The 55,686-nt window shown below is 75.3% G+C and carries 50 protein-coding genes, 7 tRNA genes, 1 pseudogene and 1 riboswitch (1 of these 59 running past the window's edge); of the genes and pseudogenes, 26 read left to right on the plus strand and 32 right to left on the minus strand.

The genetic code is table 11. The features are described 5' to 3' along the window. Nucleotides 1-640, plus strand: partial view of an MMPL family transporter gene (locus OG618_RS20710; protein ID WP_329489023.1) — the 3' portion only. It extends 1,571 nt beyond the left edge of the window; 640 of the gene's 2,211 nt are visible here — the last part of the coding sequence; its start codon lies off the left edge, out of view; it ends in the stop codon at nt 638-640. A gap of 178 nt (nt 641-818) precedes the next feature. Here OG618_RS20710 and OG618_RS20715 read toward each other — a convergent pair. The 4 genes from OG618_RS20715 to OG618_RS20730 form a co-directional block, all read right to left on the minus strand. Then, nucleotides 819-892, minus strand: a tRNA-Phe gene (locus tag OG618_RS20715). A gap of 27 nt (nt 893-919) precedes the next feature. Next, nucleotides 920-993: transfer RNA gene (locus OG618_RS20720), tRNA-Asp, on the minus strand. A 56-nt stretch (nt 994-1,049) separates the two neighbouring features. Then, nucleotides 1,050-1,122: transfer RNA gene (locus OG618_RS20725), tRNA-Glu, on the minus strand. A 113-nt stretch (nt 1,123-1,235) separates the two neighbouring features. Next, complete coding sequence (locus OG618_RS20730) at nt 1,236-1,577, minus strand: metallopeptidase family protein (RefSeq protein ID WP_329489024.1); 342 nt, start codon at nt 1,575-1,577, stop codon at nt 1,236-1,238. Nucleotides 1,578-1,647: 70 nt separating this feature from the next. On the opposite strand from OG618_RS20730, the gene OG618_RS20735 reads away from it, so the two are divergent. The 5 genes from OG618_RS20735 to OG618_RS20755 all read left to right on the plus strand — a co-directional run bounded on the left by OG618_RS20735 (nt 1,648) and on the right by OG618_RS20755 (nt 7,215). Continuing rightward, nucleotides 1,648-2,124, plus strand: coding sequence for a fluoride efflux transporter FluC (locus OG618_RS20735; protein WP_329489025.1), 477 nt, complete (start codon nt 1,648-1,650; stop codon nt 2,122-2,124). 58 nt (nt 2,125-2,182) lie between these two features. Beyond that, nucleotides 2,183-2,557: a fluoride efflux transporter CrcB gene (crcB, locus tag OG618_RS20740; protein WP_329489026.1), complete on the plus strand. Its 375-nt coding sequence runs from the start codon at nt 2,183-2,185 to the stop codon at nt 2,555-2,557. A gap of 267 nt (nt 2,558-2,824) precedes the next feature. Next, the gene (locus OG618_RS20745) at nt 2,825-3,652 is read left to right on the plus strand and encodes a hypothetical protein (RefSeq protein WP_329489027.1); all 828 of its coding nucleotides are present in this window, start codon (nt 2,825-2,827) and stop codon (nt 3,650-3,652) included. A 195-nt stretch (nt 3,653-3,847) separates the two neighbouring features. Next, nucleotides 3,848-6,193: a DEAD/DEAH box helicase gene (locus tag OG618_RS20750; protein ID WP_329489028.1), complete on the plus strand. Its 2,346-nt coding sequence runs from the start codon at nt 3,848-3,850 to the stop codon at nt 6,191-6,193. A gap of 155 nt (nt 6,194-6,348) precedes the next feature. After that, nucleotides 6,349-7,215, plus strand: a complete 867-nt coding sequence (locus OG618_RS20755) for a TIGR02452 family protein (RefSeq protein WP_329489029.1) — start codon at nt 6,349-6,351, stop codon at nt 7,213-7,215. Between the two features lie 34 nt (nt 7,216-7,249). On the opposite strand, the gene OG618_RS20760 is transcribed toward OG618_RS20755, so the two are convergent. Together OG618_RS20760 and OG618_RS20765 are read right to left on the minus strand one after the other, a co-directional pair. Beyond that, entirely contained in the window at nt 7,250-7,585 is a 336-nt protein-coding gene (locus OG618_RS20760; RefSeq protein ID WP_329489030.1) for a hypothetical protein, read from the minus strand. 143 nt (nt 7,586-7,728) lie between these two features. Further along, complete coding sequence (locus OG618_RS20765) at nt 7,729-8,850, minus strand: hypothetical protein (RefSeq protein WP_329489031.1); 1,122 nt, start codon at nt 8,848-8,850, stop codon at nt 7,729-7,731. A 139-nt stretch (nt 8,851-8,989) separates the two neighbouring features. Between OG618_RS20765 and OG618_RS20770 the strand changes: the two genes are divergently transcribed. Beyond that, on the plus strand, nt 8,990-9,436 hold the full coding sequence (locus tag OG618_RS20770; protein ID WP_329489032.1) for an RICIN domain-containing protein: 447 nt from the start codon (nt 8,990-8,992) through the stop codon (nt 9,434-9,436). 42 nt (nt 9,437-9,478) lie between these two features. On the opposite strand, the gene OG618_RS20775 is transcribed toward OG618_RS20770, so the two are convergent. Together OG618_RS20775 and OG618_RS20780 are read right to left on the minus strand one after the other, a co-directional pair. Next, nucleotides 9,479-10,207: a tyrosine-protein phosphatase gene (locus OG618_RS20775; RefSeq protein ID WP_329489033.1), complete on the minus strand. Its 729-nt coding sequence runs from the start codon at nt 10,205-10,207 to the stop codon at nt 9,479-9,481. Between the two features lie 56 nt (nt 10,208-10,263). Beyond that, nucleotides 10,264-11,043, minus strand: coding sequence for an SDR family oxidoreductase (locus OG618_RS20780; RefSeq protein ID WP_329489034.1), 780 nt, complete (start codon nt 11,041-11,043; stop codon nt 10,264-10,266). A gap of 127 nt (nt 11,044-11,170) precedes the next feature. Between OG618_RS20780 and OG618_RS20785 the strand changes: the two genes are divergently transcribed. From OG618_RS20785 to OG618_RS20825, 9 genes are all read left to right on the plus strand, one after another. Further along, entirely contained in the window at nt 11,171-11,905 is a 735-nt protein-coding gene (locus OG618_RS20785) for a nucleotidyltransferase domain-containing protein (RefSeq protein WP_329489035.1), read from the plus strand. 87 nt (nt 11,906-11,992) lie between these two features. Continuing rightward, nucleotides 11,993-12,065: transfer RNA gene (locus OG618_RS20790), tRNA-Lys, on the plus strand. A gap of 436 nt (nt 12,066-12,501) precedes the next feature. Continuing rightward, on the plus strand, nt 12,502-14,268 hold the full coding sequence (locus OG618_RS20795; RefSeq protein WP_329489036.1) for an LCP family protein: 1,767 nt from the start codon (nt 12,502-12,504) through the stop codon (nt 14,266-14,268). A 237-nt stretch (nt 14,269-14,505) separates the two neighbouring features. Then, on the plus strand, nt 14,506-15,291 hold the full coding sequence (locus tag OG618_RS20800) for a VOC family protein (RefSeq protein WP_329489037.1): 786 nt from the start codon (nt 14,506-14,508) through the stop codon (nt 15,289-15,291). Between the two features lie 181 nt (nt 15,292-15,472). Further along, nucleotides 15,473-16,222, plus strand: a complete 750-nt coding sequence (locus OG618_RS20805; RefSeq protein ID WP_329489038.1) for an HAD family hydrolase — start codon at nt 15,473-15,475, stop codon at nt 16,220-16,222. Further along, nucleotides 16,219-18,627 (plus strand): glycoside hydrolase family 65 protein, encoded by a 2,409-nt coding sequence (locus OG618_RS20810; protein ID WP_329489039.1) that lies wholly within the window; start codon nt 16,219-16,221, stop codon nt 18,625-18,627. The genes OG618_RS20805 and OG618_RS20810 overlap by 4 nt, the downstream gene beginning before the upstream one ends. Before the next feature lie 131 nt (nt 18,628-18,758). Further along, entirely contained in the window at nt 18,759-20,471 is a 1,713-nt protein-coding gene (locus tag OG618_RS20815) for a pyruvate dehydrogenase (protein WP_396491268.1), read from the plus strand. A 92-nt stretch (nt 20,472-20,563) separates the two neighbouring features. Next, nucleotides 20,564-21,199, plus strand: a complete 636-nt coding sequence (locus OG618_RS20820; protein WP_329489041.1) for a helix-turn-helix domain-containing protein — start codon at nt 20,564-20,566, stop codon at nt 21,197-21,199. Nucleotides 21,200-21,231: 32 nt separating this feature from the next. Next, nucleotides 21,232-21,447 (plus strand): DUF6126 family protein, encoded by a 216-nt coding sequence (locus OG618_RS20825; protein WP_329489042.1) that lies wholly within the window; start codon nt 21,232-21,234, stop codon nt 21,445-21,447. Nucleotides 21,448-21,487: 40 nt separating this feature from the next. Here OG618_RS20825 and pdxR read toward each other — a convergent pair whose 3' ends face one another. Further along, nucleotides 21,488-22,936: a MocR-like pyridoxine biosynthesis transcription factor PdxR gene (gene pdxR / locus OG618_RS20830; RefSeq protein WP_329489043.1), complete on the minus strand. Its 1,449-nt coding sequence runs from the start codon at nt 22,934-22,936 to the stop codon at nt 21,488-21,490. A 148-nt stretch (nt 22,937-23,084) separates the two neighbouring features. After that, nucleotides 23,085-23,535 (minus strand): annotated as a pseudogene (locus OG618_RS20835) (carboxymuconolactone decarboxylase family protein). 111 nt (nt 23,536-23,646) lie between these two features. On the opposite strand from OG618_RS20835, the gene OG618_RS20840 reads away from it, so the two are divergent. Continuing rightward, the gene (locus OG618_RS20840; RefSeq protein WP_329489044.1) at nt 23,647-24,552 is read left to right on the plus strand and encodes a sigma-70 family RNA polymerase sigma factor; all 906 of its coding nucleotides are present in this window, start codon (nt 23,647-23,649) and stop codon (nt 24,550-24,552) included. Between the two features lie 275 nt (nt 24,553-24,827). Beyond that, a complete protein-coding gene (locus tag OG618_RS20845) occupies nt 24,828-25,358 on the plus strand; it encodes a hypothetical protein (protein WP_329489045.1) in 531 nt (176 codons plus the stop codon). A gap of 49 nt (nt 25,359-25,407) precedes the next feature. Here the strand turns inward: OG618_RS20845 and OG618_RS20850 are convergent, their stop codons facing one another. Continuing rightward, nucleotides 25,408-26,229: an NRDE family protein gene (locus tag OG618_RS20850; protein ID WP_329489046.1), complete on the minus strand. Its 822-nt coding sequence runs from the start codon at nt 26,227-26,229 to the stop codon at nt 25,408-25,410. Nucleotides 26,230-26,460: 231 nt separating this feature from the next. On the opposite strand from OG618_RS20850, the gene OG618_RS20855 reads away from it, so the two are divergent. Both OG618_RS20855 and OG618_RS20860 read left to right on the plus strand, forming a co-directional pair. Continuing rightward, the gene (locus OG618_RS20855; protein WP_329489047.1) at nt 26,461-26,934 is read left to right on the plus strand and encodes a carboxymuconolactone decarboxylase family protein; all 474 of its coding nucleotides are present in this window, start codon (nt 26,461-26,463) and stop codon (nt 26,932-26,934) included. Between the two features lie 10 nt (nt 26,935-26,944). Beyond that, entirely contained in the window at nt 26,945-27,757 is an 813-nt protein-coding gene (locus OG618_RS20860) for an isocitrate lyase/PEP mutase family protein (RefSeq protein ID WP_329489048.1), read from the plus strand. Between the two features lie 206 nt (nt 27,758-27,963). Here the strand turns inward: OG618_RS20860 and OG618_RS20865 are convergent, their stop codons facing one another. The 11 genes from OG618_RS20865 to OG618_RS20915 all read right to left on the minus strand — a co-directional run bounded on the left by OG618_RS20865 (nt 27,964) and on the right by OG618_RS20915 (nt 38,015). Then, nucleotides 27,964-28,221 (minus strand): hypothetical protein, encoded by a 258-nt coding sequence (locus tag OG618_RS20865; RefSeq protein ID WP_329489049.1) that lies wholly within the window; start codon nt 28,219-28,221, stop codon nt 27,964-27,966. A 44-nt stretch (nt 28,222-28,265) separates the two neighbouring features. Then, nucleotides 28,266-29,372, minus strand: coding sequence for a cytochrome P450 family protein (locus tag OG618_RS20870; RefSeq protein ID WP_329489050.1), 1,107 nt, complete (start codon nt 29,370-29,372; stop codon nt 28,266-28,268). Then, complete coding sequence (locus tag OG618_RS20875; protein WP_329489051.1) at nt 29,336-30,832, minus strand: cytochrome P450; 1,497 nt, start codon at nt 30,830-30,832, stop codon at nt 29,336-29,338. The genes OG618_RS20870 and OG618_RS20875 overlap by 37 nt, the downstream gene beginning before the upstream one ends. Continuing rightward, nucleotides 30,829-31,461 (minus strand): GTP-binding protein, encoded by a 633-nt coding sequence (locus tag OG618_RS20880; RefSeq protein ID WP_329489052.1) that lies wholly within the window; start codon nt 31,459-31,461, stop codon nt 30,829-30,831. The genes OG618_RS20875 and OG618_RS20880 overlap by 4 nt, the downstream gene beginning before the upstream one ends. Continuing rightward, nucleotides 31,439-31,786, minus strand: a complete 348-nt coding sequence (locus OG618_RS20885) for a DUF742 domain-containing protein (RefSeq protein ID WP_329489053.1) — start codon at nt 31,784-31,786, stop codon at nt 31,439-31,441. The genes OG618_RS20880 and OG618_RS20885 overlap by 23 nt, the downstream gene beginning before the upstream one ends. Beyond that, nucleotides 31,783-32,196, minus strand: a complete 414-nt coding sequence (locus OG618_RS20890; protein WP_329489055.1) for a roadblock/LC7 domain-containing protein — start codon at nt 32,194-32,196, stop codon at nt 31,783-31,785. Before OG618_RS20890 ends, OG618_RS20885 begins: the two co-directional genes overlap by 4 nt. Continuing rightward, the gene (locus OG618_RS20895) at nt 32,180-33,460 is read right to left on the minus strand and encodes a sensor histidine kinase (RefSeq protein WP_329492194.1); all 1,281 of its coding nucleotides are present in this window, start codon (nt 33,458-33,460) and stop codon (nt 32,180-32,182) included. The genes OG618_RS20890 and OG618_RS20895 overlap by 17 nt, the downstream gene beginning before the upstream one ends. Before the next feature lie 161 nt (nt 33,461-33,621). Beyond that, nucleotides 33,622-35,901, minus strand: a complete 2,280-nt coding sequence (locus OG618_RS20900) for a SpoIIE family protein phosphatase (protein WP_329489056.1) — start codon at nt 35,899-35,901, stop codon at nt 33,622-33,624. 243 nt (nt 35,902-36,144) lie between these two features. Continuing rightward, complete coding sequence (locus OG618_RS20905; RefSeq protein WP_329489057.1) at nt 36,145-36,714, minus strand: TetR/AcrR family transcriptional regulator; 570 nt, start codon at nt 36,712-36,714, stop codon at nt 36,145-36,147. A gap of 63 nt (nt 36,715-36,777) precedes the next feature. Further along, a complete protein-coding gene (locus OG618_RS20910) occupies nt 36,778-37,650 on the minus strand; it encodes an alpha/beta fold hydrolase (RefSeq protein ID WP_329489058.1) in 873 nt (290 codons plus the stop codon). A gap of 74 nt (nt 37,651-37,724) precedes the next feature. Further along, on the minus strand, nt 37,725-38,015 hold the full coding sequence (locus tag OG618_RS20915; RefSeq protein WP_329489059.1) for a YiaA/YiaB family inner membrane protein: 291 nt from the start codon (nt 38,013-38,015) through the stop codon (nt 37,725-37,727). A gap of 244 nt (nt 38,016-38,259) precedes the next feature. Beyond that, a riboswitch (cyclic di-AMP (ydaO/yuaA leader) is annotated at nt 38,260-38,418 on the plus strand. Nucleotides 38,419-38,430: 12 nt separating this feature from the next. Between OG618_RS20915 and OG618_RS20920 the strand changes: the two genes are divergently transcribed. Continuing rightward, nucleotides 38,431-39,291 carry a M23 family metallopeptidase gene (locus OG618_RS20920; protein ID WP_329489060.1) on the plus strand — a complete coding sequence of 287 codons (861 nt, stop codon included), beginning with the start codon at nt 38,431-38,433 and terminating at the stop codon, nt 39,289-39,291. 71 nt (nt 39,292-39,362) lie between these two features. Here the strand turns inward: OG618_RS20920 and OG618_RS20925 are convergent, their stop codons facing one another. Continuing rightward, complete coding sequence (locus tag OG618_RS20925; protein WP_329489062.1) at nt 39,363-40,367, minus strand: hypothetical protein; 1,005 nt, start codon at nt 40,365-40,367, stop codon at nt 39,363-39,365. A 42-nt stretch (nt 40,368-40,409) separates the two neighbouring features. Here OG618_RS20925 and OG618_RS20930 point away from each other — a divergent pair, with 42 nt between their 5' ends. From OG618_RS20930 to OG618_RS20940, 3 genes are all read left to right on the plus strand, one after another. Continuing rightward, entirely contained in the window at nt 40,410-40,982 is a 573-nt protein-coding gene (locus OG618_RS20930; RefSeq protein ID WP_329489063.1) for a GNAT family N-acetyltransferase, read from the plus strand. Between the two features lie 101 nt (nt 40,983-41,083). Continuing rightward, nucleotides 41,084-41,797 carry a sensor domain-containing protein gene (locus OG618_RS20935; protein WP_329489065.1) on the plus strand — a complete coding sequence of 238 codons (714 nt, stop codon included), beginning with the start codon at nt 41,084-41,086 and terminating at the stop codon, nt 41,795-41,797. Nucleotides 41,798-41,895: 98 nt separating this feature from the next. Next, a complete protein-coding gene (locus OG618_RS20940) occupies nt 41,896-42,618 on the plus strand; it encodes a class I SAM-dependent methyltransferase (RefSeq protein ID WP_329489066.1) in 723 nt (240 codons plus the stop codon). On the opposite strand, the gene OG618_RS20945 is transcribed toward OG618_RS20940, so the two are convergent. From OG618_RS20945 to OG618_RS20985, 9 genes are all read right to left on the minus strand, one after another. After that, a complete protein-coding gene (locus OG618_RS20945) occupies nt 42,615-43,694 on the minus strand; it encodes a hypothetical protein (RefSeq protein ID WP_329489067.1) in 1,080 nt (359 codons plus the stop codon). The two genes, OG618_RS20940 and OG618_RS20945, sit on opposite strands and share 4 nt — an antisense overlap. Before the next feature lie 600 nt (nt 43,695-44,294). Next, nucleotides 44,295-44,368, minus strand: a tRNA-Met gene (locus OG618_RS20950). Nucleotides 44,369-44,569: 201 nt separating this feature from the next. Next, nucleotides 44,570-44,643: transfer RNA gene (locus OG618_RS20955), tRNA-Met, on the minus strand. Nucleotides 44,644-44,693: 50 nt separating this feature from the next. Next, nucleotides 44,694-45,971, minus strand: coding sequence for a PrsW family intramembrane metalloprotease (locus tag OG618_RS20960; RefSeq protein WP_329489068.1), 1,278 nt, complete (start codon nt 45,969-45,971; stop codon nt 44,694-44,696). A 128-nt stretch (nt 45,972-46,099) separates the two neighbouring features. Further along, entirely contained in the window at nt 46,100-46,930 is an 831-nt protein-coding gene (gene trmB, locus OG618_RS20965) for a tRNA (guanosine(46)-N7)-methyltransferase TrmB (RefSeq protein ID WP_329489069.1), read from the minus strand. Nucleotides 46,931-47,067: 137 nt separating this feature from the next. Next, the gene (gene lhgO, locus OG618_RS20970) at nt 47,068-48,303 is read right to left on the minus strand and encodes an L-2-hydroxyglutarate oxidase (protein ID WP_329489070.1); all 1,236 of its coding nucleotides are present in this window, start codon (nt 48,301-48,303) and stop codon (nt 47,068-47,070) included. Between the two features lie 71 nt (nt 48,304-48,374). Next, complete coding sequence (locus OG618_RS20975; RefSeq protein WP_329489071.1) at nt 48,375-49,964, minus strand: TROVE domain-containing protein; 1,590 nt, start codon at nt 49,962-49,964, stop codon at nt 48,375-48,377. A 416-nt stretch (nt 49,965-50,380) separates the two neighbouring features. Continuing rightward, a tRNA-Ser gene (locus tag OG618_RS20980) sits at nt 50,381-50,442 on the minus strand. A 67-nt stretch (nt 50,443-50,509) separates the two neighbouring features. Next, nucleotides 50,510-51,937, minus strand: a complete 1,428-nt coding sequence (locus OG618_RS20985) for an MFS transporter (protein WP_329489072.1) — start codon at nt 51,935-51,937, stop codon at nt 50,510-50,512. A 743-nt stretch (nt 51,938-52,680) separates the two neighbouring features. Here OG618_RS20985 and OG618_RS20990 point away from each other — a divergent pair. Both OG618_RS20990 and OG618_RS20995 read left to right on the plus strand, forming a co-directional pair. After that, nucleotides 52,681-54,852 (plus strand): asparagine synthase-related protein, encoded by a 2,172-nt coding sequence (locus OG618_RS20990; protein ID WP_329489073.1) that lies wholly within the window; start codon nt 52,681-52,683, stop codon nt 54,850-54,852. 133 nt (nt 54,853-54,985) lie between these two features. After that, on the plus strand, nt 54,986-55,507 hold the full coding sequence (locus OG618_RS20995; RefSeq protein ID WP_329489074.1) for a universal stress protein: 522 nt from the start codon (nt 54,986-54,988) through the stop codon (nt 55,505-55,507). Nucleotides 55,508-55,686 lie beyond the last annotated feature (179 nt).

Genomic DNA, 55,686 nt, shown 5'->3' on the forward strand with positions numbered 1-55,686 from the left:
CGTCGGCGGCACACCGGCGATCTTCGCCGACGTCTCGGCCGCCGTCGACCACGACCTCAGGATCGTCTTCCCGGTCGCGGCCGCGCTGATCGCGCTGATCCTGCTGCTGCTCCTGCGCAGCCTGCTCGCCCCGGTGGTCCTGATGCTCTCGGTCGGCCTCGGTTTCGCCGCCACCCTCGGCGCGGCGACGCTGCTCTTCCAGCACACCCTCGGCGAGCCGGGCATCAGCTTCACCCTCCCCCTGGTGCTGTTCCTGTTCGTGGTGGCACTGGGCACCGACTACAACATCCTGATCACCGACCGGATCCGCGAGGAGATGCAGCGCCCGGGCCCGGCCCGGGGTGCCGTGGCCCGAGCGGTCCGGCACACCACACCCGCCATCGCGATGGCCGGACTGGTGCTCGCCGGCTCCTTCGCCACCCTCGCCACCACCCCGGGCAGCGAACAGGTCGCCTTCGCGATGGCGCTCGGCATCATGCTCTCGGCGCTCGTGCTGTCCCTGGTCCTGGTCCCCGCCCTGGCCGCCCTCCTGGGCCGCTCCCTCTGGTGGCCGGTCCGGCCCCGCCCCGCGGCGGTCGCCCACCCCCGGCACGCGGCGGCCGGCGCCGCGCGGGAACCCGAGCGGATCTCGGCCTACTGAGGCCCCTCCCGGCCGGAGCCGGAGGACCGGCGCGCACACCGCACGCACGCCGCCGACGGGGCGGGTACTCGGATCGAGTACCCGCCCCGTCGGCGTGCCCCGCGCCCGGTGGACGCGGCAGGCACGCAAAAGGCCCCGGAGAGCGAACTCTCCGGGGCCTTTCTGCTGTTCGCAGCTGTGGCCAGGGCCGGGGTCGAACCGGCGACCTTCCGCTTTTCAGGCGGACGCTCGTACCAACTGAGCTACCTGGCCGTACTGCACCGTCTCTTGCGAGACGAGCGATCCCGACGGGACTTGAACCCGCGACCTCCACCTTGACAGGGTGGCGAGCTAACCAACTGCTCCACGGGACCTGGTGTGGATTGCTCCACATAGGTCTTGCGCACTGCACTTTACTACGGTACTGCTGTGCCCCCAACGGGATTCGAACCCGTGCTACCGCCTTGAAAGGGCGGCGTCCTGGGCCACTAGACGATGAGGGCTTGCGGCCTGTCCGGCTGTTTCCAGCGTTCGGGGACGTCGAGAAGCATATGGGATGTCGGGCGGATCGCCAAAACGACTTCGGCCCGGCCGGGTGGCGGGTCCGGCGGGCCGGTCAGGACCAGCCGAGCTCGTCGAGCTCGTGGTCGTCGAAGCCGAAGTGGTGGGCGACCTCGTGGATGACCGTGGTGCGGACCTCCTCGACCGCCTGCTCGTGGGTCTCGCAGTGCCGCAGGGTCGGGCCCCGGTAGATGATGATCCGGTCGGGGAGCACACCGGCGTACCACTCGCCGCGCTCGGTGAGCGGGGTGCCCTCGTAGAGGCCGAGGAGCTCCGGGTCGGCGGGGTCGGGCTCCTCCTCGACGAACACCGCGACGTTGTCCATCATGGCCGCGAGTTTCGGGGGGATCCGGTCGAGGGCGTCGCTGACGAGCGTCTCGAAGTCTTCCCGGGTCATCTCCACCGGATCATTGTCGGGTCTGGGGTGACGGTGTGCCAGGCGGTGGGGGCCGGTGTTTCATGGGCCCATGACGACATCGGAGGGCGGGGCGGGCGCGGCGGCCGACGCGGTGCCCCCGCGCCGGGAGCCGGTGCTGCGCGGGCAGGGGCCCGCGGTGGCGGCGGTCGCGCTGGGCGGCGCGATCGGGGCGTCGGCGCGGTACGGGGCCGGCCTGCTCTGGCCGACCGGGCCGACCGGCTTCCCGTGGACCACGCTGGTCGTGAACGGGACCGGCTGCGCGGTGATCGGGGTCTTCCTGGTGGTGGTCACCGAGGGGCGGCCCGCGCACCCGTTGCTCCGGCCGTTCTTCGGCACGGGGGTGCTGGGCGGGTTCACCACCTTCTCCACGTACGCGCTGGACATCCGGCAGCTGCTGGCGCACGGGCGGCCCGGGGCCGGGGCGGCCTACCTGGGGCTGACGCTGCTGGTGGCGCTGGCCGCGGTCCGGGGGGCGGCGGGGATGACGCGCCGTCTGCTCCCGGGCGCGGTCCGGAGGCCGGGGTGAGGCGGTCGGCGGGGTCGGCCGGGGCGCCCGCCGTTCAGGCGGCGGAGGGGGCGGGGCGGTGAACTGGTTGCTGGTGGTGGCCGGGGCGGTGGTCGGCGCGCCGCTGCGGTACCTGACCGACCGGGCGGTGCGGGCCCGGCACGACTCGGCGTTCCCGTGGGGCACCTTCACCGTGAACGTGGCCGGCTGCCTGGTGCTCGGGCTGGTGACCGGGGCGGTGGCGGCCGGCGCGGCCTCCTCGCACGTCCAACTCCTGCTCGGGACGGGCTTCTGCGGGGCGCTGACGACCTATTCGACCTTCTCCTGGGAGACCCTGCGGCTGGCCGAGGGCGGGGCCGGACGGTACGCGCTGGCCAACGTGGCGGGCAGCGTGGCGGCGGGGCTCGCCGCGGTGTACGCGGGGGCGGAGGCGGCCTCGGCGCTCTGGGGCTGAGCGGGCCGGGCGGGCCGGGCGGGTCCGGGCGGGTCCGGCGCGGTGGTCGGGGCTTCCGCCGGCGCTCGTACCGGTGTTCGGCGTCGTGGCGAGCGCCGTGGTGAGCGCCGGGGTTCGCGCCGGTGGTGTTGCGCCGGGTGGATGGCGCCGGGCGCTTCCTGTCGGGCGGCCCGTGTCCCGGTGCCCGGGGCGCGCGTTGGGCACCGAAAGTGCCGCGCGCGACGGCGGCGGCCCGGGCCCGGGTGGGGCAGTGGAAGAGGGAGCTCGGTGGCGGCGATGCGTTCGGTGCGCGAGGTGGGTGCTCAGGAGGAACGTTCGGCCGGTCGGGCGCCGGTGGTTCGTCCGGCGGTCGACCGGCCGGTCGTGGTGCGGGCGGTGGTGGTCCGGCAGGCGCCGGAGCGCAAGCCCAGGGCGGTGGCGGTGCGCGACGGTGTGGTGCGCGCGGCGGCGGTGCTGGCGGTGGCCGGGTTGGGCCTGACCGGGTGCATGTCGGTCGGACCGGGCGCGGACGAGAAGCACGGCACCGTCCCGGTCGGGCAGGCCGGGACGGTGGGAAAGCCCGCGGGCGGCGCGTCGGCCACGCCGGCCGGCGTCCGCCAGGGTGGCGCGTCCGGGCGGCCGGAGCGTTCCGGGAGCGCGCAGCCCGGGGGCACGCCGGGAGCGGGCCAGAACGCGGCGGCGGGCGGGGCGTCCTCGGGCGCGAACGGTGCGGCCGCCGGTGCGGAGGAGGCCCCGGGAGCCGTCCCCGGGCAGGACGCGCCGGGCGCGAACGGTGATGCCGGGGGCGTGAACGCCAGTAGCGCACCCCAACCGGGTACCGGTACCTCGGCCGGCGGGGCGGCGGCCGGTACGGGTGGCACAGGCGGTGCGGGGGCGGCCGGAGGCACCGGCAGCGGCGGTTCCACCGGCGGCACCGGGGACGGGCGCTCCGGCGGCGGCGCCGCGACCCCGCCGGCGGCGAGCCCGACCGTCCGGCCGTCGGCCTCCCCCGATCCGAGCCCGGTCACCCCCGCCCCGCCCGCCACGCCGGCGCCCGAGCCCACGCCCGGCAACTCCGGATCTTCGGCCCCGAGCGCCGCTTCGGGCGGCCACTAGCGCGCTGGCCAGTGCATTTGCCTTTGATCCCGAGGTTCCCCTATGGTGGTAGATCGTTCGTTTGATTCATTTGACTGGCGCCCTAATTCCCATCTGGCGCCCTTGGCGCGTACCGGCGATCCGTGGCTGACCGCATAGAGGCGGTTGTGAAACAGAACCCGGACTTTGGCGCGTGCCACTTCCGGAAGGTTTTGCATGTCTCTCGTTGACGACGCCCGCTTCGCCATGCCCGCGAGCGAGTCCGCCGCCGATGTCACCCTCGTCGATGCCCCCGAGGTCGAGCTGTTCGACGCCGACCAGGACATCGACCCCGCCGCCGACCAGGACGCCGCCGACGAGGCCGCGACCGAGGAGAGCGCCGAGGCCGCCGAGCCCACCATCACCTTCGGCGACCTGGGCCTGCACGACGACGTCGTGCGCGCCCTCGCCAAGCGCGGCGTCACCACCCCGTTCCCGATCCAGGCCGCGACCATCCCGGACGCGCTGGCCGGCAAGGACGTGCTGGGCCGGGGCCGTACCGGCTCCGGCAAGACCCTCAGCTTCGGCCTGCCGCTGCTGACCCGCCTCGCCGGCGGCGAGCGCACCAAGCCCAAGCACCCGCGCGGCCTGATCCTCGTCCCGACCCGCGAGCTGGCCATGCAGGTCGCCGACGCGCTGGAGCCGTTCGGCTCGGTGCTCGGCCTCAAGCTCAAGGTCGTCTGCGGCGGCACCTCGATGTCGAACCAGATCTACGCGCTGGAGCGCGGCGTCGACGTCCTCGTCGCCACCCCCGGCCGCCTGCGCGACCTGCTGAACCGCGGCAGCGCCAAGCTGGGCGAGGTCAAGACCGTCGTGCTCGACGAGGCCGACCAGATGGCCGACATGGGCTTCCTGCCCGAGGTCACCGAGATCCTCGACCAGGTGCCGGCCGGCGGCCAGCGCCTGCTGTTCTCCGCCACCCTGGAGAACGAGATCGACAGCCTGGTCAAGCGCTACCTGAAGAACCCGGTCACCCACGAGGTCGACCCGTCGGCCGGCGCGGTCACCACCATGACCCACCACATCCTCGTGGTGAAGCCCAAGGACAAGGCGCCGATCACCAACGCGATCGCCGCCCGCAAGGGCCGCACGATCATCTTCGTCCGCACCCAGATGGGCGCCGACCGCGTCGCCGAGCAGCTCATCGAGGCCGGCGTGAAGGCCGACGCGCTGCACGGCGGCATGACCCAGGGCGCCCGTACCCGCGTCCTCGGCGACTTCAAGGACGGCTACGTCAACGTCGTCGTCGCGACCGACGTCGCCGCCCGCGGCATCCACGTCGACGGCATCGACCTGGTCCTGAACGTGGACCCGGCCGGTGACCACAAGGACTACCTGCACCGCTCCGGCCGCACCGCCCGCGCCGGCCGCTCCGGCGCCGTCGTCACCCTGGTGCTGCCGCACCAGCGCCGTGGCGTGTTCCGCCTGATGGAGGACGCGGGCGTCGACGCCTCGCGCCACATCCTCGACCACGCCTTCGACGCCGAGGTCGCCAAGATCACCGGCGCCCGTTCGCTGATCGAGGTCCAGGCCGAGAGCGCCGCAGGCATCGCCGGTGCCGCCGAGCGCGAGCTCGCCGACATGACCCGCCAGCTGGAGCGCGCGCAGCGCCGCGCCACCGAGCTGCGCGAGGAGGCCGACCGCCTGGCCGCCCGCGCCGCGCGCGAGCGGGCCGACCTGGGCATCGAGGACGAGGCGCCCGCCGCCGAGGCCGAGGCCGCCGAGACCGCCGAGGCCGCCGAGGTTCCCGCGGAGACGGCCGCCCCGGCCGCCGCCGTGACCGAGGAGCGGGCCCCGTCCTACCGCGAGGCGCGCACCGAGCGCCCGGCGTACAACCGTGACCGTGACGACCGCGGTGGCCGTTCCTTCGGTGACCGTGACAACCGCGGCGGTGGCTTCAACCGTGACCGTGACGACCGCGGCGGCCGCTCCGGTGGCTTCAACCGTGACGACCGTGGCGGCCGTTCCTTCGGTGACCGTGACAACCGTGGCGGTGGCTCCGGTGGCTTCAACCGTGACGACCGCGGTGGCCGTTCCTTCGGTGACCGTGACAACCGCGGCGGTGGCTTCAACCGTGACCGTGACGACCGCGGCGGCCGCTCCGGTGGCTTCAACCGTGACGACCGTGGCGGCCGTTCCTTCGGTGACCGTGACAACCGCGGCGGTGGCTCCGGTGGCTTCAACCGTGACGACCGCGGTGGCCGTTCCTTCGGTGACCGTGACAACCGTGGCGGTGGCTCCGGTGGCTTCAACCGTGACCGCGACGACCGCGGCGGCCGCTCCTTCGGCGACCGTCCGGCCCGCACCTTCGGTGACCGTCCGGCCTTCGGCCGCGACGAGCGTGGCGCCGCCGGCAGCAGCAGCCGTCCGTTCTCCCGCCGTGACGACCACCGCTCCGGTGGCCGCCCGCAGGCCTCCGGCGGCTTCAACCGTGACCGCGGCGACGACCGCGGTGGCCGCTCCGGCGGCTTCAACTCCGGTGGCTTCAACCGCGACGACCGCAAGCCGCGCTGGAAGAACTGACCCCGCGTAGCGCATCCGCGCCGACGCCCGACGGGCCCGCTCCACTTCGGTGGGGCGGGCCCGTCCGCGTTCCCCCGCCCGCCGGTCGCCGCGTTGTTCTGTCGGTGAGAATAACCGGTGGCGCGCGGGCGGCCCCGTCCCTTACGGTCACGGACATGAGCAGCAGACTGCATGGCGTGGCGGTGGTGAACGAGGAGATCGCCGAGCGGGGGAGCTACCGGGCAGCCGGGGGCGAACTCGTCCAGGTGACGGAGCGACTGGCGGCGGCCAGGGCGGGGACGGTGTCGTACCGGCCGCAGACGCTGGACGAGCTGCTGCGGGCGGCGGCGCCCGGGCCCGGTCCGGCCCCGGCGGCGTCGGGGGCGTCGGGGGCGTCGGGGGCGGCGGCCGTCGAGGTGACGGCCGAGGGCAGCATCGCGGCCGCCCGGCGCCTGGTGGCGGCCGGTGCGGGCCGGGTCGGGGTGCTCAACTTCGCCTCGGCGCGCAACCCGGGGGGCGGCTATCTGCGCGGCGCCCGGGCCCAGGAGGAGGACCTCTGCCGCAGCGCCCTGCTGTACACCTGCCTGCGCGAGGCCCCGGACTACTACGCGGCGCACCGCGCCAGTGACGACCTGCGGTACAGCCACCGGGTGATCGTCTCGCCCGACGTGCCGGTGATCCGGGGCGGGGACGGCGAGCTGCTGGCAGAGCCCTACCCGGTGACGTTCCTGACCTCGCCGGCGCCCAACGCCGGCCAGTTGGCACGGCGTTCGGCGGAGGTGGACGTCCGGGGGGTGCTCGCCGAGCGGGCGGTCCGGGTGCTCGCGGCGGCGGCCCGGCACGAGGTGCGCGCGCTGGTGCTGGGGGCCTGGGGCTGCGGGGTGTTCGGCAACGACCCGGCACAGGTGGCGGAGGCCTTCGAGGGGGCGCTGGCGCAGTACGGCGCGGCCTTCGAGCGGGTCGTGTTCGCGGTCTGGGACCGCACGCCCGTCTCGCCGAACCGGGCCGCTTTCGAGGCCAGGTTCGGCGCGGTGGCCGGCTGACGGGCGGCCGCCACCGGGGTCCGGGCGGGTCGGCTCAGCTCCGGCGGGAGCCCAGCACGCTCGCGGCGGTCGAGGCGGCGGCGACCACGCCGGTGACGGCGAGGACGGACGGCCAGGCGCCGATCCTCTTCGCCAGCGGATGCGAGCCGCCGAAGGCCGCCACGTAGAGGCCGGTCAGGGCGGCGGCGGTGGCCGCGCCCGAGCTGCGGTGCCACTGCGCGGCGGCGCCCGCCCCGGCCACGGCCAGGACGGCACCGCCCAGTTCGCGCTGGCCGGTCCACCGGGCGACGCCGTAGCCGCCGACCAGGCCGCTCGCCGCGGTCAGCGCGGCGGGCGCGGCGGTCGAGAGCACGTTCGGGATCCTCGCCATCGTCGACTCCACTCCTCGGCATCCTCGGATCGTCCGACCCTAACCCGCCGGACTCCCGGCCCTGGCTCCAGCCCGGCCCGGCTCCAGCCCGGCCCGGCTCCGGGCCGACGGGCGCCCCCTACCGGGTGGGGCCGCCCTAACGGCTACCGGAATGCCTCCTCGAACGGCAGGGCCCGCGCCGCCCGGGAGAGCCGGTCCGCGGCCTCGGCCGGTGCCAGCACCCGCTCCAGCCGGAGGTCCCCCGGCACCTGCTGGATGTACCGGCCCGCCGACCAACTGCGCTCGTACGCCTGCGGCTCCAGCACCAGGGTGCGGAAGCCGTCCACCACCGGGATGTCGCTCGGCGTGCCCTCGTTCCAGATCCACGTCCCGTCGGGCGCGACCAGGTTGAACGAGCCGTACGCGGTGACCCGGCGGCGCCCGTCCAGCTCCTCGGTCCGGCTGAGCGCGACGGCCTCCGGGTCCGGCGGGGAGCCGGGCAGGTGTCCGCCGCCGATCAGCACGTCGGCGAGCAGCGTGTGCAACTGGAAGTTGTCGGTCAGACCGTCCATCCGCAGCAGGTAGCCGGTACCGCTCGGGCGGTCCAGCACCAGCAGCGGCTCGTCGTCGAGCGTCTTCGCCAGGTGGTTCAGGCCCTTGAGGTCGTGCTGCCCCTCGCCGTAGCGGTCGATCAGTTCGAGCAGGACGTCCGTCACGCCGTCGGCCCGGGCCGCGGTGCGGACGGCCGCGTGGGTGCAGACCGCGAACGAGGCCATCTGCCACAGGTGGAGCGTCCACCAGCCGATCACCGCCCGGTGGGCGTGCCACTCGGCCAGCCGGTCCGGGTCCTCGATCCGGGCGTGCGCCAGGGCCGGGTCGTCCTCGTCCGGGTCGGGCAGGTCGCCGCCGCCGGTCTCGGCCCAGCGCTCGACCAGCAGCAGCGCGCCGCTCAGCGCTCCGCGCAGGCCCGCCAGCACCTGTCCGGCGCAGGCCACCGGGTCGGCGCCGCGCTCGACGCAGGCGCCCACCATCATCGCCAGCCGCGCCCGGGGGAACGGCGGCAGCTCCGGGAGCAGCGCCGCCAGCCGGGGGCCGACCGCCGCCGACTCGGCCTCGCCGGCCGGGCCCAGCAGCCCGCCGAGCCGTTGGAACGCGGCCGCCACCCGCTCGTCGTCGCCGGCCGCGACGGCCGCCTCCAGTTCGGCCGTCGCCCGGTCGAGGGCGGGTTGCTGACGGTCCGACGGATCCGGGGAGCCGTCGTGCGGGGGAATGCGGTCGGACACCATTCGCCGCAGCATAGGCGCCCGCCCGGCGGTGGCCCGCTACCGGGGGGCGACGATCCACCCACCGGCCCGGTCGGCCGTCGGGACTGCCCGGCCGAGCCGTCGGGGACGGGGGCGGCCGCCCCGGTGGGAGACTGCCGGCGTGACTGACCACGTGATCACGGACGGCCTCTACCGGGTGCGCAACGTCGGCAGCGGGCTGCTGCTGGAGGTCGCCGACGGGAGCCGCCGCAGCGGTGCCAAGGTCGTCCTCGGAGCGGAGAGCGGCTCCGAGGCCCAGCTCTGGCGGTTCGGCGCCGTCCACCCGGGTGGCGCCCTGTACCACGTCGAGAACGCCGCCAGCGGGAAGCGCCTGGACGTCACCGGTGCCTCCCCGGAGGACGGCGTCCTGATCCAGCAGTGGTCGCCCAACGCCTTCGGGGCGCAGGAATGGCTCCTCGAACACCACCTCGACGCTCCGGGCACCTACACCCTGACCAGCTTCATCAGCGGCAAGCCGCTCACCGCCACCACCCCCGGCAGTCCGGTCGAACAGCGCGAGGACGACGACTCGCCCGCGCAGTGGTGGCGCCTGGAGCGCCAGGGGTAGGGGGTGCCCCGCGGGCCGCGGCGGGGCGGCCCGCGGGCCCGGTCAGGCCGAGAGGTTGGTCCGGAGGGCGGTCAGCTCCTCGTCGGTGGTGCCGTGGGCGCGCAGGTAGTCGGTGACGGAGCCGTGCCGGGCCCGGATCCAGCTGAGGGACGAGGCCAGGAGCGGGGCGGAGATCGGGCGGGAGACGCGTTCGGTGCCGGTCTCGTCGAGGTAGGGGGTCGGGCCGTCGAGCAGGCCGAGGCCGGCGTTGGAGAGCAGGAAGTCGGCCATCAGCTCGGCCTCGGAGGCGCCCAGCAGGGACTGCACGACCGCGATGGTCAGACCGGTGCGGTCCTTGCCGACGGCGCAGTGCACGACGGCCGGTACGCCGCCGGGGGTACCGAGCCGGCGGATCGCGGCGACCAGCGAGGGGCCGGCGGTCTCGGCCATGAAGGGGTAGAGCTCGGCCTGGTCCTCGGGCCACGGACGGTCGATGTCCTCGCGGTTGGCCGGGAGGGTGGGGAGGCTGAGCGCCTCGTGGTCGAGCCCGAACCGCAGGTCGGGCCAGGTCGCCAGCTCGAAGGGGCTGCGCAGGTCGATCACGGTGCGCAGGCCGAGGTCCTTGAGCCGCTGGGCGCCCTCCGGCGTGAGGTTGTGGAAGGAGCCGGAGCGGTAGAGCACGCCCGTGCGCAGGGCGCCGACGCCCCCGGCGTCGCGGAAGTTGCGCACACCGGGGATGTCGAGGAACGCGGACGGCAGGTCGGGTTCACGGTCCGGCAGGTCGTCGGTCATGGCCTCCACCGTACGGGCGGGAGAGGCGGCCGGGGAAGGAAACGGACGGCGTCGTCTCAGCGGCCGCCGGAGACGTCCAGGAAGGTGCCCGTGCTGTACGAGGCGGCGGGGGAGAGCAGGTAGAGGATCGCCTCGGCGACCTCCTCCGGCCGTCCGCCCCGCCGCATCGGCAGCCCGGGCGCGACCCGGTCCACCCGGCCGGGCTCACCGCCCAGGGCGTGGATGTCGGTGTGGATCAGGCCGGGGCGCACGGCGTTGACCCGGATGCCCTCGGCGGCGACCTCCAGGGCGAGTCCGCGGGTCATCGAGTCGACGGCGCCCTTGGCGGCCGCGTAGTCCACGTACTCGTTCGGCGAGCCGAGCCGGGAGGCGGCGGAGGAGACGTTGACGATGGCGCCGCCGCACCCGCCGTACCGGGTGGACATCCGGCGGACGGCCTGCTTCGCGCAGAGGAACGGGCCGGTGATGTTGGAGGCCCAGATCCGGTTCAGCCGGTCCTCGTCGATCTCCTCCAGCCGGCACTGCTTCTCCAGCGTGCCGGCGTTGTTCACCAGGGCGGTGAGCGGGCCCAGTTCGGCGTCCACGGTGGCGAACAGCCGCTCCACCTCGGCGGTCCGGGTGACGTCGGCCCGGACGGCGAGGGCGGTACCGCCCCCGGCCCGGACGGCGTCCACCACGGCGGTGGCGGCGGCCTCGTCGGCGCGGTAGTTGACGCAGACCCGGTAGCCGCGCCGTCCGGCCAGCAGGGCGGTGGCCGCGCCGATGCCGCGCCCGGCACCGGTGACCAGGAGGACCTCGGGGCGGTCGGCGGCGGCGGGAGGAAGGGAGGAGTCCATGGTCCGCACGCTACCCCGGTGGCCGGCGGGAGCGGCCGACACCGGTTCGGGGCACCGGAATTCGTTCGCCCCGAGCGGCCCGGGCGGGGCACACTCCTCGGACCGCCGCGACCCCCGAGGAGACCTCATGCCCCCCGCACCCGGCACCGTCCTGCTCGCGGGCGTGGTCGGCTCGACCGCGTACGGCTTCGCGCACGCCGGCTCGGACGTCGACCGGCTCGGCCTGTTCGCCGCGCCGACCGAGGACTTCCACGGCCTGCACCGCCCGGCGGAGTCCCAGGTCACCACCGAGCCCGACACCACCCTGCACGAGGCCGCCAAGTGGTGCCGCCTGGCGCTCACCTGCAACCCGACCGCCTCCGAACTGGTCTGGCTGCCGGCGGACCTGTACGAAGTGCGCAGCCCGCTGGGCGAGGAGCTGATCGCGATCCGCGGCTCCTTCCTGAGCGCCACGGCCGTCCGGAACTCCTATCTCGGCTACGCCGACCAGCAGTTCCGCAAGCTGCTCGGCCGCGACACGGCGGACCCGGCCGGTCTCCGCCGGGCCGCCAAGCACGCCCGCCACCTGGTCCGGCTCACCGAGCAGGGCGTCCGGCTCCACGAGACGGGCGAGAACGTCGTCCGGCTGCCCGACCCGGAGCGGGTGCGCGCGCTCGGCGACCGCATCGCGGAACACCCTGCCGCCGCCGAGCCGCTGCTGGCCGCCGCCGCCGAACGCTTCGCCCGCCCCGGCGCCCTCCCCCCGGCGCCGGACCCGCGCCCGGCCGAGGCCTGGCTCCGCCGCGTCCGCGCCGCCCACTACACCCCGCCCGCCCAGGACGCCCCGCTCGTCCGCACCCCACCCGTCCCGGCCGCCCGCTGAGCCCGGCGCGTCCGCACAATCCACTGGCGGAGGCGTGGGCGCCAACGGGTAGGATCGCCCTGGCCCGCCCCGCACGGGGCGGCCGACGGGCCGCTAGCTCAATTGGCAGAGCTGCGGACTTTTAATCCGTAGGTTCAGGGTTCGAGCCCCTGGCGGCCCACCCGTGAAGGCCCCGGTCAGACACCGTCTGACCGGGGCCTTTCGGGTTTCCGGCAGCGGGCCGCCGGGCGGGCGGGGCGGCTCGCCGCCCGGTGCGCGGGTGAGTGTGCGTCAGGGGTTCGCGGTCCAGCCCGGACGGGTGGTGGGGGTCGGGCGTTCGGCCGAAGTGCCGTGGGGGCCGGGGGAGATGGGGGTGGGGTCCTGGTCGGGGGACGGGGGTGGGCGAGGCGGCTGGAATAATACGACCGGCTTGTATGCTCCGACAGGGGCTTGTGGTGCCTGCGGGGGCTCCGGGGGACGGGGTGGGAAGGGTCGCGGGGGCGTTCGTCGGTCATTACGACCTTCGTATGTGCAACCTGGGGGCGGCCCGGACCGTCCTTCTTGTATGCGGAGTGCCCGGTCGTGGGGCGTCGCGTCGGCCGGTGAAAGGTACACGGATGTCAGGTCAGTGGGGCGAGGGCCCGGCTCGTGGTGACGACGCGCCCGGCGCGCTCACGGCCGAGGGCGGCGACGGCGGGGTGCCGCAGCCGCGGGCCGGGGGCCGGGCGCAGGCGCGGCGCGCGGCGCAGGGCAAGGGGGGTCGGGTGGCCGGCGCGGCCGGCGCCGATGGGGCCGCGGCCGGCGGTGGCCGGGCGGCGGCCCGCAACAGCCGCAAGCCCAAGAAGAACGTGAAGAAGATCGTCGCCTGGTCGGCGGCCGGTGTGCTGGTGCTGATGGCCGGCGCGGGCGGCGCGATCTACCTCAAGCTCAACGCCAACATCAAGACCTTCGACGCGGACGCGATAGCCGGCGACCGGCCGCCGGAGGCGCAGGCCGACGCGGACGGCAACAAGCCGGTCAACGTCCTGCTGATCGGCTCGGACAGCCGCGGCAAGAACAACGCCGACCTGGGCGGCGGCGAGGACGGCGGCGCCCGCTCGGACACCACGATCCTGCTGCACGTCTACGCGGACCACAAGCACGCCGTCGGGATCTCCATCCCCCGCAACGCCATGGTGGCGATCCCGTCCTGCAAGCTCCCGGACGGCAAGTGGACCAAGGCCGCCACCAGCGACCTGTTCAACGCGGCGTTCTCGAAGGGCGAGAGCGACGACGGCAACCCCGCCTGCACCCAGAACACGGTGGAGAAGCTCACCGGCATCCGGGTGGACCACACCATCGTGGTGGACTTCCAGGGCTTCTCCGCGATGACGAAGGCCGTCAACGGGGTCGACGTCTGCCTGCCGAAGCCGATCTACGAGAACGACATCAACCCCAAGCTCCCCAAGAAGGGCGCCGTCGTCCTGCCGCAGGGCAAGCAGAAGGTCGAGGGCCAGCAGGCGCTGAACTTCGTCCGGCTGCGGTACGGCATCGGGGACGGCTCCGACATCGGCCGGATGAAGCGGCAACAGGCCTTCCTCGGCTCGCTCGCCTCCAGCATCAAGAGCCAGGGCCTCAACCCCACCACGCTGCTCCCGCTCGCGGACGCCGCCACCAAGTCGATGACCGTGGACCCGGGCCTCGGCTCCGCCGACAAGCTGCTCTCCTTCGGCCTCTCGCTGAAGAACATCGACATGCACGAGCTCAAGTTCGTGACGCTGCCCTGGCGCTACCGCACCCAGGACAAGAACATCGACATCATCCAGCCGGACGCCAACAAGCTCTGGGACACCCTCAAGGCCGACCGGACCATCGACGGTCAGAACGCCACCGGCCAGCAGACCGACGCGCCGGCCGCACCGACCGACGCCGGCTCGCCGAGCGCTCCGGCGGCGCCGACCACGCCGCCCGCCGCGGCCTCCGACCCGGGCAACGCCGCGGTCAAGGTGTCCGTCTACAACGGCACCACCACCACCGGGCTGGACGGCAAGGCGAGCGAGGCGCTCAAGGCGGCCAAGTTCACCGCCACCAAGGCCGGCCCGGCGGCCAGCACCAAGTACGCGACCACGATGATCGAGTACGGCTCCGGGCAGAAGGCCAACGCCGAGAAGGTCGCCGAGCTGTTCCCGGGGGCCACCGTCGAGGCGGCCAAGTCGGCCGGCATCACCGTGATCGTCGGCAAGGACTTCGCGGCGGCGAACGGCGGTGGCGCGGCCGCCCCCGGTACCGCCGCGGCCCCCGGCACCGCGGCCGCCCCCTCGGTGCCGGCCCCGCTGCCCACCAGCGTGACCAACGACGCCCGCTCGGCGGACGAGGACATCTGCGCCGACGTCTCCTACGGCTGACCCGACCGGCGGGAGAGCGCCCGCGGCGGCCCCCGTCCGCCGCCCGCGTCCGGGTGGCCCGCCGGGTCGCCGTCCGGTGGCGGGATCGCGGTGGCCCGGTGAAGGTGGGCGGTGTACCGCCCGCCGGTCGCGCCGCCGCCCGGGCCTCCGCCCGCGTCGCGGCCCGGGGCCCGGGCTCCGGGCACCCCGGCCGGTCGTGGCGGAGGACGAGGAACCCGTACTCCCGGAGGCCCAGAAATGCCCGAAGTGACCGCTCCGTACGCGCCCGGCACCCCGTGCTGGATCGACCTGATGGCGAGCGACCAGCAGGCCGCCCTCGACTTCTACCGCGACCTGTTCGGCTGGCAGGGGGAGGTCGGCCCGCCCGAGTTCGGCGGCTACGCCGTATGCGCGCTGAACGGGAAGCCGGTGGCCGGGATCATGGCGCAGATGGCGCCCGAGGGCCAGCCCCTCCCGCCCGTCGGCTGGACCACCTACCTGGCCTCGGACGACGCCGACGCCGCCGCCCGGTCCGTCGCCGAGAGCGGCGGCACGATCCTGTACCCGGTGATGGACGTCGGCACCGTCGGCCGGATGCTGGTCGCGGCGGACCCGACCGGCGGGGTGTTCGGCGTCTGGCAGAAGGTCGACTTCATCGGCGCGGGCGTCGTGAACGAGCCCGGCGCGCTGGTCTGGAACGAGCTCAACACCACCGACACCGACGCGGCCGGGGCGTTCTACCAGCGGGCGCTGGGCCTGAGCCCGGCCGCCCTGGAGAGCGTGGAGGGGTACTACTCGCTGAGTGTCGGCGACCGCTCGGTGGGCGGCATGCAGCGGCTCCCGGACTACCTGCCGCCCGGCACGCCCCCGCACTGGCTGACCTACTTCTCGGTGGACGACACCGACTCCACCGTGGACGCCCTGGTCCGGGGCGGCGGTTCGGTGCTCCAGCCGCCGTTCGACATGGCGGCCGGGCGGATGGCCGTCGTCCAGGACCCGCAGGGCGCCGTCTTCGCAGTGATCGCCTCGCCCACCGCGCCGTAGCCACCGCGCCCTAGCCAGTCACGTCGTAGCCCGTCACGGCGTAGCTCGTCACGGCGTAACCCACCGCGCCGTAATCACGCCGTCGCGCCCCGTAGTCGCGGCGCCCCCGGAAGCCTCCCGTTCCCGCGACGCGCCGCCGGGAATGGGAGGCTTCCCCGGTTTCGCGGGTAAGACTGCACCCATGCTGGGGCTTCCGGACGACATCCGCGCTTTCCTCTTCGACCTCGACGGGGTGCTCACTCAGACCGCCAAGGTGCACGCGGCGGCCTGGAAGGACACCTTCGACGCCTTCCTGCGCGCCGAAGCGGCCCGCACCGGTGGGCAGTTCGTCCCCTTCGACGCCGTGACCGACTACGACACCCACGTCGACGGCCGCCCGAGACTCGACGGCACCCGGGCCTTCCTGCACAGCCGGGGCATCGACCTCCCCGAGGGCACCGACGCCGACCCGCCCGGGGCCCGCACCGTGCACGGCGTCAGCCTGGCCAAGAACGAGACCGTGCTGCGGATGATCCGCGAGCAGGGCGTCCAGCCGTACGACGGTTCGGTCGCCTACGTGCGGCGGCTGCGCGGGCTCGGGCTGCCCGCCGCGGTGGTCTCCTCCAGCGCCAACTGCCGGGACGTGCTGCGCGCCGCCGGCATCGAGGAGCTGTTCGAGGTGGTCGTGGACGGCGTGGTGGCGAAGCGGGACGGCCTGCCGGGCAAGCCCGCGCCGGACACCTACCTGGCCGCCGCCCGGGCCCTGGGCGTCGAGCCCGCGCACGCCGCGGTCTTCGAGGACGCGCTCGCCGGGGTCGCCTCCGGCCGGGCCGGCGGCTTCGGCACGGTGGTGGGCGTGGACCGCACCGGCCAGGCCGACGAACTGCGCCGCCACGGCGCCACCGTGGTCGTCGCCGACCTCGCCGAGCTGCTCGAAGGAGGTGCGGCATGACCGGGCTGGACAACTTCGCCGTCGATCCCTGGCAGATCACCGAACAGGGCCTCGACCTGGGTGCGATGGCCCGCGCCGAGTCCGTCTTCGCGCTCTCCAACGGCCACATCGGCCTGCGCGCCAACCTGGACGAGGGCGAGCCGCACGGCCTGCCCGGCACCTATCTGAACGGCGTCTTCGAGCTGCGGCCGCTGCCGTACGGCGAGGGCGGCTACGGCTACCCGGAGTCCAGCCAGAGCGTCATCAACGTGACCAACGGCAAGATCATCCGGCTGCTGGTGGACGACGAGCCCTTCGACCTGCGCTACGGCGAACTGCTCAGCCACCGGCGCTGGTTGGACTTCCGGACCGGGCTGCTGCGGCGCGAGGCGGAGTGGACCTCCCCGGCCGGTCGGACCATCAAGGTGCACTCGACCCGGCTGGTCTCCCTCACCCAGCGGGCGATCGCCGCCGTGGAGTACACCGTGGAGGCGGTGGACGGTCCGGTCCGGATCGTCCTGCAGTCGGAGCTGGTCGCCAACGAGCAGCTGCCCGGCGGCGCCGAGAGCGACCCGCGGGCCTCCGCCGTGCTGGAGGCGCCGCTGCTCGCCGAGGCGCACCACGCGGGCGGCACCAAGGCCGTCCTGGTGCACCGGACCCGCTACAGCGGCATCCGGGTCGCGGCCGGGATGGACCACATCATCGACGGCCCGGACCGGCTGGACACCGTCGCCGAGGCCGAGGCGGACAACTGCCGGATCAGTGTCACCACCCTGCTCGAACCGGGCGAGAAGCTGCGGCTGGTGAAGTTCATGTCCTACGGCTGGTCCGCGACCCGCTCGCTGCCCGCCGTGCGGGACCAGGTGGAGGCCGCGCTGACCGCGGCCCGGTACACCGGCTGGGACGGCCTGGTGACCGAGCAGGCCGGGTTCCTGGAGGAGTTCTGGGAGACCAGCGACATCGAGGTCGAGGGCGACGTCGAGCTCCAGCAGGCCGTCCGGTTCGCCGTCTTCCACGTCCTCCAGGCCGGTGCCCGCAGCGAGGAACGGGCCATCCCCGCCAAGGGGCTGACCGGCCCGGGCTACGACGGGCACAGCTTCTGGGACACCGAGACCTTCGTCCTGCCGGTGCTCACCTACTGCCTGCCGAGCGCCGTCAACCAGGCGCTGCGCTGGCGGCACACCACGCTGCCGCTGGCCCGCGAGCGCGCGGTCCAACTCGGCCTCGCCGGAGCGGTGTTCCCCTGGCGGACGATCCGCGGCGAGGAGTGCTCCGGCTACTGGCCGGCCGGCACGGCGGCGTTCCACATCGGCGCGGACATCGCGGCCGCCGTCTCCCGCTACGTGCGCGCCACCGGGGACGTCGAGTTCGAGCGCGAGTACGGGCTGGAGCTGCTGGTCGAGACCGCCCGGATGTGGCGCTCGCTCGGCCACCACGACGCGGCCGGCAACTTCCGCATCGAGGGCGTCACCGGCCCGGACGAGTACAGCGCCGTCGCCGACAACAACGTGTTCACCAACCTGATGGCGCAGAGCAACCTGCGCGCCGCCGCCGAGGCCGCCGCCCGGCACCCGCACGAGGCGGCCGCGCTCGGGGTGGACACCGAGGAGACCGCCGCCTGGCGGGACGCCGCCGCCGCGATGTTCGTCCCCTACGACGAGAACCTCGGCGTCCACCCGCAGGCCGACGGCTTCACCGACCACCAGGTCTGGGACTTCGAGCACACCCCGGCGCAGAACTACCCGTTGCTGCTGCACTATCCGTACTTCGACCTGTACCGCAAGCAGGTGGTCAAGCAGGCCGACCTGGTGCTCGCCATGCAGGTGCGCGGGGATGCGTTCACCGACGAGCAGAAGGCCCGCAACTTCGCCTACTACGAGCGGCTGACCGTCCGCGACTCCTCACTGTCCGCCTGCACCCAGGCGGTGATCGCGGCCGAGGTCGGACAGTTGGACCTCGCGTTCGACTACACCGCCGAAGCCGCCCTGATGGACCTGCACGACCTCGGAGGCAACACCGGCGACGGTCTGCACATGGCCTCGCTGGCCGGGGCCTGCATCGCCCTGGTGGCCGGGTTCGGCGGGTTGCGGGACCACGGCGAGGCACTCTCCTTCCGGCCCCGGCTGCCACCCGGGCTGATGCGGCTGAGCTTCTCGCTGATGGTGCGCGGCCAGCTGCTCGGGGTGCGGATCACCCACGCGGGCACGACGTACACGCTGCGCCGCGGCGAGGTGATCCACCTGCGCCACGACGGCGAGGGGGTGCAGGTGAAGGTCGGGTCGCCGGTCACCCTGCCGACCACCGTGCCGCCCGCCCAGGAGCGGTGCAGCCAGCCGCCGGGCCGCGAGCCGGCCCGGCGCCAGCCGCAGGCCGGGGTGATCGGCGGCACCCTGGGCCCCGGGCCGGAGCACCTCGCGGCCGAGTGACGCCCGGCCCCGCCCGTCACCCCTTCGGCCCGGCCGGGGTGCGGCGCGGGGCGCTCCGCCGGAGGGTGCAGGTGTCCCGTGGCAACCGGCGGCCGGTGAAGGAGCGCCCCGTGGTGAGTGTGGCCGAGCAGATGGTCGAGGTGCTCCGGCAGGCCGGGGTGGAGCGGGTCTACGGCGTGGTGGGGGACAGCCTCAACCCGGTGGTGGACGCCATCCGCCGGGCCGAGGGGATCAGCTGGGTGCACGTCCGCAACGAGGAGGCCGGCGCCTTCGCGGCGGCCGCCGAGGCCGAGCTGAGCGGGCGGCTGGCCGTCTGCGCGGGCTCCTGCGGGCCCGGCAACACCCACCTGATCCAGGGCCTGTACGACGCCCAGCGCAGCGGCCTGCCGGTGCTGGCGCTGGCCTCGCACATCCCGTCCGGGCAGATCGGCACCGGCTTCTTCCAGGAGACCCACCCCGAGCGGGTGTTCACCGACTGCAGCAGCTGGTGCGAGACGGTGTCCACGCCCGCGCAGCTGCCCCGGCTGCTGCGGATCGCGATCCAGCACGCGCTGGGCGCGCACGGCGTCTCCGTCCTGGCCTTCCCCGGCGACATCGCCGCGCTGCCGGCCGCCGGGCCGACCGGCAGCAGCCACTTCCTCACCGAGCAGGCGGTCGCGGCGCCGCCCTGGGACCAGGTCCGGGCGCTCGCCCGCGCCCTCAACGGGGCCCGGAAGGTCACCCTGTTCTGCGGCGCGGGCGTCCGCGGGGCGCACGCCGAGGTGATGGCGGTCGCGCAGGCCCTGAACGCGCCGGTCGGGCACTCCCTGCGCGGCAAGGAATGGATCCAGTTCGACAATCCGTTCGACGTCGGCATGAGCGGCCTGCTCGGCTACGGCGCCTGCCACGAAGCGCTGCACTCCGCCGACCTGGTCGTGCTGCTCGGCACCGACTTCCCCTACGACTCCTTCCTCCCGCAGGCCCGCACCGTCCAGGTGGACCACGACGCCACCCGGCTCGGCCGCCGCACCCCGCTGGAGCTGGCCGTCCACGGCGACGTCTCGGCCACCCTGCGCGCGGTCCTGCCGCTGCTGGAGCCCAGGGACGACCGCGCCTTCCTGGACGAGCTGCTGGACAAGCACTGCCGCTCGCTGGAGGACGTCGTCGGCGCCTACACCCGGGACATCGAGAAGCACCTGCCGATCCACCCCGAGTACGTCGCCTCGGTGCTGGACGAAGTCGCCGCCGACGACGCGGTGTTCACCGTGGACACCGGGATGAACAACGTCTGGGCCGCCCGCTACCTCCAGCCCAACGGCCGCCGCCGGGTGATCGGCTCCTTCCTGCACGGCTCGATGGCCAACGCGCTGCCGCACGCGATCGGCGCCCAGCTGGCCTGCCCCGGCCGGCAGGTCGTCTCGATGTCCGGGGACGGCGGGCTCTCGATGCTGCTCGGCGAACTGCTCACGGTGGTGCGCCACCGGCTGCCGGTGAAGACGGTGGTCTTCAACAACGGCGCGCTCGGCATGATCAAGCTGGAGATGCTGGTCTCCGGCTACCCCGAGGCGGAGATCGACAACGGGGACGTGGACTACGCGGGGATCGCCCGGGCGATGGGCATCCCGGCCAAGCGCGTGACCGACCCGGCGCGGGTGCGGGAGGTGCTCACGGAGGCGCTGGAGCGGCCCGGTCCGGCGCTGGTGGACGTGGTCACCGACCCCAACGCGCTCTCCATCCCGCCGCGCATCACGGCCGCCCAGCTGAAGGGCTTCGCGCTGGCCGCCGGGCGGACGGTGCTCTCCGGCGGGGTCGGCCGCATGATCGACCTGGCCCGGAGCAACCTGCGGAACATCCCCCGCCCGTAGGGCCGCTCCAGCCCCGTCGAGGGGGACCCGCGGGGGTTTGCCTCTGAGGCAAGTTTCTTGCCCGCACGGCAGGCGGGGTGTCCACTGGTCACATGACCACCAGCCCAGCCGGCCCCTCCACCCCCGGCGACCGGACCGACGACCTGGAGGTCGCCGGCCTCGCCGCGAGGCTGCGCGAGCACCGGCTCGGCAGCCGCCTCACCCTGGAGGTCGCCGCCTCCCGGGTCGGACTCTCCCCAGCTTATCTGTCCCGGCTGGAGACCGGCCGGCGCCAGCCCTCACTGCCCGTCCTGCTCGGACTCGCCCGCGCCTACGGCACCTCCGTCTCCGGCCTCCTCGGCGAGTCCCCGGCCGAGGCGGACCCGGTGGTGCGCGGCGGCGCGATCGACCCCGGTCGCGCGGGCGGCTGGGGCTACCGCCGGGCCGGCGCGCCCGGGCGGGCGATGCAGGCGCTGCGGGTGCACGTCCCCCCGGGCGTGCAGGACGCGGTGGTCCGGGTCCACCCCGGTGAGGAGTGGCTGTACGTCCTGCAGGGCCGGCTGCGGCTGACCCTCGGCGACCGCACCCACCTGCTCGACGAGGGCGACTCCGCGCACTTCGACTCGCTCACCCCGCACTGCATCGCCGCCGACTCGGCGGACGGGGTGGAGCTGCTCTTCGTGCACACCCTGCTGCAGAGCCCCGGCGGCGAACTCTGCCTCGGCGGCGGCCCCGCAGCCCCGCACTGACCCACCGTCGGACCTCCTGGAGGAGATCTCCCATGGCTGATCCCACCACCGTCACCACCGTTACCGCCGTTACCGCCGCCGCCGCCGCGACTCCCGTCGCGGCCGCCGCCGACGCCCCGAAGACCGTCGACGCCGGCAAGTGGGCCAACCGCCGGGTCGGCATCCGGGTGCTGATCTACATGGTCGCCACGCACGCCTTCGCCGGCTTCATCATGCTGCTCTTCGAGCTGGGCAACCGGAACAAGTAGCCGGTGGGATAAGGCTGTTCAACAGCCCCGGCCGACCCGGTCAGGCCGTCCGCAGCAGCTCGCAGAGCGCGTCCAGGGCGGCCGGGAAGAGCCGGTCGTGCGGCGTGGCGTAGCCGACCACCAGGGCCGGCGAGGCGTCCGGGGCGAGCGCCGGGTCGGCCAGGTGCCAGGAGAGGCCGGTGACGGCCAGGTCGAGCGTCCCGGCGCGGGCCAGCAGTTCGGCCTCCGTCGGCGCCCCGGGCGGCAGTTGCAGCACGGCGTGGAGCCCGGCGGCGATGCCCGTCACCCGGACGTGCGGGGCGCGTTCGGCCAGTGCCGCCACGAGCGCGTCGCGGCGCCGCCGGTAGTGCAGCCGGCAGCGGCGCACGTGCCGGTCGTAGGTGCCGGAGGTGATCAGCTCGGCGAGGGTCAGCTGGTCCAGCACGGGGGACATGGTGTCCGCCAGCTGCTTCCGCCGGGCCACCGGCTCGACCAGGGCGTCCGGCAGGGCGAGCCAGGCCAGCCGCAGGCCGGGCGCCAGGCTCTTGGCCGCGGTGCCCGCGTACACCACCCGTTCCGGGTCGAGCGCCTGCATCGCCCCGAGCGGCTGCCGGTCGTAGCGGAACTCGCCGTCGTAGTCGTCCTCGATCACGTACCCGTCCTGCTCGCGGGCCCAGCCGACGGCCGCCGACCGGCGTTCGGCGGCCAGCGCGGCGCCGGTCGGGTACTGGTGGGCGGGGGTGAGCAGGACGGCCGCGTCCCGCCGGGCGCCGAGCAGGTCCGTCCGGGCCCCCGCGCAGTCCACCGGCAGCGGCGCCGGGGTCAGCCCCGCGGCCCGGACCATCTCGCGCTGCGGGGGCAGACCGTACCCCTCGACCGCCAGGGTGCGGGTCCCGCGCGTCCGGGCCGGACCGCGCTCGCGCAGGGCGGCGCAGAGCAGGCCGATGCCCTGGGTGAAGCCGGAGCAGATCAGCAGGTGGTCCGGGTCGGTCCGGACGCCGCGCACCCGGGCGAGGTAGTCGGTGAGCGCCTGCCGCAGCTCGATCCGCCCGAGCGGGCTGCCGTAGCCGAAGGCCTCGTGCGGCGCGGTGGCGAGCGCCCGCCGCGCGGCGGTCAGCCAGGCGGTGCGCGGGAAGAGCGAGACGTCCGGCCGCCCGGGCGTCAGGTCGTGGCGGGCGGTCCGGCGCTCGGGCGGCGCCTCGGCCGGGCGACGGCCGGACCGCGGGGCGGTCCGCCCGGCCACCGTGGTGCCCGAGCCCTGCCGCGAGGCGAGCCACCCCTCGGCGGTCAGCTGCCCGTACGCCTCGACCACGGTGTTGCGGGCGATCCCGAGGTCCTCGCCGAGCGCCCGGGAGGAGGGCAGGCGCGTCCCCGGGGCCAGCCGGCCGTCCTGCACGGCCTCCCGCAGCGCGTCCTCCAGGGCCGCCCGCAGGCCGACCCCGGCGGCCCGCCGGCCACTGAGGTCGAGGTGCAGATCGCCGCCGAACGCGGTCCAGGAGGTGGTGCTCATGGGGAGGGCCGATCCGTGCGGGGCGCTGTGCCGTCCGGGTTGTGTCCGTAGGGGATTATCGCGTGGCCGCGGGCGGCTGGGCGGCGGCCCCGCCCCCCGCGCCGCCGGTCGGTGCCGGTCGGTGCCGGTGCGCGGGCCCGCACCGCGGTCAGCCCCAGGTCGCGCCGGCGGGCTCCCTGGATGGTGGCGTTCAGCCGGTTGAAGAGGTTGGTCAGGCCGATCATCAGAATGATCGCGGAGAGCTGCTCCTCGTTGAAGTGGTCGGCGGCCTCGTCCCAGACCGCGTCCGGCACGGCCGGGCCGGAACGGTCGGCCAGCCGGGTGGCCGCCTCGGTCAGGGCGAGGGCCGCGCGCTCCTCCCCGGTGAAGAAGGGGGCCTCGCGCCAGGCGGCGACGGCGTGCAGGCGCTCGTCGGTCTCACCGGCCTTCTTCGCGTTGGTCACCCCGGCGAAGACGCACGCGGAGCAGCCGTTGATCTGGCTGGCCCGCAGGTGCACCAGCTCCATGATCTGGGGCGGGACGCCGCCCTGGTACATGGCCTTGTAGATGTTCTGGATGCCCTTCATCGCGTCGGGCAGGACCATCGCGGGGTTCTTCATCCGAGCGGTCACGGCGTTTCCTCCGTCGCGTCAGGAGCCCGAGTGCCTTGCGCGCCGGGCCGGTTATCGTCCTTCACTGCACCGACGGATCGCGGAACGGGGATGTGACAGGTGAGCGGGAACGAATGTCTGGCCGGGCAGTTCGAGGAGCACCGGCTCCAACTGAGGGCGGTCGCCTACCGGATGCTGGGCTCGCTCAGCGAGGCCGAGGACGCCGTCCAGGAGACGTGGTTGAAGCTGGACCGCTCGGACGTCAGCGCCGTGCAGAACCTCGGCGCCTGGCTGACCACCGTGGTCGGCCGGGTCTGCCTGGACCTGCTGCGCTCGCGCACCGCGCGGCGCGAGGACCCGCTGGACGGGCCGGACGGGCAGGAGGGCGCGGTCCGGCTGCCCGATCCGGTGGTCGGCGCCTTCGGCGTCGTGGACCCGGAGCAGGAGCTCCTGATGGCCGACTCGGTCGGGATCGCGCTGATGATCGTGCTGGACACGCTCGCCCCGGCGGAGCGGCTCGCCTTCGTCCTGCACGACCTGTTCGCCGTCCCGTTCGACGAGATCGCGCCGATCCTCGGCCGCACCTCCGCCTCCACCCGCCAACTGGCCAGCCGGGCCCGCCGCCGCGTCCAGGGCGCCGCGCCCGCCCAGGACGGCGACCTGAACCGCCGCCGCGAGGTGGTGGACGCCTTCCTCAGCGCCGCGCGCGGCGGCGACTTCGACGCCCTCCTCGCGCTGCTCGACCCCGGGATCGTGGCCCGCTCGGACGGCGGCGCCCTGCGGCCGAGCACGCTGCGCCGCGGTGCGGCCGAGGTCGCCTCGCAGGCGATCACCTTCGCCCGCTTCGCCGAGAACGCCCGCCCGGTGCTCGTCAACGGCGCGCCCGGGGTGCTGTCCTTCGCGGACGGCAAGCCGCTGTCGCTCATGGCGTTCACCATCCGGGACGGCCGGGTCACCGCGCTCGACATCCTCACCGATCCGGAGCGGCTGGCCCGGATCGACCTGGGGCCGATCCTCGGCGGCTGAGCGGCTGAGCGGCCGGTCGGGGCGGCGGGCGCACCCACGCGCCCGCCGCCCCGACCGGAACGTCCACCGGCCACCGAAGGGGTGCGTTCCCGTTCGTCCCGGGGAGCGGCTCACTGGGGCGGCCGGTGGGACCGAATCGATGGAGTAGTCGGGAGAGGAAGCGAGAAGGGCCGGAAGTAAGTGGCAGTAAAGGCTGGACAAGGTGACTGGCGGTCTGTCAGGATCAGGGCTGTCGCCAGGGAACAGGGCCGGCGGCCACACCAGGGGAGGACCACATGTCGCAGGGCGACCAGCCGCAGTTCGTCTCGGTACCGGTGCCGAGTCAGTACGTCACACAGGTGTACGCCTACCTGGCCGGGCTGACCGGCGCCACGGCGGGTGCCCCGACGGCCGCCGGGGCGGGCGGCGCTCCTCCGGCGCCCCCGGCCGCGCCGGAGGAGGGGGCGGCCGGGGAGCCCGGCAAGCTCCCGGTCGTCGAGTGGACCGTCGAGGACTTCCGCCGGCTGATGATCGAGCCGCTGGGATCGGTGCAGGTGGTGGCCCGGGTGCTGGACGTGCTGGCAACCCAGCCCGACGCACGGGTGAGCTACACCGAACTGGCCACCCGGCTGGGCCTGGAGAAGAAGAGCCTGCAAGGCAACCTCGCCGCCTTCACCCGCGCGGTGCACCGGCACTACCACCGTCGCAACTGGCCGATGACCTGGGTGGAGGCGCTCACGAGCGAGCCGGGCCTCAAGTCGGAGTTCTTCTACACCGTCAACGCGACCCTCGCGAGGCGCTGGCTGGAGGCCCGGGCGCAGGGCTGAACGACTCGCCCCGGCCGGGACGGGGGAGTCTGCCAGTTACTCCACTCGTCTATCCGATCCGGCGCCAGCCGCCGGGCGTGCCCGGCTCCGTCACCGGGGTCGGGCCGAAGTCGTACCGCGGCCCGTCGGGCCCGAAGGCGAGCAGCGAGATCGAGGACGAGCCCCAGATCCGCCCGTCGCCGAACTCCCGTCGCTGGACCAGCGCGGCCGGATCGTCGAGCGCCAGGCCGTCGCCGGAGACGATCGGCAGCCAGGCGCCCCAGGCCTGCTCGGTCGTGGTGGGGCCGGGCCGCGGCGCGGGCCGGACGGCGGCCCGGAAGCGGGCCCGGAAGTGCGCGGCGCGGGCGGCCATCAGCGAGCGGACCAGTTCGGACGCGGTGCGGTCCGCCGCCAGCCCCTCCGGTCCGTCGTTGAGCACCACGCTCAGCCCGACCGGCAGGTCGCGTTCCGCCAGGATGCTGCCGCCCCAGCTCAGTACCCGTGCGCCGGCCCGGCCGGCGAGGACGAGGTGGAACGGGTCGTACCGCTCCAGGTCGACGCCGGCGAGGCCGCCGTCCCGCAGGGCGATCAGCGGCAGCTCCCCGCGCGAGAGCCGGGCCCGGGCGGGTGCCATGGCCCCGAAGCCGTTCAGCAGACAGGCCGCGGCCGGCCCCGCGGTGCCCGGCTCCGTGGCCCCGGGCACCGCGGCCCCCGGTTCGATGGCGAGCCACGTCCCGCCCGCCGCAAGGTCGAGCCCGCCGACGGCCGCCGGGTGCGCGGGCCAGTGGTGGTCCGGCGGGGACCACCGCCGCCCGGCGTACTCGTCCCGCACCGACAGCAGCAGCACGGGCACCGATGCCGACGGTTCGATGCTGACGAACGCGGTACACACGATCCTGGCCCCCTGACCTCGCCCACCCCGGGCGGCCCGGCTGCACCACCCTCCCCGCGATCCTCGCACGATCGTTCGGACCCGGGCAGGTCCGGGCCCTCGCCCTCCGGCGCCCGCCGTGCCACACTCGGGCGAGCCGCCCGAGGGCCTGCCCCGACCGTGAAGTGGCCCACGATCTCTCGGCCCGAATGTGCCAGGGAGCCAGTCCAGTCGGACCCTAGGCTGGCCGGTATGACGACGAACGACAACGCCACCGTGTCCGCCCCCGAGCAGCGGATCTCCCTCCCCGACCTCGCCCCCGAGTTCTACCGGGCCATGATCGCCCTGGACCGCGCCGCCCAGCAGGGCGTCGACCCCGTCCTCGCCGAGCTGGTCAAGGTGCACGCGTCGATGCTCAACGGCTGCTCCTTCTGCATCGACATGCACGCCACGGACGCCCTGAAGAACGGCGAGCAGAACCACCGGCTGCTCTCCCTGCCGGCCTGGCGGGAGACGTCCTGGTTCACCGCCGAGGAGCGGGCCGCCCTCGCGCTGACCGAGTCGGTCACCCTGCTGACCCAGGGGCACGTGCCGGACGCCGTCTACCAGGAGGCCGCCGAGCACTTCGAGCAGGCCGAGCTGGCCCAGCTGATCGCGCTGATCATCGCCATCAACTCCTGGAACCGGATCGGCGTCACCTCCCGCCTCAGCCCCGCCGCGAAGTAGGGTGCCCGGCATGACGACCACTCAGCACGAGCTGGCCCGAGCCCTCCACGCCCTGCACCGCCCCGGCGAGCCCCTGGTGCTCGCCAACGTGTGGGACGCGGTGGGCGCCCGGCTGGTCGCCGCCGCCGGTGCCCGGGCCGTCGCGACGGCCAGCGCGAGCGTCTCCTGGACGCTCGGCAGCGCGGACGGCGACGCGGCCGACCGCGCCGAGGTGCTGGCCCAGACCGCGCTGATCGTGCGCTCGGTCGCGCTGCCGGTGACGGCGGACCTGGAGAGCGGCTTCGGCGCGACGGCCGCCGAGGTCGGCGAGACCGTCACCGCGCTGCTCGGCACCGGCGCGGTCGGGGTGAACCTGGAGGACGGGGGGCGCCCCGCCGCCGAGGCGGCCGAACGGATCGCGGCCGCCCGGGCCGCCGCCGACACGGCCGGCGTCCCGCTCTTCGTCAACGGCCGCACCGATGTGTTCCTGAAGCAGCTCGGCGACCCGGCCGGCCGGCTGGACGAGGCCGTCGACCGCCTGCGGGCGTACGTCGCGGCCGGCGCGGACGGCGTGTTCGTGCCCGGGGTCGCGGACCCGGAGACGATCGCCGCCCTGGTGGCCGCAGTCCCGGTGCCGCTGAACGTCCTGGCCGGGCCGGGCTCACCGTCCGTACCGGAGCTGGCGAAGCTCGGCGTGGCCCGGGTCAGCCTCGGGCCGGGCCTGGCCAGGGCGGCGTACGCGGCGGTGCGCCGCGCCGCCGAGGAGGTGTACTCCGAGGGGACGTACACCGCGCTCGACGGCGGGCTCACCTACCAGGAGCTGAACGCCCTCGCGCAGGGCTGACCCGGAGCCGGCGTCCGGACCCGACCGCGAAGTCGGCGACGGACGCCGACCGCTGTGCGCCCCGAGCGGCGCGCAGCGGTGGCGGCCGCTTCGGAAGGAGAGCTGGGAGAGCCGGGAGAGCCGGGAGAGCCGGGAGAGCCGGGAGACCACGGGGCCCGGGAGCCACAGGGGAGCTCCCGGACCGCCGGGTCCCCGCGCCGGACCGCTCAGCCGATCTGCCCGCTGAGGCCCGGGTGGGTCAACTGGTTGGTGCCGATCGCCTCCACCTCCTGCGCGGCGTGACCGACCAGCGGGAGCTTGCCGGCCTCCTTCAGGGCGAGGTCGCCCGGGGAGAGGTTGAGGCCGCTGGAGAGCCCGTCCAGGGCGTCCGGCGACGTGGCGGTGGAGGTCGTGGCCGACGCGGCCGGGGCGGCCAGGGCGAGGCCTGCCATGGTGAGGGCGGCCAGGGTGGCGAGTTTCTTCATGGAACCCCCAACGACCCGGCCGCCCTCAGGTCACCGCGGCGGCGTCAGACCGTCACCCGCAGCGTCCGCACGCTGTTGCTGATGAACGACCCGATCGGCTCCGGCGCGGGCCCCTCGGCCAGGGCGATCCCCGGGAAGCGGTCGAACAGGTACCGCAGCGCGGTCTCCGCCTCCATCCGGGCGAGTCCGGAGCCGAGGCAGAAGTGCGGGCCGTGGCCGAGCGACAGATGCCGGTTCGGCTGCCGGGTGATGTCGAAGCGGTCGGCGTCCGGGTAGTGCGCGGCGTCCCGGCCGGCGGACGCGTATGAGGCGAGCAGCGCCTCGCCACGCCGGATCACCACGTCGCCCACCGGGATGTCCTCGGTCGCGTACCGCAGCGGGAACTGCCCGACCGGCGAGTCGTACCGCAGCGTCTCCTCGACCACCGCGGACCACGGCTGCTCCCCGTCGAGCACCAGCCGCAGCTGCTCGGGGTGCGAGAGCAGGGCGCGGACGGCGTTGGTGATCAGGTTGAGGGTGGTCTCGTGCCCGGCCACCAGCATCAGCAGCAGCGTGCCAACGAGCTCCTGCTCGCTGAGCCGGTCCCCGGACTCGCGGGCGGCGATCAGGTCGGTGGTCAGGTCGTCGCCGGGTTCGGCGCGCTTGGCCTCGACCACGGAGGCGAGCAGCGCCTGGAGCCCCCGCTGGGCGGCGATCGCGGCGGCCGGGGTGGCGGAGCTGGAGACCAGGGTGTCGGAGAGCTCGTGCAGTTCGTCCTGCTGCTTGGGCGGCAGGCCCAGCAGTTCGCCGATGACCTGCATCGGCAGCGGGTAGGCGAAGTGCTCGCGCAGGTCGAACGGGCCCTCCAGCCCGGCGAGGTCGTCGAGCAGCGCCCGTGTGCGGGACTCGATGGCGGGCCGCAGTTCGGCGACCCGGCGCGGCGTGAAGGCCTGGGTGACCAGGCCGCGCAGCCGCCGGTGGTCCTCGCCGTCCACGGTGATCATGCCCGGCACGGTGACGAAGTTCAGCAGCGGCCATCCCTCGGGCAGCCGGCCCTCGGTGAAGGCGGTCCAGAGCTGCGGGTTCTTGCCCACCCGGGGGTCGGCGAGCAGCTCCTGGAGGGTGTCGTGCCGGGCTATCGCCCAGACCACCACCCCGCCAGGGAGTTCCACCAGGACCGCCGGGCCGGCCTCCCGGAGCCGGGCGTTCTCTCCGTGCTGGTCCCGTCCGAAGGGGTCGAGCCGGATGGGCTCGGGTCGGTGGCCGGGTCGGTCGAGCTCAGGGGCGGCGGTGTCCATGACGGCCTCTCGGGGGCTGGCGGGCGGGGCGGGGTGAAGGCGCTGTAGAGCACCGGCAGGCTGACCAGGGCGCGTGACCAGGGCGACGGGCGCCAGGCCAACTCGCTGGGTGGTACGGCCAGTTGGAGATCGGGAAGGCGATGCAGCAGGGTCTCGACGGCGGTCTCGACGATGATCCGGGCCGGGTGCTGGGCCGGGCAGACGTGCTTGCCGGCTCCCCAGGCCAGGTGCGCCCGGTTGCCGCCGAGCGAGCCGTGCGCGGCGGCCGAGGCGCCCTGGGCGGCCGGGTCGGCGTTGGCCGCGGCCAGGCCGAGCACGAGCATGTCGCCGGCGCTGATGTACTGGCCGCCGAGGACGGTGTCGCCGGTCGCCCACCGGCCGGGGAAGTTCTGCGTCGGCGGGTCGCGCCAGAGCACCTCCTCCAGCGCGTCGGAGACGGTGAGCCGGCCGCCGGTCAGGGTGGCCCGGAACCGGCGGTCGGTGAGCAGCAGCCGCAGGGTGTTGCCGGTCCAGTTGATGGTGGTCTCGTTGCCCGCGACCATCATCACCACCAGGTGGTGCACCGCCTCCTCGTCGCTGAGCGCGGCCGGGTGGGCCAGCAGCCAGGAGGTGAGGTCGGCCCCGGGCGTGGCGCGGCGGCGCCGGACGAGGTCGACCAGGATCGCCTGGAACTCCGCGCTGGCGCGCACGGAGTCCTTGCTGCTGTCGACGAAGTGGCTGATCAGCCCGACCAGGTGCGGTCCGGCCTCGGCGGGCAGTCCGATCAGCTGGGTGAAGACCAGCAGTGGCAGCCGACGGGCGTACTGCGCGATCAGGTCGGCGGTGCCGTCCGGGCCCCAGCTGTCGATCAGGGCGTCGGCGGCGGCCTCGGTGGTCTCGCGCAGCTGGCGGTGGTCGATCTCGGCCAGCGTGTCGGCGACGGCGGCGCGCAGCCGCTGGTGCTCGGCGCCGTCCAGGTTGAGCAGGGTGGGACGCCAGGCGGTCATCGGCAGCAGCCGGGAGTCGGCGGCCAGCCGGCCCTCGGCCGGGACCCTCCAGCGGCGCGAGTCCTTGGAGAACAGCGCCTCGTTGCGGGTGAGTTCGAGCAGTTCGGGGTAGCCGAGCACGAGCCAGGCCTCGACCCCCGGCTCCAGCTCGATCGGCGCGACCGGGCCGTACTGGGCCCGCAGCCGGGCGTACAGGCCGTGCGGGTCGTCGGCGACGGCGGCGCCGTACAGCCGGGGCAGCGGCACCCCGGCGGGCAGGGTCCCGGCCGCGTGCGCCGGGCAGCCGGGGGGTGCGGACAGCTGCCCGGCGGACGGCGGAACGGCCGTGCCCGGGTCGGGGGTCGTCATCGCTGGAGCTCCAGTACGGCGGTGGAGTGCAGATGGTCGACGAAGTCGATCAGCAGGTCGTACGCGGCCCGGCGGTCCCGGGCGTCGCAGTACAGGATCGGTACGTCGGGCAGCAGGTCGAGGGCGGAGCGCAGCTCCTCCTCGGGGTAACTCGGGGTGTCCGGGAAGGTGTTGACGGCGACCGCGAACGGGATCCGCTGCTCCTCCAGCCGGCCGAGCACGTCGAAGCTCTCGTCCGGGCGGCGCAGGTCGACCATCGCGATGGCGCCGAGCGCGCCGCGCGACAGGTCGTCCCAGAGCGGCCAGAACCGCTGCTGCCCGGGGGTGCCGAAGAGGTAGAGGGCGAGCCGGGGGTTGAGCGTGATCCGGCCGAAGTCCAGCGCGACCGTGGTGGTGGTCTTGCCCGGCCGCCCGGTGAGGTCGTCGATGCCGCTGCTGGCGGCCGTCATGGTCTCCTCGGTGCGCAGCGGCGTGATCTCGCTCAGTGCGCCGACCAGGGTGGTCTTGCCGACCCCGAACGGGCCGGTGACCAGGATCTTCACGGCGCCCTGGACGGACGGCGGCAGGTACTGGGGCTCCGGCGCCGAGGGCTCGGCGGTGCGCGGGTCAGCGGAGTTGGCGGAGGCCAACGAGCACCTCTTCCAGGAGGGTTGCGGGCAGGCGTTCGGCCTGCGGGACGGGCGGGAGCACCTGGACGGCGCCGAGGTCCCAGAGGTCGCCGACCAGCACCTTGACGACGCCGAGCGGCAGCCCGAGGTAGGCGGCCACCTCGGCGACCGACAGCAGGCTGCGGCAGAGGTCCAGGATGCGCTGGTGCTCGCGGTTGAGCAGGGCGTCCTCGGGGAGGTCGGGCCGGTCGGGTAAGGCGCTGACCAGGCTCTCGACGGCGAGCGCGGACCGGGTGGGCCGGCTGCGGCCGCCGGTGATCACATAGGGCCGGACCGGCCCGTTCACCGCCGGCCCCCCGCCGCGTGATCGACGCGCGGCGGGCTGGTGAGGTGGCTGCCGATCCGCTCGACGAGGACCTGCATCTGGTAGGCGACCAGGCCGGCGTCGACCGCCTCGCCGGTCACCACGGCCAGGTGGGCCCCGGCCCCGGCGGCGACCACGAAGAGGTAGCCGCCGCCGTACTCGATGACGATCTGGCGGGTGGCGCTGCCGTGGCCGCCGAAGCCCTGGGCGACGCCGCGGGCCAGCGACTGCAGGCCCGAGCAGGCGGCGGCGAGCCGCTCGGCGTCCTCGCGCAGGATGCCCGCGCTGCGGCCGATCTCCAGGCCGTCGTTGGACACCACGACGGCGTGCTGGACCTCGGGGACGGAGATGATGTCGGCGAGCAGCCAGCCGAGATCAGGGGTGGTGGTCATGGAACTCTCCGAAGCGCTGGGGGAGCTGGGGGGAAGCGGGCAGGGAACGGTGGGGCTGGGCCTGCGTCCGGGCGGCCGACCGGCCGTCGGCGGTGCCGGCCTGGAACATCGCCATGAACGCCCGGGCATCCTGCGCCGACCGGTAGGGCGGGGCGGGCGCCGGCGGGGGAGCGGCCGGCGAGGCGTGGCGGTTGGAGCGGTCGCGCCGGTGGCTCCGGCGGGGAAGCGGCGGCGGAGCGGCGGGGCCGGCCGGCGGGGTCTCCACCAGGGGGTGTGCGGTGGTCCGCGGATGTCCGCCCGGGTAGGGGGAGGCCGGGTTCCGGTGGGGGTCGGCCGGGAACGCCGGGTCGTCGGGGCCGAGGCCCGGGACGGTCGGCGGGAGCGGCTCGGTGAGCAGCGCGTTCGGCAGCAGCACCACGACCCGGACCCCGCCGTACGGGGAGGGCGCCGAACTGAGGGTGACCCGGAACCCGTACTGCTCGGCGAGCCGGCCGACCGCGGCCAGGCCCAGCTGCGGCACCTCGCCGAGGCGGGACACCTCCAGCGAGGTGCCGCCGGCCAGCGCCGAGGCCGCCTTGGCGACGGCCGGCTCGGGCATCCCGACGCCGCCGTCGTCGATCTCGACGACGGCGCCGTTGTGGACGGGCATCAGCGTCACGAACACCTGGGTGCTGGGCGGTGAGTAGCGGGTGGCGTTGTCCAGCAGCTCGGCCACGGCGTGGATGAGCGCCTCGGCGGCGGCGCCGACCACGGCGGTCTCGATCCGGCTGCGGACCACCACCCGCTGGAAGGGCAGGATGCGCGACTGGGCACCGCGCACCACGTCCTCCAGCGAGACCGGTTCGGGCCAGTGCCGCCCGGCCCGGGCGCCGCACAGGACGGCCAGGGTCTGGGCGAGGCGGGCCTGTTGGGCGGCGGCGTGGTCGGCCTTGAGCAGGCCCTCCAGCAGCGCCGGGTCGTCGTGGGTGCGCTCCATCTCGTCGAGCAGGGCCTGCTGGTCGTGGGCCATCACGAGGATCCGGCGGGCCACGCTGAGGAAGGCCCGCTGGGTGGAGGCGTTGAGTTCCTGCTCCTGCTGGACGGCCGCCAGTTCGCTGCCCCGGCGGGCGAGTTCGACGGCGAGCTGGTCCTGGAGGCGGGCGTTCTCGCGCTGCTGCCGGTCGGCCCGGCGGCGCTGGGTGACGGAGACGGCGCGGTAGCGGGCGGCGGCCACGAGGGCGAGGGCGGCGAGAACGCCGGTTGCCGTTGCACACCACTGAGTCATCGTCACGCCGCGAATTCTAGGGTGATGATCCTACGAAGGTGTGAACGGATCTCGCCAAGTGACCGGATCTCGTCAATATCCCGTCCATACGACGTCAATCCGACCTGCTTCCGGCCCGGCCGCGCCCCGCCCGGGGCCGCTCCCCCGGCCCCGTCGGAGGCTCACTGAACCGGCGAACTCCGGTGCAGCAACAGCAGAGCGACGTCGTCCGGCCGGGAGCGGCGCTCGGTCACGTTGAGGGTGAGCAGATCGGCGAGGCGCTCCAGGGCGGCGGCCGGGCCGAGCCGGACCGGACCGGCCTGCCGGGCCCACAGTTCCAGCCCGCCGAGCATCCGCTGCACCGACTCGTCGTAGTCCTCCTCGCGGTCCTCGACCAGCCCGTCCGTGTAGACCAGCAGCGTCTCGCCGACCGCCAGGTGCCCGACCGTCAAGTGGTACGGCTGCCCCGGGTCCACGCCCAGCGGCGGGCCGCCCGGCAGGTCCAGTTCGACGGCCGCGGCGTCCGGCGCGATCCGGACCGGCGAGGGGTGACCGGCCCGGGCCGCCCGGACCGTCCCGTCGGCGGGGTCGAGGGTGAGGTAGAGGCAGGTGGCGAAGAGGTCGGTGTCGAGTTCGGACAGCAGCCGGCTGGTCCGGGCCAGGGTGGCGGCCGGGTCGTGGCCGTCGGTGGCGTACGCGCGCAGACCGCTGCGCAGCTGGCCCATCACGGCGGTGGCCTCGGCGTTGTGGCCCTGGACGTCGCCGATCACCAGGCCGATCCGGCCGTCCGGCAGCCGCAGCAGGTCGTACCAGTCGCCGCCGATCTGCATGCCCTCGGTGCTGGGCAGGTAGCGCGCGGCGCTGGCGATCCCGGGCAGCCGGGGCAGGGTGCGCGGCAGCATGGCGCGCTGCAGCTCGGTGGCCCGGTGGTGGTGGGTGTCGTAGAGCCGGGCGCGCTCCAGGGACTGCGCCAGGATGCCGGCGAAGGCGGAGTAGAGGGTGCGGTCCTCGCGGCCGAAGACCCGTTCGGTGGAGAAGGTGATCAGGCAGGAGCCGACCTGTCGCCCGGAGGCGACCAGCGGCAGCACCGCCCAGGACGCCGGGGTCAGTGGCCCGCCGCCGCCCGGCCGGGTGGTGGCGGGCTCGCTGAACAGCGGGGCGGAGCGGGCCAGCGAGTGCTGCATCACGCCCTCGGAGAGGTCGGCCAGCCGGGTCAGCTCGGTCCGGCGCGGGCCGCCGTACACGGTGTGCGAGACGGGCAGCAGCCGGCCCTCGTCGACCAGGTCGAGCACGATGCTGGCGGCGCCGAACGCCGGCCGGGCCACGTCGGTCACCGCGGTGGTCACGTCCCGGACGGTGACCGCGCGGGACAGCGCGCGGGTGAGCGCCAGCAGCAGCGCCGAGCGGGCGCCGGCCGCCGGGGCGCCGCCGCCCCCTCCGCCGCCGGCCGCCTCCTCCGCGGGGGCGCCCGCGCGGTCCCGGTCGGCCAGCAGCCCGGCGACCCGGACCGGCCGGCGGTGCACGTCCAGCATCACCTCACCGGTCTCCTCGATCCGGATCACACCGCCGTCGCGGCGCGGCACCCGGTACTCGATCCGGTACGGGCCGCCGGTGGCGAGTGCCTCGGCGAGGGCGGCCTGGACGTCCGGGAGGTCCTCGGGGTGGACCAGCCCGTCCAGGTCGGGTGCGGTGGGCGGGCCGTCGGGCGGCACGGGGCGGTCGACCACACGGTAGGCGGTGGCGTCCCAGAAGGTCTCGCCGGTCACCAGATCGCGCTCGAAGGCGCCGTGCCCGGCGGACCGGACGGCGAGCGAGAGCATCGGGTGGGCCAGTGCGGCGGACCGCCCGTCCGTACCGGCCTCGCCGCCGGGCCCCGGGTGGGCCGTCCCGGCCGGGCGGGCCCCCGCCCGCGCGCTGTCGAGCAGATGGGCGAGCCGGTGGGCGCAGGCGTCGCCGAGCGTCTCCAGCACGTCCAGATCGCGGCGGGGGACGGTGCCCCGGTGGGCGAGGGCGAGGGCGAGCACGCCGATCGGCCGTTCGTCGACGATCATCGGCAGGGCGATCAGCGCGACCATTCCGGTGCCCATACCGGCATTGCGGTTGGGATAGTCGACGCTGGTGCGCTCCGGACTGAGCAGGTACGGGCGGCGCAGTCGCAGGGCCGTCGCGGCGGGCAGCTCGCTCGCCGGATCGATGACGCCGTAGCGCTCGTGGACCCAGTCGGGCAGGCCGTGCGAGGCGGTGAGCCGGAGCATTCCGGCGCTGTCCAGCAGGTAGAGCGCGGAGCCCTCACCGGTGATCCAGCCCGGGCCCTCGGCGAGCACGGTCCCGAGGAGTTCGGCGGCGGTGGTGCAGCCGAGCAGTAACCGGACACAGCGCATCGCGCTGCGCGCGGTGGGGCTGCTGCGCGGGGCCCGGCTCTCGTCCTCGGAGGGGGGAAGCCACGGTGAGGTCAGGTCCATGGGATTTCCCGGCCTTTCCGTCGCCTTGTCGGGCACCCAATTCTTCATACCTCATTTCCGATGCCGGTGAAGGGTGACCCGGACGGCGCACCGGTGCCGGGGAGCGGACGCCGGTCGTGCCCTGCCCGGCCGCTCCGACCGGGTGGTCCGCCGTGGTCCGGCCGGCCCGCCGCGCGGGGTGCGCCGGGTGCGGCGCCCGGCCGGGGGAACTCACGGAGCCCGGGCGCGCGGTGGGGGCGGGGCTCAGGCCCCGGGCCAGTTCCGGAGGCCGCCGGTGAGGAGGGTGATCAGGCGGTCCTGGGTGTCGGAGAGGTTCTCGGCGAGCTGGAACCCGCCGCCGATCGACAGCGAGGCGAAGCCGTGGGCGACCGAGCGGACGGTCCGGGCGGCGTGGACGGCCTCGGAGCCCTCCAGCCCGTAGCCGCGGAGCACCGCGAGGATCACCCCGACCAGCCGGCCGCCCGCCCTGGTCAGGTCGTCGTCCGGCTGCGGGGCCTGCGGCAGCGCGGTGTACCGGTGCGGGTACTCGGTGGCGTAGCCGTGGTAGGCCCGCAGGACGGCGGCGACGGCGTCGTCCCCGCCGCGGCCGAGGGCGGCCTCGGCGAGCCGGTCGGCGAGTTCCTCGGTGACCCGGACGGCGATCAGCCGGCGCAGCTCGGCGAGTCCGCCGCTGACGTGCTTGTACAGCGAGGGGGTGGCCACCCGGGCCCGTCCGGCGACGGCGGCCAGGGTGAGGGCCTCGGGGCCCTGTTCGTCGATGAGGGCGAGGGCGTGGTCGACGACCTGCTCGGGGGTCAGTCCGACTCGGGGCATGGTGCGGTCTCCGTGGGCGAGGTAGCGGGCGGGCTCGGGCCGGCGCGGCGCGGAAGGGCGGGCTCAGGCCAGCTCGGCGAGGAAGGGCAGCAGGGCGTCGGCGGTGGCCTGCGGCCGGTCGGCCATCGGGTAGTGCCCGGAGCCCTCGATCATCACCTTGCGGCCGTTCAGCGCGGCGGCCTGCCGGTCGGCGACCAGCTCGGGGTCGGGGAAGTCGGGGTCCTTGGTGCCCATCACGACCAGCGCCGGGCAGCTCACGGCGGCGGTCCAGCCGTTCGGCGCGGAGTCCCCGCGCACGTAGCCCCGGGTGGCCTGCTTGCGGCCCGGCGTGCGCATCGCGGCGACCAGTCCGTCCACGTAGGCGTCGAAGTCGGCCGGCTTGGGACCGGGGTACGCCATCTTGCGGTGGTAGAGGCCCCAGAACGCGGGCGAGTGCACCAGCAGGACGCCCATCGCGCCGAACATCGCGCGCTGCAGCGCGTTCGGCGGGTTCTCGACGAAGGCGTCCACCAGGACGATCCCGGCCACCCGCTCCGGCGCGTCCCCGGCCACCTTGACCACCGTCGCACCGGCGTAGGAGTTGCCGAGCAGCGTGGCGCGGTCGATGCCGAGGTGGTCCAGCAGGGCCAGGACGTCGGTGGCGATCGCGGCCGGCGTGTAGTCGTCCCAGGCGATCGAGGACTCGCCGAAGCCGCGCAGGTCCAGGGTGATCACCCGGTGGCCCGCGGCCACCAGCAGCGGGCGCAGGTGCCGGTACGCGGCACGGCTGTCGAGCATCCCGGGGAGCAGGACGAGGGGGGTGCCGTCGCCCTGCTCGGTGTCGTCGAAGGCCAGCCGGCCGCCGGGGACGTCGAGGTACTGGGTGCTGGGGGTGAAGGTGCCGGGCATGTGGGCCTCCTCGGTCCGCGGGGCTGTCGGCGTTGCACCGATAGCCATAAAGCTAAGGCTAATAGCCTTAGCCGTCAACCCCTTGACCGGCCGGACCCCCGGGGTGGCCCCGGTGCCGCGGCTCAGACCCCCTCCACCTTGAACGGGTCGTGCTCGGCGAGCAGCTTCTCCAGCCGCGCCTGGTCCACCCGGGTGACGATCTCGTTGGTCTCCTGCCGGTCCCGGATCACTTTGGCCAGGGTGAAGGCGGAGGTGACGGTGTAGAGCAGGCCGACCGCGAGGAAGGCGCGGGTCCAGCCGCCGACCGGCAGATAGGCGATGCCGACGGCGAGGGCGCCGCCGGAGAGGGCGAAGGAGAGGACGGCCTGGAGGTGGTACGCGGCCGTGGTGCGTGACTGCATCGGTGCGTTCATGGCGCCAGGATCGCCGCGCCGGGAGCGCCGCACATGAGTAGGAGTACTCAAGTGGGGGACCGTTCGTTGACGTCCCCTCACGTTCGGTAGTGTCAGTTGCCGTCGATCCGCCCAAATCGCCCATCAGGTCACGTACCGTCCGGGTAGTATCCGGCTGTCCCGAACGGACGGCTTGGAATCAGAGGCTCCTAGGATTAACGTTTGATAACGCAGCGCGGTTCGTAACGCCGTACCCAGACGGCACCGTGCGCCGTCGCCTAATCCCGCCGGCCGGCCTCCGGGCAGGCCAGGGAGCCGGGGAACCATGTTCCTTGGGGTGAATCGGCCGGGCCCAGGCCCAGCCGTAGGAGACCTTCCTGCTCCGAACCCGTCAGCTAACCCGGTAGGCGCGAAGGAAGGAAAGGAGCGCGCCTCCGTGGCGTCGTCGCACTCTCCGGCACACCTGCCCGGCTCCCCCGCCGGCACCCAGCTGCTCGACCACCCCTGGCCGCCCGCCCACCCGGGCGAGTTCGGCGGGTCCGGCGTCGAGACCGGGCCGCAGGCCCCCGACAGCAACCGGCACCGGATGCCCCGTCAGACCCGCGGCACCGCCCCGCTGCTCGGCGTCACCGCCGTGGCCGCCACCCTCGGTGCGACCGGCTTCGCCTCCGCCACCCCGGCCGCCGCCCCCGCCGTCGAGGTCCCGGACGAGACCCCGGTCGCGCTCGCCGCGGACCCGGGCCTCGCGCTCGCCGCCCGGATCCAGCAGCAGGCCGACAGCCAGCGCACCGCCGCCGAGGAGGGCGCCCGCCTGCAGGCCGCCAAGGAGGCCGAGGTCAAGCGCGCGGCCCAGCAGCAGGAGGCCAAGCGGGCCGCGGAGGAGGCCGAGAAGGCCAAGCTCGCCGCCATCGAGCTGCCGGTGCGCGACTACCACCTCTCGGCCCACTACGGCCAGAGCGCCTCCTACTGGGCCCACCTGCACACCGGCCTGGACTTCGCCGCCGACACCGGCACCCCGGTCTACGCGGTCGGCCAGGGCACCATCACCTCGGCCGGCTGGGCCGGGTCGTACGGCTACCGGATCGTCGAGACGCTGCCCGACGGCACCGAGATCTGGTACTGCCACCTCTCCTCGATCATCAAGGGCTCCGGCAAGGTCGTCCCCGGCCAGCAGCTCGGCAAGGTGGGGGCCACCGGCAACGTCACCGGCCCGCACCTGCACCTGGAGGTCCGCCCCGGCGGCGGTGCCCCGGTCGACCCGGAGAGCTGGTTCGAGCAGCGCGGCGTGACCCCCTGACCGGCGTCACCTTCTGACAGCCCGCCGCGGTGCCCCGGCCGTCGTCACGACGGCCGGGGCACCGCGGCGTCTCAGGCCCCGGCGGCCGCGTCGGCCCCGTCCGGCCGGTCGGCGGACCCGTGCACGTGCCCGTCCCCGGGCGCGTAGCCGTCCTCGTCCCCGTACTCGTCGTCCCCGTACTCCCCGGCCTCCTCCGCCTCGCCGGGTGCCCCGGGCAGCTGCGCCAGGTACGCGTCGATCTCCTCCTGGCCCGGCTCCGGGGCCAGCTCCGGGAACTCCTCCACCAGCAGCCGCGGCAGCCCCGGCACCGTCCACTCGCCGAAGAGGTCCAGCGCGGCCTCGACGGCGGCCTCCTCGAACGCCCCGAAGTCCCCGGCCAGCTCGTCGGGCATCGGCCGGCCCTGCGCGGTGAGCTCCTCCAGGTTGCGGTAGCTGCGCCGCATCAGCCCCTGCTCCAGCAGCCGCCGGGCACCGTCGGTGGCCATCCCGACGCTGAGCGGCCGGGCGCCGTCCCAGCCCCCGTCGTCCACCGGGTCCAGCGCGCCCGCCGCCTCCAGCCGCTCGTAGGCGGCCGCCCGGTCCTCCGGCGCCAGCTCCCGGAACGCCTCCAGCCAGGCCCGGACCGCCGCCCCGTCGGCCGGGTCCACCCCGTCCGCGCGCAGCAGCAGCGTGTACAGCCGGGGCCAGGTCACCAGGTCGGCGCGGCGCAGCAGCCCGGCGGCCACCTCGCCCTGCCACTCGGCCTCCGCGTGCAGCCGCTCCTGCCGCTTGGCGTTCAGCCGCTTCGCCGCCCGCTGGTGGTCGATCAGCAGCCGCACCGCGGCGCCGTACGCCAGCGGGTCCTGCTCCGGCTCGGGCTGGACGTACAGGTAGAGCCGCTCGTACAGCAGTTGTTCCACGGCGTCCGAGGTCAGCTCCGGCCAGCCGTCACGCATCCTGCCCTCACCCAGCTCCAGCAGCGCCAGCACCGCCCGCACCGGCGCCTCGGCCACCGGCGGGTGGCCGTGCGCCTGCGCCCAGGCGAGCAGTTCGGCGGCTTTGGTGCGCGGGGCGAGCCGCAGGTCTTCTTCTTCCATGTCACGTAAGGTAACCGGAAAGCCCGGGTAGGGTCGGCAGGCATGGTCCCCGTCCGACTCACCGGCCCCCGCCTGGCCATCCGCGAGTTCCACCACAGCGCCGCCGACGTCGACGCCCTGTACGCGGTGTTCGGCGACCGGGAGGCCACCCGCTACCTCCCGTTCGAGCCGCGTGACCGCGAGGACTGCGCCGACCAGATCGAGCAGTACCTGGAGGAGGCGCAGCAGGACGAGCGGACGGTCTACCGGCTGGCCGTCACCCGCCGCGCCGACGCGGACGCCCCGTCCCGGGCCGTCCCGATCGGCAACGCCGCCCTCACGCTCGGCGGCCACCGCAGCGCCGACCTCGGCTACGCGCTGCGCCCGGACACCTGGGGCAACGGCTACGCGGGCGAGATCACCGGGCTGCTCTGCGACTTCGCCTTCGGCCCGCTCGGGCTGCACCGGCTGGTCGCCCGGGTGGACGTGGAGAACACGGCCTCGGTCCGGGTGCTCATCCGGGCCGGCTTCCGTCTGGAGGGCCGGATCCGGCACGACGTGCACCTGCGCGGCTGCTGGCGCGACTCCTTCCAGTACTCGCTGCTCGCCCACGAGTGGCCCCGGGTGGGGGGTTAACCCCCGGCCCGCTTCACGGGGGAGCCGGATGTCCGCCCGGCCCGGCCTTTGACAGGGTTGTGACGTCAGCCCGGCACGCCACCGAGAAGGACCCGAGGGCCATGAGCAGCAGCCTCAGCACGCAGCGCAGCGAGGACGACCGCGACGACGCGGTACGGCGCACCGAGGAGCCGCCGTACGCCTGGCGGGCGCCGTTCTCGTCCTACTACTACCGGGAGCTCGGCTTCACCCTCACCGCGGTGCCGGTGGCCCTCGCCGGGTTCGCCTTCGCCATCACGCTGTTCACCTTCGGTGTCGGCACTCTCGTCACCGTGCTCGGCATGCCGGTGCTGGCCGCTCTGACCGCCGGGGCCCGGGGCTTCGGCCGGCTGGAGCGGGCCCGGGTCCGCGGCATGCTGGCGCTGGACGTGCCCGGCCCGAAGCCGGTCCGGGTGCGCCGGCCGGGCAGCTGGGGCGCGATCACCGCGCGGCTGGTGGACGCGGCGGGCTGGAAGGCCGTGCTCTACCAGGTGGTGATGCTCCCGTGGGCGCTCTTCAGCTTCGTGATGTCGCTGACGTTCCTGCTGGTCGGCTGGACGCTGGCGCTCTACCCGCTCTACCACTGGGTCTACCCGAAGTACGTCGGCTGGCGGGGCTTCCGGGTGTTCGACTACTACGACGGCAACGGCGTCGAGCACGTCTACTACGTCGAGGGGCCGCTGCAGATCGCCGGGCTCTCGCTGCTGGGCTTCGTGTTCGTCTTCCTGACCCCGCAGCTGGTGCGCGGACTGACCAACGTCAACCGGCTCGCCGCCCGGGCCCTGCTCGGCCGCTGACCGGCCCACCCGCCGCCCCACCGCCCGGCCCCACCGGCCCCGCCCCGCCCCGGACGCTCCGGGGTGCGGGCGGGGCCGGCCCGTGGTCCGATGACCGCATGGCCGCCCCGACCGACCTCGCCGCCGACGTCCCGGTCACCTCCCGCCCGCTGGACGAGTACTGCGCGCTGTTCGACCTGACCCGGGCCGGGCTCGCGGCCCTCCCCGGGCCGGTCCTCGACTGCCCGGGTGGCGCCGCCGGGCTCGCCGCCGAGGCACGCGAGCTGGGCTGCCGGGTGATCGCCACCGATCCCGCGTACGCCTGGCCGGCCCCCGAGCTCGCGGCCCGCGCGCTGGCCGCCCGCGCCGCCATGGCGGCCGCGATGGCCGCCCGCCCCGAGCTGTACCCGGCGTCCCACCACCGCCCGGCCGACCGCTACCTGCGCAGCTGGGACCGGGCCCGCCGGCTGTTCGCCGCGGACGCCGCCGCCCACCCGCAGCGGTACGTGGCCGCCGCGCTGCCCCGGCTGCCGTTCGCGGACGACACCTTCGCGCTCACCCTCAGCGGGTTCCTGCTGTTCGTCTACCCCGAACTCTTCGGCCCCGAGCAGCAGTTGGCCGCGCTGACCGAGCTGGTCCGGGTGACCGCCCCCGGCGGCGAGGTCCGGGTCCACCCGCTGAACGACGCCGCGGGCCGGCGCTGCCGGCACCTCGATGCGCTGCGCCGCGCGCTGGGCGAGCGCCGGATCGCCAGCGAGGTCCGCCCACTCCCGGCCGGTGCGGGGCGACTCGGCCGGGTCCTCGTCCTGCGGGCCGCCGACCGCCGGCGCCGGGGCGGCTAGCCCGGCTGCCGCTCCGGCCGGTCGGTCTCGGGCGGGCCGGCCGACTGCCCGGCCGGCGGGCCGACCGGACCGGACTGCTGCGGGAGGGTGACCTGCGGGGGGAGCGGAGCCGGTGACTCCAGCCGGGAGAGGATCTTCTCCGCCAGCCAGCTCCGGTCGGAGCCGTACGGGATGCCGTCCGGCGCCACCAGCCGGCCGGCCACCGCGTCCCGCAACCGCTGCGCCTGTGCGGCCGGCAGCCAGGAGAGCAGGCCCCGGGCGGCCAGCAGCGCGTGGTACTGCTCGAAGCCGGAGCGCGGGTGCTCGATCGCCTCCAGCACGCTGGTCAGGTCGGCCAGCGCGGGATCGCCCTGCATCAGGGCGAGCGCCTGGATCCGCCGGTCGTCGGCGCCGTCCGCGAACAGCTCCCGGACCCGGTCCGCGGTGAGCGCCGAGCGCCGGGCCGTCGACCGGACCTCGGCCATCACGCTCTCCGGCCCGGTCGTCGCGTTCGACGGCAGCAGGCGGGCCGGGTCGTCCGCCCGGCCGGTGCTGCCGCCCAGCAGGCCCAGGTGCTGCATCGCGCGGACCCGCAGGTCGTCCGCGCCCACCTTGTCGCCCCGGAGGTCGCGGTCCTGGCCGGCCAGGAAGAGGTCGAGCGCCTGGTCGGCGCCGGAGAGCACCCGGGGCAGGGCGAGCCGGGTCACCAGCCAGCCGGTCAGGAAGCCGAGAACGAGGAAGTAGAGGACGAGCGCGGCCGCGAAGGGGGCCGCGCCCTCGCCGCCGCCCAGCGCGGGGGCCAGCGCCGCGCCGAGCTGGTGCAGCCGCTCGCCGAGCGAGCCGAGCTGGGTCAGGCCGACGCCGAGCAGCACCTTGGTCAGCCAGTCGGAGACCTGCTCCAGATTGGTGTTCGGGGCGTAGGAGCCGTGCGGCTCACCGGCCGGGCCGCCGCGCGCCCGGGGCACGCCGAACAGGAAGCCGAGCGCGCCGCCGAGCACCGCCGAGGCCCCGGTCACCACCAGCCCGCCGCCCAGCGCCTGCCAGCTGTGCGCCCGGTCGAGGGAGAACAGCACCAGGCCGAGCGCCCCCACCCCCACCAGCGCTCCGGCCGCTCCCCGTTGTGCCGTTCGCAGGGCCGTCGTGCCCCCGGTCCGCCGCGTCCTCGCCATCGCCTACCCCCTGTGGCCGCCCCGCTCCGCTCCGGAACCCGCGCCGACTCTAGCGTCGGAGCGGTGGGAGGCAAACGCCCCGGGCCACCGTCCGGGCCGATCGGTGCCGGAACAGCAGACAGCCCGTGGGCTGCTCCTCGCTGCAGCGAGGCACCGGGGATGTTCCGGTGAGCCCACGGGCCGGGTGACTGCTTGGAATTCGCCTGCCGGAGGCACGGGGCCTCGTCCTGCGCAGGCAGGGGCGGCTCTAGCGAGCAGCCACCTCACGCATCCTGATGGAACTCAATTCAGGATCACCTCCCTTCAGTGTGCAGCCAGCTTAGGCAGCTCCTCGGAACGGGGGCAACGGATTTATTCGCGGCCGCCGCACCGGTTCCGGTGCGGCTCCGGTGCGGCTCCGGTGCGGCTCCGGGAACGCTTCCGAACCGGCCCGGGAGCGGCGGGGAGCCGGCGCCCCGGGAGCGGGCCCGGATCCCGGACATGCGAGAGGCCCGGAGGACGAATCCTCCGGGCCTCTGTGCTACTGAGTAGCGGGGACAGGATTTGAACCTGCGACCTCTGGGTTATGAGCCCAGCGAGCTACCGAGCTGCTCCACCCCGCGTTGGTGAATGCAACCCTACGGGGAAGTCGCCCGGATGGGAAATCAGTTCGTCGCCGGACCTCGGACCCCGGACCCCGGACGCGGACCTCGGGCCCCGGACCCTGGACGCGGACCCCGGACCCCGGACGCGGACCTCGGGCCCGGATCCCGGACATGCGAGAGGCCCGGAGGACTAATCCTCCGGGCCTCTGTGCTACTGAGTAGCGGGGACAGGATTTGAACCTGCGACCTCTGGGTTATGAGCCCAGCGAGCTACCGAGCTGCTCCACCCCGCGTCGGTGAACGCAACCCTACGGGGAAGTCGCCCGGATGGGAAATCAGTTCGTCACCGGACCGCGGCGGGCGCCCGGGCACGGCGAGCGGCGTGCCGCGCCGTCCTGCTCCTGGCCCAGGCGGCGAAGCAGACCAGGGCGGCGAAGCACGGCACCATCAGCACCGCGTACACCAGCAGGAAGCCGTGCGTGCCGAGGTCGGCGGCGGCGTTCCAGGTGCCGTGCAGGACCATCGACAGCAGCAGTCCGGCCGGGGCGGCGATCCTGGCCAGCCGGCGCCGGCCGGTGGTGAGGGTGATGGCCAGGCCGAGCCCGGTCAGCGCGGTGAACAGCGGATGGGCGAAGGGCGAGAGCAGCCCGCGCAGGACGAAGGTCTGCACCGTGCTGTCGAAGTCCCGCAGGCTGGGCGATTCCCCGAGGCCGATGCTGTCCAGCCGCTGCTGCTGGTCGTCGGTGAAGGCCCGCCCCAGGTAGAGCGCGTTCTCGGTGAAGGCGAAGCCGCAGGCGGTGATCCCGCCGAGGACGACCCCGGCCGCCAGGGTGCGCGGGCGGGCCCGGGCGCGCGGGCGGTCGGGCGTCGGCGGGTAGGGCCGCAGGTAGGGCAGCGGGCGCAGGTAGGGGCGCGGCCGCGGCCGGCTCCGGGCGTGCGGGAGGGCGGGTCCGCGGCCGTGGCCGACGGGCAGGCCGGGGCCGGGCAGCCGGCGCAGCACGCTCGCGCACGGGCGGCCGGTGCGGTGGCCGTGGCACCGGATCCGGGTGCCCAGCGGCAGCAGCAGGAGGAGCAGGGCGGCGCCCTTGGCGCTCTCCTCGATCACCGGGGTGACCAGGTCGGCGCCCAGCACCTCGCCCAGACTGCCCTGGTGGGCCGTGAGGTAGGTGCTGGTCCAGCCGTTGGCGAGGATCGCGACGGTGGTCGCCGCGAAGGCGCCCCAGCCCAGGCAGAACACGATGTGGCGCAGCGGCACCCGGGCGGTCTGGTTGAGCCAGGCGAGGCCGCCGAGCACGAAGGGCAGCGGGACGAGCGCCAGGCCGAGCCCGACCAGCAGCCCGGTGGTCCCGGTCTGGCGGCGGACCAGCTGGAGGATCAGCACGCCGCAGCCGGCCAGCGCCAGGACGGCGGTGGTGGTGACCGAGGAGAGTACGACCGAGCGGGCGGGGCGCGGCCCCGGTCCGGCGGCGGCCGGCGGGGCGGCGGTGGGCCAGGGCGTGAGCCGGTGGCCCCGGCGCGTCCGGGGCCCCGGGATGGCGCGGGTGCCGGCGGTGCGCGTGGGCATCTCTCGGTCGCCGACGGTCCGGGCGGTGGCCCGGTAGCCGCCGGACGGGCTGCTCACCCGGCACAGGGTAGGCCACGGCACCGGCCCGCCGGGAGGACTCGGGACGAATCCACCCCTGCGGGCCGGGCGGCCGGGGCCAGCGGTGAGGCCGGGCGGTCAGGCCGAGTGGTCAGCCCGGCGGCGGTTCAGCGGCGGCGGAAGAGCAGGTCGTGCACCACGTGGCCCTTGGCGATGCCGGCCCGTTCGAACTTGGTGACCGGCCGCCAGTCGGGCCGGGGAGCGTAGCCGGGCACGCTGCCGGCCGGGTGGTCGGCGGGCTCCAGCCAGCCGGTGCCGTCACCCTCGGGGTGCAGGTTCTCCAGCTCGGGCGAGGCGGAGAGCACCTCCAGCATCTGCTCGGCGTACGGCTCCCAGTCGGTGGCGCAGTGCACTAGCGCGCCGGGGGCCAGCCGGGGCAGCACCAGCTCCAGGAAGGAGGCCTGGACCAGCCGGCGCTTGTGGTGCTTCGGCTTCGGCCACGGGTCGGCGAAGTAGACCCGCAGGCCGGCCAGCGAGGCGTCGGGCAGCATGTCGCGCAGCAGGATGACGGCGTCGCCGGCGGCCGGGCGGACGTTGCGCGAGCCGTCCCGCTCCAGCAGGCCGAGCAGGTTGCCGTGGCCGGGGGTGTGGACGTCGGCGGCGAGGATTCCCGTCGCCGGGTCGGCGGCGGCCATCGCGGCGGTCGTCTCGCCCATCCCGAAGCCGATCTCCAGGGTGACCGGCAGACCGCCGAAGAGCTCCGCCAGGTCCAGCGGGCTGCCGTCGATCGCGATGCCGTACGTCTCCCAGCCCCGGTCCAGCGCGCCCGCCTGGGCGTTGGTCATCCGGCCCCGGCGCGGCTGGAAGCTGCGGATGCGTCGCTCGCTGTGCTGGGCCTCGGTGGCCCGGTGCGGGTACATCGGCGCGGGGTAGCCGGCCGGCGCGGCGGAGAGCCGGGCGGACGGCGATTGCTGGGGGATCGGGGCGGTGGCAGTCACAATCACCCGATTCTACGGGGCCGCCGGGTGCGGCCCCAGGGGCTGTGACGCACCTGACGCGGGGCCGGGCCGCGTCCGCCCCGCTCCGTCCCGGCCAGGGCGCGCCGGTCGGGACGGGCCAGTCGGGACGGGCCGGCTCAGCCGCCCGCTGCGAGGGCGGCCAGCGCCCGGCGGGCCACTTCGCGGCCGATCGGCAGCGAGGCGGTGGCGGCCGGGGAGGGGGCGTTCAGGACGTGCACCAGACGGCGGGTGGAGCGCGGGTCGTCCGGGTCGAAGCCGGCGAAGGCGAAGTCGTCCAGCAGCGCGCCGTCCCGGGCCACCGCCTGGGCCCGGACCCCGGCGACAGCCGGCACCAGGTCCTCGGCGGTGACGGCGGGCAGCAGCCGCCGGACGGCCGCGGTGAAGGCCCGCTTGGAGAGCGAGCGGTGCAGCTCGCCGAGCTCGTACCGCCAGTGCCGGCGGGCGATCTGCCAGGTGCCGGGGAAGGCGAGCGTCCCGGCGAGGTCGCGCGGGCGGACGGTGCGCCAGTCGTACCCTTCGCGGGCCAGCGCGGGCACCGCGTTCGGGCCGACGTGCACGTCGCCGTGGATGCCCCGGGTCAGGTGCACGCCGAGGAAGGGGAAGGCCGGGTCGGGGACGGGGTAGACCAGGCCGCGTACCAGTTCCCTTCGCTCGTGGGCGAGTTCGTAGTACTCGCCGCGGAACGGCACGATCCGCACACCGGGGTCGTCGCCTGCCAGCCGGGCGATCCGGTCGCTGTGCAGTCCCGCGCAGTTCACCAGCACCTGGCCGCGCAGCTCGCCGGTGGAGGTCTGCACGGTCACGCCGTCGGCGCGGCGGGCGACCGCCCGCAGCTCGGTGCCGGTGCGCAGCTCCGCGCCCGCCTCGCGGGCCAGCCGGGCGTAGGCGGCGGCCACGGCGGGGAAGTCGCAGATGCCGGTGGTGCCGATGTGCAGCCCGGCGATACCGGTCACCTGCGGCTCGTACGCGGTGATGCCGGCCCGGTCCAGCTCGGCGACCGGGATGCCGTTCTCCCGGCCGCGCTCGGCGAGGGCCCGCAGCCGGGGCAGCTCGGCGGGGTCGGTGGCGACGATCAGCTTGCCCGTCACCTCGTACGGGACGCCGTGGGCGCGGCAGAACTCCACCATCTCGGTGGCCCCGGCGACGGCGTACCGGGCCTTGAGCGAGCCGGGGCGGTAGTAGACGCCGCTGTGGATCACCCCGCTGTTGCGGCCGGTCTGGTGGGCGGCGAAGCCGGGCTCCTTCTCCAGCAGCGCCAGCCGCAGCCCGGGCCGGGCCCGGGTCAGCGCGTACGCCGTGGAGAGCCCGACGATCCCGCCGCCCACCACCAGCACGTCGAAGTCGTACGCCACCGCTCGCTCCTCGTTCGGCCCGGCCCCGCCCGCCGATGCTGTCACGGGGGGCGGGGCCGGTCGAGGGCGCCTCAGCGGGCGTCCGGCTCCAGCCACGGCCAGGTCGCGTCCCGGCCCGCTTCGAGCAGCGGGATCAGCCGGAACGCGGCGTCGCCCAGCCCGCCGAAGGTGTGCCGGTTCGCCGCGCCGCTCGGGCCGTGGCCGGGCGCGTAGCCCGCCAGGTTCCAGGTGTAGAGGGGGACGTGGGCCGGCACGGCGGCCAGGGCGTCGCCGCCCCAGTGGTCGCGACCGGTCTGCTCGTCGGTGACGACGACCACCCGGTCGTGGCCCCGGTAGTGGGTGCGGACGGCCTGGGCGGTGTCGGTGCCGCCGAGGTCGGTGAAGCGGTCCAGGACCCGCAGCACGGCCTCGCCCGGGGCGACCCGGACGACCCGGCTGGTGGTGCCGAACTCGACCAGGTCGGCGTCGGCGGCCCGGACCTTGAGGGCCGTGCCGAAGATCGCCGCCGAGTCGGCCCGGTTGAGCTGGGTCTGCGCGCTCGGCCGGTCGAACATCGAGCCCGAGCGGTCGACCAGGATCAGCGTCCGGCCGGGCAGCGCGGGCACGTTGCCGAGTGAGTGGGAGAGCGCGGTCTCCAGCGCGTGCCCCCAGCGCAGCGACGGCGCGTGCCGGTGCGCGGCGAGGTAGCGGAACGGGAACTGGCGGGAGCGGCGCACCTCGTCCGGGTCGGCGATCCGCCGCGCGACCTCGTCCGCGACCTCGTCCGGGACGCCGGCCTGGTCGAAGTTGCGCAGGTTGCGCACCAGCGCCATCGGGCCCATGGACGGGATGACCGCCGACCAGACGGCCGCGTCCAGCGGGCCCCGCAGCCAGCCGGCCAGTGCCTCCCAGGTCAGCCCGGCCGCGGCGAGCCGCTCGGCACCGCCCTCGGCCGTCACCGCCGCCCGCCGCTGCTCGACGGGCAGGGCGAGCAGTTCGCGGTTGGCCGCGAGCAGCCGGTCGGAGGCGGGCGGGACGGCCTCGTCCGGCCGGTGTCGGCGGTCCAGCGCGTAGCGGAACAGCTCGCCCTGCCACGGCTTGGCCGGGTCGGGCGAGGGGTGGGTCAGCTCCAGCACGTCGCCGAAGCGGTAGCCCTTGGACGCGGTGTCGTACTTGAGCAGCGAGCGGGCGTGGTACAGCCGGCGGACGGCGTCCGCGACCCCGCGCTTGAGCGGCTTCGGCAGCGCCCGGCCGTAGCGGGACGTCCAGTAGGCGAGCAGTTCGCCGGGCTCGTCCGCGCGCTGCAGGACGGCGTCGACGGCCTGCCGCGAGTGGCCGGGCGCCCCGGCGTCCAGCCGGGCCCGGGTGAACTCGGCGGCGCCGACCAGCGCGGCCGTGCGCAGGTGCGCGTCGGACCGCAGCCAGCGCAGCAGGCCCGTGGTCCACTCCGGGTCGGTGACGGCGAGTCCGCGCACCAGCGCGGTGTAGCGGTCGTCCCGCGCGCCGCCCTTCTCGTAGAAGGTGTCCTGGCCGACCAGGTTCGCCACCGCCAGCAGGAAGAGTTCGGACCTGGCGTCGCGCTGGAACCCGGTGCCGCCGTTGTGGTTCACGGTGCGCTTCCCGGTGCTGCGTACCGGCGAGGCCGGACTCGGCCGGGCCGTACGGGTGTTGAAACGCGACATGGTGGATGCTGCCCCCTGCTGGCTGGTGGAACGCGAAGGAGGCACGGCGGAGGAAGGGGTGCCCGAGATCGTGCCGGCCCGGCGGCCGGCGTCGGCGGAGGTGCATGCCTTGTGCTCTACCGGATTGAGCTAACGGCCGCGCTCGCGCGCGGCACGCCCGGGACTCGAACCCGGAACCGCAAGATCCGAAGTAACCCCCGCCTGCGCACCGGGCACCCCCGGCGCTGTGCCTCCCGAGATCGAGGTGGCGGCGGTGTTGTTGTCCGGTTCACCGCGCCCCGCTGGGGGCGCTCCACGAAGTAACCGCTGCCGTCGCACCGGGAGGTGCGGAAAACCTATTGAGGTATGGGTGTCCAGAGATCGATGGCGGCTGAGGTGACGAAGCTGCTCTGCCGACTGAGCTACACCGGCACGAGTGCCGGCGGCGGGACTCGAACCCGCGACCTGCCCATTAGGAGTGGAAGTAACCTCTGCCTGCGCACCTGGACGAGAGAGACGATAGCCAGGCCTCTCCCGCCGGTGCATCCGAATTACCGCCGGGCCCGCTACGCCGGGGCGACGATCACCGCGCGCGCCCGTTCCGTCAGTTCCCGTACCCGGCGCTCCCCCTGGAAGGGTTCGAGGCGGCGCAGCATCTCGACCACGTACTCGCGGCTGCGCTGCGAGGAGATCCGGCCGGCGACCTCGACGGCCCGCTCCCCGGCCGCGACCGCCGCGTCCAGGTCGCCCGCCTCGGCCTCGGCCATCGCCGAGACGACCAGCCGCAGCCCGTGCGAGCGGACGAACCCCTCGGTGGGCCGGGCCAGCGCCTCCCGGGTGAACTGGCGGACCTTGGAGGGAACTCCGAGGTCGCGGAAGCACTCGGCGGCGTCGGCGGCGAGGCGGTCGTAGGCGTAGAAGTCGATCCAGGCCGGATCGGGATCCCCGGCGCGCGCCCGTTCCAGCGCGTTCTCCGCGGCGCCGAGCGCCGTCGCGCACGCGGCGGCGTTGCGGGCCTTGGCCTGGGCCCGGGCCTCGACCAGGTGGAAGAAGCTCATGGTGCGGGCGGTGGCCAGCCCGCGGTTGCGCTCCAGCGCGGCCTGCGCGAGGTCGACCGCCTCCTCGGCGAAGCCCCGGTAGCCGGCCTGCAGGCTCATCGAGGCCAGGACGTAGCCGCCGAGCGGAACGTCGGCGGCGGCGCGGGCGAGCCGCAGCGCCTGGATGTAGTACCGCTGGGCGGCCTCGTGCTGGCCGGTGTCGAAGGCCATCCACCCGGCCAGCCGGGTGAGTTCGGCCGTGGCACCGAACAGTGCCCGGCCCACCGCGTCGCTGTACGAGGCCAGCAGCAGCGGCGCCGCCTCCACCCGCAGGCACTCCGGCACCATCGACGAACGCCAGTCCCCGCCACCGTACTTGGAGTCCCAGCGGCGGGCCTCCTGGGCGGCCTCGCGGAGTTTGGCCGCGTCCGAGTGGCCGACCCGGTACGAGCCCGCCTCGGCGGGCGTGCGCGGCGCCTCGCGGGCCACCGAGCCGTCCGCCGGGTTGATCAGCCAGCGGGAGACGGGCGTCGCGTACGCGGCGACCGAGAAGGTGCCGGCCAGGCTGTCGCTCCAGCGGCCGCCGCCGGGGCCGCGCCGCAGGTCGAGGTCGACCCGCCAGAGGTCGGTGGCCGAGCGGACCGCCTCGGACACCTCGCGCGGGAAGGCCAGGCCGAGTTCGGGCGCCGGGTCGGTGTCGCCGAGGCCGATCTCCTCCAGCGGCACCGGCCGGCCGAGCTTGCCGCCGATCGCGGTGGCGATCAGGTGCGGGACCGGGCCCTGCGGGACCATGCCCTTGCTGACCCACCGGGCCACCGAGGTCTTGTCGTAGCGCAGCGTCAAACCCCGTTGCGCGCCCAGGTCGTTGACCCTCCGGGCCAGGCCGGCGTTGCTGATCTGGGCGAGGGTCAGGAGCGTGCCGAGCCGTTCGTTCGGTCCTCGTGGGCTGATGGTCATGGTGGCGGCGGCACCTCCTGCGGCCTTGTGCGCGGGGCCCGGGCGGCACCGGGCCGTGGCTGCTGTACCTAGAGTAGTCGGACGCGTTCCGAGGGTTAAGAGGCCGCATTCCGGATGGCGGGATCGCGCACCCGCCGATCGGCTGCGGGCGCTCCGGCGGGCCCGGGCGGACCGCGCGGACATGGCCGGGGGTGATCGGGCCGGCCGCGCGCCGGAGTGTTGTGCTCCGGTCCCGTGTCGATGTGCGCCCGGCCGTGCCCCCTGGCCCGACCGGCTGGTCGGCGATTCGCTGGTGGTCGTGGGTCGGCCCGCCGTCGAGGACCCGGCGGGCCGGGGGACGCCGCCGTCTCAATCCCCGCGGACGGCGGCGAAGTCCGGGAGGGCATGCGGATGCCCTCCCGGGCCGGACGACGCCTTTCGGCCATATCGCGATGGCCATGACAAAGGCGGCGAAAGGGCGGTCCGGGCCGGGGAGGGGAAGGCCCGGCCCGCCCGGCCGAGACGACGCGGCCCGCGCGGCCGCTCCGGCCGGACCGTCCGGTGTGCCCGCCGCAGCCCCGGGGGCCCCCGCCCGGCGAATCGGAAACGACAACTCCGGTCACGGGACGGGCGAGCGGTGGCACGATGTCTCCTGACGGCGCGCCCGATCGCGGCGGCCGGTCGCCGCGGCGCGCCACGGCCCGGCCGGGCCGCCCGCCGGCGGACGCGCCGCACGGTGCTGGTCCTCGTCCGGTGGAGGCGCGATGCGGTGGCTGACGGGCTGGAGCACGGGTGCGCCCCGAGCGGGCGCCCCGGCGCACGAGCCGCCCGGAGCGGTGGCGCCGATCGCCGCGCGCCCCCTGTGGACCGGCCCCAACCCCCTCTGGGCGGTCGGCGACTGGCGCCCCGAGGAGATCCGGCTGGTCACCCTGCGCCCCGGCGCCCCCGCCGTCGTCACCACCGGTGCCGGCGCGCCCGACCCGGTCGAGGACACCCCCGCGACCACCCGGCTCGCCGTCATCGGCCACTGCGGCGCCACCGACGCCGAACTCGCCGCCGGCCTCGCCGCCGCCCGCGGCGGCGCCGTCCGCCACCTCACCACCTGGCCCGGCAGCTACACCGTCGTCCTGCGCACCGGCACCCGGTCCACCGCGCTGCTCACCGACCTGGCCGGCGCCCGGCCCGTCTTCCACACCCCCTGGGCCGACGGCACCGCGTACGCCACCGCCGCCCTCCCGCTCGCCGATCTGATCGGCGCCCCGCTGGACACCGGTCACCTCGCCGCCCGGCTCGCCTGCCCGGAGTCCCCGGAGGCGCTCGGCACCGGCACCCCGTACCTCGGCGTGCAGCGGGTACCGCCCGGGCACACCCTGGCCATCCGCGGCGGCCGCCCCTACCTCGCGGCGTACGACGAGCCCGGCGGCGGGCCGCGGCCGCGCGGCGAGGCACCAGCCGTCCGCGAACTCACCCGCGCCCTGCTGGAGTCCGTCCGGTCCCGGGTCCGCACCCCCGCCGCCGGCGCCGCCGACCCCGGCCGGGCCCGGCTGGGGGTCGACCTCTCGTACGGGACGGCCTCGGCCACCGTCGCCCTGCTCGCCGCCGCCGTCCCGCCCGCACCCGTCGCCGGACCCGCCCCCGCACCCGTGCCCGCCGTCGCCGGACCGGCCGCGGTACCCGGAGCGCGGGCCAGGAACGGCGCGGTCAAGGGCTCCTGGGCCCGGGTGTCCGCCCCGGGCCGGTCCGCTCCCGAGCCACTGGCCGCCGTCACCCTGGGCGAGAGCGAGGGCCCGGCCACCCTGGCGATCGCCCCCCACACGCCCCGGCTGCGGCACACGGTGCTCGCCCCCGGGCCGGACACCCTCCCGTACGCCGACCTGGTGGCCGACCCGCGGGCCGGGCGCCTCACCGACGAGCCAGGTCCGGAGCTGATCGCCGCCGCCCGCGCCGCGGCCCGCTTCGACGCCGGCGGCACCGACCATCTCACCGGGTACGGGGCCCGCCAGGTCCTGGACGGCCACCCGGCCCGGCTGGCCGACCTCGTCCGGGCCGGCCGGCCGCGCGAGCTGCTGCCCCCGGTCGCCGCCCTGGCCGGCGCCGACCGGGTGACGGCGGGCGTCCTGGCGGGCGCGCTGCGCACCCCGCTCACCGTGGTGCGCGCGGCCCACCGGCTCTCCCGGATCCGCTACGCCGACGCGCTCGACGACGCCGCCGTCCGGCTGACGCTGCGGCACGTCCCGGACGGCGGCGGTACGGCGGGCGCCCGCTCGGCCGACGACCTGCTCTGGTGCGTCCCCGGACCGGCGGCCCGCTGGCTCTCCGACGAGGCGCTCTCCGCGGTCGCGCTGCGGCTGCGGCTGGCAGCGCGCGGACCGGCGCCCGCCGAGCCACCGGGCGTGCGCCGGGCCCGGTACGCCCTGCACCGGCACGCGCGCGGGTTCCGCACCCTGGTGCACGCCGCCGAGCAGCCCGGCCAGCGGCTGCACGCGCCGTTCCTGGACAACCAGGTGGTCCGGGCGAGCCGGCTGCTGCCCGACGACGTCCGGCTCCAGCCCGGCGCCCGGCACGCCCTGCTGCACGCCGTCCTCACCGGGGCCGGCCGGACGGACCTGCCGCCCGACTGGGGCCGCGGCCCCCGCCCCGACCGCACCGTCCCCGCCCGGGCGGGCCTGCGGCTCGCCGCCGACGGCATCGCCGAGCTCTTCGACGCCCCGCTGCTCGCCGAGGCCGGGCTGATCGACCTCCCCGCCGTCCGGGCCGGGCTGGCCCGCTGCGCCGACCCCGACGCGCCGCTCGCACCCGGCACCCTGGCCGGGCTCGCCGAGCTGGTCTCCACCGAACTCTGGCTCCGCCGGGTCCGCGCCCGGCGGCACGGCGCCTGCTGGACCGGCCTGCCCCTCGCCCGGCGCACCGCCCTCCCCGCCGCCCGCTTCGCCTGACCCCGGCGCGTGCGACCGCGGTGGCCGGGCCGGGGCGGCCGGGCGGCGGCGCCCGGTTCGGCGCGGCTCGCGGGCGCCGTCCCCCGGGCGGGCGATCATGACGCCATCCCGTCCCGTCCCCGTGGAGGCCGTGGTGACCAGCGCCAGCCCGGATCCGTCCGTCCCCGTCCTGCTCTCGGTGCTCGGCCGGCCGCCGACGGGCCGTCCGCCGGGGGTGCTGGCCGCGTGCGACGGCTCGGACGGTTCGCTCTGGGCGCTGGACCGGGCGATGACCGAGGCCGAGCGGTTCGAACTGCCGCTGTACGTGCTCGCGGTGGTCAACCCGGCCCCGACCGGGTACCCGCCGGGGATGGCCGAACTGGTCCAGGAGAGCGTCGAGACGCTGGTCGAGAGCATGGCGGACGGCCTGCGCCGTGCGGTGGCGGCGGTGCAGCGGGCCCGGCTCCGCCCGTACGCGGGGGAGCTGTCGCTGCACGTGGTGCTCGGCAACGTGATCGAGGTGCTGCTGGCGGCCTCGGCCCGGCAGCACACGCTGGTGCTCGGCACCCGGGGCAACGGCGGCTTCGGCCGGCTGCTGCTGGGCTCGGTCGGCTCGGCCGCCGTCCACCACGCGGCCTGTCCGGTCCTGATCGTCCCCGCGCCCCCGGACCGCTGAGCCGGCCGCCGGGCCGACCGCTGAGCCGACCCCCGGCCGGCCGCCGGGCCACGGAGGCCGGCCGGGGGCGCCCGGGCACGGTCCCGCGCCGGTCGGGCACGCTCCGCGCCGGAGCGCACGGCCTGCCGGGAGGTGGGAGGGGAGCGCTCGCGCGCCGGGAATGTCCCGAGATGGTTCAT

Origin of the sequence: Kitasatospora sp. NBC_01246, from assembly GCF_036226505.1 — a bacterium.
Lineage (GTDB): Bacteria > Actinomycetota > Actinomycetes > Streptomycetales > Streptomycetaceae > Kitasatospora.

Bases quoted from the DNA above. Each gene is read 5' to 3' on its own strand.
- OG618_RS20990 (WP_329489073.1), top strand. From the start codon at position 52,681: ATGCGGTGGCTGACGGGCTGGAGCACGGGTGCGCCCCGAGCGGGCGCC.
- OG618_RS20730 (WP_329489024.1), bottom strand. From the start codon at position 1,577: ATGACCCGGGAAGACTTCGAGACGCTCGTCAGCGACGCCCTCGACCGG.
- OG618_RS20775 (WP_329489033.1), bottom strand. From the start codon at position 10,207: ATGACCGACGACCTGCCGGACCGTGAACCCGACCTGCCGTCCGCGTTC.
- OG618_RS20875 (WP_329489051.1), bottom strand. From the start codon at position 30,832: ATGACGACCCCCGACCCGGGCACGGCCGTTCCGCCGTCCGCCGGGCAG.
- OG618_RS20845 (WP_329489045.1), top strand. From the start codon at position 24,828: ATGTCGCAGGGCGACCAGCCGCAGTTCGTCTCGGTACCGGTGCCGAGT.
- OG618_RS20760 (WP_329489030.1), bottom strand. From the start codon at position 7,585: ATGGCGAGGATCCCGAACGTGCTCTCGACCGCCGCGCCCGCCGCGCTG.
- OG618_RS20895 (WP_329492194.1), bottom strand. From the start codon at position 33,460: ATGACTCAGTGGTGTGCAACGGCAACCGGCGTTCTCGCCGCCCTCGCC.
- OG618_RS20925 (WP_329489062.1), bottom strand. From the start codon at position 40,367: ATGGAAGAAGAAGACCTGCGGCTCGCCCCGCGCACCAAAGCCGCCGAA.
- OG618_RS20800 (WP_329489037.1), top strand. From the start codon at position 14,506: ATGCCCGAAGTGACCGCTCCGTACGCGCCCGGCACCCCGTGCTGGATC.
- OG618_RS20780 (WP_329489034.1), bottom strand. From the start codon at position 11,043: ATGGACTCCTCCCTTCCTCCCGCCGCCGCCGACCGCCCCGAGGTCCTC.
- OG618_RS20810 (WP_329489039.1), top strand. From the start codon at position 16,219: ATGACCGGGCTGGACAACTTCGCCGTCGATCCCTGGCAGATCACCGAA.
- OG618_RS20890 (WP_329489055.1), bottom strand. From the start codon at position 32,196: ATGACCACCACCCCTGATCTCGGCTGGCTGCTCGCCGACATCATCTCC.
- OG618_RS20855 (WP_329489047.1), top strand. From the start codon at position 26,461: ATGACGACGAACGACAACGCCACCGTGTCCGCCCCCGAGCAGCGGATC.
- OG618_RS20820 (WP_329489041.1), top strand. From the start codon at position 20,564: ATGACCACCAGCCCAGCCGGCCCCTCCACCCCCGGCGACCGGACCGAC.
- OG618_RS20785 (WP_329489035.1), top strand. From the start codon at position 11,171: ATGCCCCCCGCACCCGGCACCGTCCTGCTCGCGGGCGTGGTCGGCTCG.
- OG618_RS20805 (WP_329489038.1), top strand. From the start codon at position 15,473: ATGCTGGGGCTTCCGGACGACATCCGCGCTTTCCTCTTCGACCTCGAC.
- OG618_RS20905 (WP_329489057.1), bottom strand. From the start codon at position 36,714: ATGCCCCGAGTCGGACTGACCCCCGAGCAGGTCGTCGACCACGCCCTC.
- OG618_RS20825 (WP_329489042.1), top strand. From the start codon at position 21,232: ATGGCTGATCCCACCACCGTCACCACCGTTACCGCCGTTACCGCCGCC.
- OG618_RS20910 (WP_329489058.1), bottom strand. From the start codon at position 37,650: ATGGCTATCGGTGCAACGCCGACAGCCCCGCGGACCGAGGAGGCCCAC.
- OG618_RS20860 (WP_329489048.1), top strand. From the start codon at position 26,945: ATGACGACCACTCAGCACGAGCTGGCCCGAGCCCTCCACGCCCTGCAC.
- OG618_RS20975 (WP_329489071.1), bottom strand. From the start codon at position 49,964: ATGTCGCGTTTCAACACCCGTACGGCCCGGCCGAGTCCGGCCTCGCCG.
- pdxR (WP_329489043.1), bottom strand. From the start codon at position 22,936: ATGAGCACCACCTCCTGGACCGCGTTCGGCGGCGATCTGCACCTCGAC.
- OG618_RS20765 (WP_329489031.1), bottom strand. From the start codon at position 8,850: ATGGTGTCCGACCGCATTCCCCCGCACGACGGCTCCCCGGATCCGTCG.
- OG618_RS20940 (WP_329489066.1), top strand. From the start codon at position 41,896: ATGGCCGCCCCGACCGACCTCGCCGCCGACGTCCCGGTCACCTCCCGC.
- OG618_RS20735 (WP_329489025.1), top strand. From the start codon at position 1,648: ATGACGACATCGGAGGGCGGGGCGGGCGCGGCGGCCGACGCGGTGCCC.
- OG618_RS20795 (WP_329489036.1), top strand. From the start codon at position 12,502: ATGTCAGGTCAGTGGGGCGAGGGCCCGGCTCGTGGTGACGACGCGCCC.
- OG618_RS20900 (WP_329489056.1), bottom strand. From the start codon at position 35,901: ATGGACCTGACCTCACCGTGGCTTCCCCCCTCCGAGGACGAGAGCCGG.
- OG618_RS20865 (WP_329489049.1), bottom strand. From the start codon at position 28,221: ATGAAGAAACTCGCCACCCTGGCCGCCCTCACCATGGCAGGCCTCGCC.
- OG618_RS20915 (WP_329489059.1), bottom strand. From the start codon at position 38,015: ATGAACGCACCGATGCAGTCACGCACCACGGCCGCGTACCACCTCCAG.
- OG618_RS20755 (WP_329489029.1), top strand. From the start codon at position 6,349: ATGAGCAGCAGACTGCATGGCGTGGCGGTGGTGAACGAGGAGATCGCC.
- OG618_RS20935 (WP_329489065.1), top strand. From the start codon at position 41,084: ATGAGCAGCAGCCTCAGCACGCAGCGCAGCGAGGACGACCGCGACGAC.
- OG618_RS20930 (WP_329489063.1), top strand. From the start codon at position 40,410: ATGGTCCCCGTCCGACTCACCGGCCCCCGCCTGGCCATCCGCGAGTTC.
- OG618_RS20815 (WP_396491268.1), top strand. From the start codon at position 18,759: ATGGTCGAGGTGCTCCGGCAGGCCGGGGTGGAGCGGGTCTACGGCGTG.
- OG618_RS20985 (WP_329489072.1), bottom strand. From the start codon at position 51,937: ATGACCATCAGCCCACGAGGACCGAACGAACGGCTCGGCACGCTCCTG.
- OG618_RS20750 (WP_329489028.1), top strand. From the start codon at position 3,848: ATGTCTCTCGTTGACGACGCCCGCTTCGCCATGCCCGCGAGCGAGTCC.